The following is a 57,671-nucleotide window of genomic DNA, read 5'->3' on the forward strand; positions in this document are numbered from 1 at the left end:
AGATGCAGAGCCAGTATCCGTTTACGCGACTCTCTGGTGCGGCCAATGTTCTGGTCATGCCTGCCATTCACTCGGCATCGATTTCGACAAAGATGTTGCAGGAATTGGGCGGCGCCACCGTCATCGGCCCGCTCCTCGTCGGCCTCGACAAATCGGTCCAGATCACGTCCATGGGTGCCAAAGACAGCGATATCGTCAACATGGCGGCTATCGCGGCTTATAACGCCGGTTACTGACGAAACGACGCCCCTGAATGGGGCGTCTTTCTGGCTTGCGAAACTATCCACAGAACAAATGGCCTCATGTCAAAAAACATGGGGCTAACTTCATGCTTCGGCCACATAGTTCGGTTCTGTCACCGCCATTACGGGATGGGTGAGGGATTCTGCCGCTTGGCAGCAAGACGGACCGGGCATGGATATTACGGGGCACACGGCTGAAAAGCCGATAAATGTGAAAAACGTGGGGTTGTTCAAGAGGCTTACTATATGCCTCACGGAAAACCCGAACGCCGTTATTGTGCTATTCGGCGCATATTTTCTGATCCAGACCATCGTGCGTCAACTCGTGCCGCCCGCGCTGCGCATTGATGAAGCTCAGCAGATTCTCTTCTCCCAGTGGCTGGCTCTGGGTTATGACGCCCAGCCGCCGCTTTACAACTGGTACCAGCAGGCGGTGTTTGCCGTGTTCGGCACGTCGATGGCGACGCTTGCGCTGGCCAAGAATTTCATTCTGTTCCTGACATTTGCCGTTTTTGCGAAAACGGCTGAACTGGTGCTGGAGAACAAGCGCTTCGTCGTTATCGCAACGATGGCGCTTTTCACCATCCCACAGGTCTTCTGGCAGGCGCAGCGGGATCTTACCCACACCGCCATGCTAATGCTGACATTCGCTTTGCTGCTTTATACCAGCGTCCGGCTGATCCAGCGTCCGACAGTCATGGGCTATATTCTGGTGGGCCTCGTCGCTGGCCTAGGCATGCTGTCGAAATACAATTTCGCACTCGCGCTCCCAGCCGTGCTGTTCGCCGTCTTGCTCCACCCGCAGGGACGCGCGCGAGTTTTCGACCGACGTTTCCTTTTGACGATCCTCGTCAGCGTCATCGTTTTCCTGCCGCATGTGTTCTGGCTGATCGACAATCTCGGCTTCGCCTCCGAGGTGACGCTGAAGCGGATGGCAGAAGATGCCCCGGAAAACCGCTTCCTTCAGGTGGCACGCGGGCTGGGCCGTTTCGTCGCTGGTTCACTGATCATTTTCGCGATCCCATCCGTTTTTCTTGCCCTGTCTGCGCGAGGCCAAATCTGGAAATCAAAAACGCCATCCAGCCCGTGGCTACGTTTCTTCCTGCATTATTTCATTGCGGTTTCGGTCCTGATGACGCTCGTCATTCTGATGACGACCATGACGGAATTGCGAGACAGGTGGCTGCTGCCGTTGCTGTTGCCATTCCCCATTCTCGCCGCGCTGGTTTTGGAGCAGCACCTTGCGGACGTTGACCGTTTTCTCGTCCGCTTCCTGCCAATCCCCCTGATCATGCTGGTCCTCGTGCCCGTCGCTCTGCTGCTGTCGCAGCCGGTCATGGCGTTACTCGGAAAGACGTCCAGCTCGAATTACGACTGGCAAGCATTTCGTCAGCATGTGGTTGAGAAGGAGGGCATTTCTCCCTCTGTTATCGTGACACCGAATTGGCCAGCGGGCGGAAATCTACGCTTCATTTTCCCGGACGTGCCGGTCGCAACGACCATATATGACGATTACGATCCGCCGTTTACGATTTCCGATGAGCATCCGGCTCTTTTCGTCTGGACGGGCAATGACGCTGGCGCTCCAGCCCTGACGCAGTGGCTCGAAGGACAGTTGAACGCTGATGTTAAAGGGTTACAGACATCAATTCTGGATGTGCCTCTATACTATCCTGTCAAAGACAAGGCTTTGCGCTTCAACTACGCGCTGGTCAAGCCATCCAATATCGAAAAGTAAGACCGCAGCCACCTTGTCGACAGTTTGCATTTAACCGTGTAATCGGTGTGCATCGATTTTCGGGATGATTTGGATGAACGCTTCAGAAAAATGCGAAGTGCTGGTGATCGGAACTGGCATTATCGGCGTGATGACAGCTCTTTACCTTCAAAATGCTGGTAAAACCGTCGCACTTCTCGAGCGCGGCGAGCTTGCCCGGGGGGCTAGCGCTGGCAATGCGGGCATTTTAGCCTTTCCAGAAATCATTCCCATTCCAGCACCCGGCGTGATGAAAAAGGCGCCGCGCTGGCTGATTGATCCCCTCGGCCCGCTCAGCGTTCCGCCCGCTTACGCGCTCAAGATCGCACCGTGGCTGTGGCAATTCTGGAAAGCCAGTTCGCCGCGTCGGTTTCAGCACGGCCTCAATGTCCAGATCGCCATGATGCGTCTTGCCGCCAGTGAGATGCAGACGGTCGCGGCAATGCCGGAACTCGCGCACCACATCTCTAATACCGGAACGCTGGACCTGTATGACACGAGGGCCAGCTTCGATGCCGCACGACGGGACTGGGACGAAAAAGAGCGGGCCGGAGTAACCGTCTCGCGTGTCGGAAGAGCCGAGATAGAACAGCTTCAGCCCGGCCTCGCGCCCCGTTTCCAGCATGCCATGTTCACGCCCGGTGGCCTTCAGGTCGCAGACCCTTACGAATTCACGAGAGCGATTGCTGACCTCGTCATCGCGCGTGGCGCGACATTGCGCAAGGGTGAAGCGGTGCGCGTAGAGACGGTTGGTGAAAGCACCATCGTTTCCCTAAAAACCGGCGAGAAAATCGATGCCGACAAGGTAGTGATTGCCTGTGGTGCATGGTCAAAAACGCTTGCCGCATCTCTCGGCAACATCGTGCCTCTGGAAACCGAACGGGGATATAACACCACGCTTCCCGCAGGTTCTTTCGATCTGACACGGCAGCTTTATTTCAACGACCACGCCTTCGTCGTAACGCCGCTCTCATCGGGTATTCGCGTGGGCGGTGCCGTGGAACTTGGCGGTCTCGATCTGCCTCCCAACTTCCGTCGGTCAGAAGCCCTTCTTAAAAAGGCGAGCCAATTTCTGCCGGGTCTGAAAACGGAAGATGGAAAACAATGGATGGGCTTCCGACCCTCCATGCCGGACTGCCTGCCGGTTATCGGTCCCTCACGCGCCAGCAATACGGTCATCTATGCCTTCGGCCACGGACATCTGGGGCTGACACAATCAGCGGCTACCGCAAGGCTGGTCACCGAACTGGTCAGCGGTGCTGAAACCCCCATTTCCGTCGATCCCTTCCGCGCCAGCCGTTTCGGCTGATCGCATAAAAAGAAAAAGGCCCGCTCTTCCGAACGGGCCTCTGATATCCGTCTTAAAAATCAGAACGGCGAATCTGGGAAGTAGAAGTCCTTGGCGTTGTCCTTGGTCACCAGCGTTGCATCCAGAATGTAGGTGCCGCGCACGGGAACCTGATCGTAGAAATTGGCGGCGGTCAACTGCATGGCGGTGGCCACCATTGCTGGCGGATAGAGGACATCGACAGGGATCATCTTGTCGCCATCCATGACCTTCTTGATCATGTCCTTCGAACCGGCACCGGCAACGACATATTTAATGTCGGTGCGCTTGGCCTGCTCGATGGCCTGAAGAACGCCAACGGCCATGTCGTCATCCTGGCACCAGACGACATCGATCTTCGGATATTTCGTCAGATAATCCTGCATGACCTTGAAGGCATCGTCGCGGTTCCAGTTGCCGAACTGACGGTCCAGAACCTTGACCTTGGAACCGGCAATACCCTTATCGAAACCATCCTGACGCTGCTGATCGATGGGGATCGGCAGACCGCGAATGATGACCACTTCGGCATCGGGTGTCTTCTCAGCAATGTATTTACCGGCGACTTCGCCCAGCGCCGGGTTGTTGCCAGCGACGTAAAGGTCGCGAACCGTATCGTCATTGACGCTTGGCGCGCGGTCGACAAGCGCAACGAACTTGCCGTTGGCCTTCACTTCCTTGATGGCGTTGACCAGCGGATCCGGGTCAGACGGCAGAATGACGAGCGCGTCGATGCCCTGTGTTTCCAAGTCCTGAACGGCATTCGCCTGCGTTGCCGCATCCGGCGATGTCTTGACGATGACGTTGAGGCCGGGATGTTCCTGCATCAACAGCTTTGCCACGCGCTCTGCATGGTAAACCACACCAGACGTCCAGCCGTGATCCGCCGCAGGGATCGAGACGCCAATCGTCACCTTCTTATCCTGTGCCTGCACTGCCCCCGATAGCGCAACCAGCGCCACAGCCATTCCCAACAGTCTTTTCCGCATGTGTGTTCCTCCCACATAGATAGGTCTCGATTTCTTGGACCCGGGCGACCTGTTGACCCGGTAACTCTTTATGATCTGCGCATCAGAGAGCGCTGGACCAGCATGGCGATGATGATGATTGCGCCCTGAATTGCACCGATCAGATATTCGCTGATGAAGTTGGACAGCAGCATGATGTTGCCGACCAGTTCGAGAATGAAGGCGCCGCAAATCGTGCCCCACACACGCCCTGCTCCGCCCTTCAGCGCCGTTCCACCCACCACGACGGCGGTGATGGCCTGCAACTCCCACATCATGCCCGTCGTGGCAGATGTCGAGCCCAGACGCGGCACGTACAGAAGTACGGCAATGGCAACGCAAAGCCCCTGAATGACAAAGGCTACGGTACGGACACGGTTGACGGCAACGCCCGAATATTTGGCGACATCCCGGTTCGAACCAACTGCAGTGACATGGCGACCATAGCGGGTGCGATAAAGAATGAAGGCAGCGATTGCGGTAACGGCCAGAATGACCAGGATAGGGATCGGCACGCCAAGGAACGATCCGAAATAAACCGGGCGATACATGGATTGCAGCTGCGGCTCGCGCAGCGTGATCGCGCCACCCTGTGAAAGCCATGTCGTCAGGCCGCGATAGACGCCCATCGTGCCGAGCGTGGCGATGAAGGGTTCGATCTTGCCGACCGTGGTGATCAAGCCGTTGGCAAGGCCGCAGAGCGCACCGGCAACGAGTGTGAAGACCACGGCAAGCACCAGCATCGATGCCGGATCGGCAACCACACCGGAATTCATAAGCAAGATCATGAGGCTGGCCACAAAGGCCACCATCGAGCCGACCGACAGATCGAGATCACCGGCGGAAATGACGAAGGTGGCACCGACCGCAATAATGGCGATGAAGGCGCTACGCGTTGCCACATTGGCCAGATTGTTGATGCTGATGAAGTTCGGATTGACCATCGCCCCGACGATCAACAATAAAAGCAGAGCGACGAAGGGCGCGACCGCACGCAGATCTATATCGCGAAGCGACCGCCCCGGTCTTTTTTCCTTGCTGTCTTCACTGACACTCATACCCAAAACAGACCTCCCGCCCTGTCATATCGGCCATTGGCCGTCGCTACGCTGCTGACTTTGTTTTTAGCCCTGCCGCATAGCGCATGATTTCCCGTTCGTTGATTTCGTCGCCTTCCAGCATGCCGACCATGCGCCCTTCGCGCATAACCGCCACGCGGGTGCAAAGCCCGATGACTTCCTGCATTTCCGACGAGACGACGATGACCGAGTGGCCGTCCCGCGCCAAAGCGGAAATGAAATGATAGATTTGCTGCTTGGTGCCGACATCGATGCCGCGCGTCGGTTCATCGATGATGATGATTTTAGGCTCCGTCTCCATGACCTTCGCCAGTAGCAGCTTTTGCTGGTTGCCCCCGGACATGCGCCCGACAACGACACTGCCATCCCGCACGCGGATATCGAAACGACGGCGCGCTCTTTCCAGCGATTTGGCTTCACTGGAGGCGCTGAGATAGCCGAATTTTCCGTGCCGCTCCAAGGATTGCAGCGTCAGGTTCAGACCCATTCCGGCGCCCAGAAGCAAGCCTTTGGATTTGCGGTCCTTCGTCATATAGGCAAGCCCGGCATCGATCGACGCGTGCAGATCATGCGGCGGCAAGAGTTGCCCATTCACATGGACTTCGCCCGAAGAGCGTGCGCGCAACCCAACAATCGCTTCGGCAAGCTCCGTACGACCGGAACCGATAAGCCCGGAAAACCCAATGATTTCGCCTTTGCGAAGATCGAAAGTCGCCTCCTGAACATAGCGGGTGGACACACCTTTGACGCTGAGAACGACTTTCTCATCGACATCGGGTTCACGCTTGGCCGGGTACAGGCTGGAAAGCTCGCGTCCGACCATCAGCTGTGCAATGGCTTCACCATCCAGCATCGAGGTCGGCGCCGTCTTAACCCAGTGGCCATCGCGCAAGACGGTCACGCGATCCGTCAGCTCCATCACCTCGTCCAGCTTGTGCGACACAAAGACGAAACTCGTGCCCTTGTCGCGTAACTTGCGGACCTGCTGAAACAGATAATTGGTTTCTTCGCGCGACAGAACCGCTGTCGGCTCATCCATGAAAACGATCCGGGCATCGCGGCTGATGGCCTTGGCGATTTCCACCATCTGCTTTTCCGCAATGGAGAGTGACCCGATCATGGCATTTTCATCGACGTGACAGCCGAGCTGATCGAGAACGCGGCGCGTCTCCGCGCGCATCGCCTTGCGGTTCAGCACACCGAAATTCGTCACTTCCCGGCCAAGAAACAGGCTCTCCGTAACGGTCAGATGTTCCGCGAGGTTGAATTCCTGATGAATGATGACAATGCCAAGCGCTTCCGCTGCGCCATTCGGCGGCAGCTTTACTGGCTTGCCATCAAGGAGGATTTCGCCGGTGCTGGGTTGTTCGAAACCAGACAGGACTTTGACAAGTGTGGATTTGCCCGCGCCATTCTCACCCATCAGCGCGTGAATTTCACCCGGCTTCAGGTCAAAATTGACGCTGAACAGCACTTGCACGCCGTTGAACGATTTTGAAATACGCCGAGCAGACAGCACTGTGCCGCCGCCATCAGCAATGTCCGTATCCATGATGTCCTCCAGACGTCTCCCTACGTCTGGGGCTTATGTAAACCTTTACACTACCTATGTAAAGGTTTACATTGCGCACAATCAACACATTTGGTTGATCCTGTTTGACGGATCGGCAAGTCTGTGTAGTGTCCGGTCGCGCATATATCCGAGGCCCTCATTGTCCATTCCCTCATCTGCTACAATCGAAGACGTTGCCCGGATTGCGGAGGTTTCCATCGCGACGGTGTCGCGCGCCATCCACACACCGGAAAAGGTGGCGAATTCCACGCGGCTGAAGGTCAATCAGGCCATTGCCGTCACTGGCTACACCACGAATGCCATGGCACGCAGCCTCCGGCTCGGTCGCTCCAACATGATTCTCGTGGTCGCGCCTGATATTGGCGACCCGAATTTCTCTAACATTCTCGTTGGCCTGGAGAACGAAGCGCGCGCGCATGGCTATGGCATTCTGATCGGCCATACGCAGAACGATGCGCAGCGCGGGTTGGAATATCTGAAGTTCCTCAATTCAAACCAGGCGGCGGGGCTGATTCTTTTCACCGGCATCCTGCCATTTGGGCATCAGGCGATGACCGCACAGCTACCGCCAAGTGTCGGCGTTTTTGAGCCGATTTATAATGGCGGCATTCCCTATGTCGGCGTGGATGATATCGCTGGCGCGCGCAAGATCGTGGATATGCTGATTGCGGAAGGTCACGAGCGTATCGCCTTCATCGGCGATTCCCGCGTTCGCCTTGCCTATAATCGGCGGAGAAAGGGTTTCGATGACGGCATGATGGCTGCGGGGCTAAAGCCGATTCCCGGCATGATCATCGAAGGGGATGGCACGCTGGAGAGCGGGCGCCTCGCCATCGAGCAGCTGTTCATGCGCGATACTTTGCCGACGGCCTTCATGTGCGTGAACGATCAGACAGCCATCGGCGTGATGATCGGTCTCACCGCCCGAGGCTACGATATTCCGCGCGATTTTTCGGTCACAGGTTTTGACGACGTGCCTCAGGCAGTTTTCATGTCGCCCGCGCTGACGACAATCCGCCAGCCCAGAACATCCATCGGCAAACACGCCATGGCGCTGCTGCTCGATCTCTTGGGAGGTCAGCAGCCGGAGCAGCCGGAAATTTTGCTGACACCGGATCTCATCGTTCGAAATTCGGTCGGCGCACCCGCCAAGCGGCTGGCCCACAAATAGCAGGGACGGCAGCAGGCGCTGCCCCATCACCTACTACAATGTCTTATATCAATAGCCTTCGCGGCGCGCAGGCTCGTCCTGCTGGCAACCGGCCCAGAGTTCGGCCTGAACCACATTCTGGAATTCCAGGACTTCCTGACGCATGGCAGAATCGTCGTAACCGAGATTGAGGAGATGCGCGGCAAGCGCCCGGCACTCATCCCGCCAGAAGCGGTTGGCTTCTTCTCCGTGAAGCACTTCAAGCATCTGAACGCACCGCTTTATATCAGCGACGCGATTTTTGGCGGGAAACGCAATTACTTCTGAACGCTCTGTCACACGCACACCTTACAGCTTGGGGAATCAACGCCTTATCTTTACCGGTGACATGGTTAACGAAGTCTACAGAAGCAGGATCATCGTGGCTGCTACGGCAGAAATCTCTTTCTGTGCGTGGGTGGGCGAGTGAAGATCAGCATGATGGAGGCGCAGTATTAATGCCTCGTCAACCATAGAGACTGATCAACATGCGTCATAATCCCTCACGCATCCGTGAAAATACTGAAAATTTGCGTAAATTTTACCATTAAAGATTACCGAAATTTCATGGTACGCGCGGTAAGGGAAGTATAACTGTGTTGAAACGACATCCGTTTCATAATATATTCCACTCAAAAGAAGCCTATTAAAACGCATTTCTCCTTTGTGAGAGAATGCCTAAGCGGAGGAGAAAGATATGTACGCCCCGCGCGTTTTCGTCAGCATGATATGCGCTTTGCTGGTGTTTGCGGTTGCGACATATTTTATCCATGGCTCTTTCTACACCACGCTTCTCCAGACGCTGCTCTGTCTCGTCATCATTCAGGTCGGGTATTTCATCGGCATTCTCGTACTCGTCGCGCGCGAGAAGAAACAGATGCGCGATGCGCTCGCATTCCAGAAAGATATTCCTGCGGCACCTGAAAAATCCGTTTCGGAAACCCTGACGCCCGTCGCCCACAGCGCCAAGCTGAGTGATTTTTAAGAGCCACTGCTTTCCGCATGCCATATTTCGCAGGTGCGAAATAATCTTGCCTCTTCCTTATCTCTGACATTTTCTGCGTCGAAAAAGTCGATGTAACAAAGCAGGGAGTAGGCATGACCCCGGACTTGCAATCCATTTGCGTCATTATCGCTGCGAAAAACGCGTCCGATACCATCGCAACCGCCATCGTCTCCGCACTTGTGGAGCCGGAAGTCAGCGAAGTCGTGGTCATCGATGACGGATCGACGGATGCGACGGCAGCGGTGGCGCAATCCTTCGATGATGGCACCGGACGTTTGAAAGTCGAGCGTTTCGAGGTCAATCGTGGCCCGTCGGCGGCGCGTAATCACGCCATTTCCATATCGACAGCTCCCCTCATCGCCATTCTGGATGCCGATGATTTCTTTTTCCGCGGGCGCTTCGCCGCCATGCTGGAAAGTGACGATTGGGATCTGGTCGCTGATAACATCGCCTTCATTCAGCAATCGGTATCTGGCGCATCCTCCATGGTGCCGACCCGGTTTGCGCCGGAAGAGCATTTTCTTCAACTGGCGGAATTCGTTGAAGGCAATATTTCCAAACGTGGCGTGGAGCGGGGCGAGACCGGCTTTCTGAAGCCTGTCATCAGACGCGCCTTTCTCGACAATCATGGCCTGCGCTATGACGAGGCCTTGCGCCTTGGCGAGGATTACGAGCTTTATGTGCGGGCGCTGGCCTGCGGCGCGCGATACAAGGTCATCCGCAATTGCGGTTATGGCGCCATTGTTCGTGGTGACTCCCTGAGCGGTCGCCACCGCACCGAAGATTTGGGCCAGCTCTATGAAGCAGACCGCAAAATTCTTGCGACCTATTCCCTGACACCGCGGGAAACCGCCATTCTGCAAGAACACGAGCGTCACATTCGCGAGAAATTCGAACTGCGTGATTTCCTGGATGCAAAGTCGAAAGCCGGTCTCGGTGGCGCGATGACGCACGCGTTGAAGCGACTGCCTGCTGTTCCAGCGATTGCTCAGGGCATATGGCTTGATAAGACGGCGCGGTATCGCAAGAAGCCGCAACAGGTTGCGGATATCCGTTATCTGCTGAGAGCAACGCCGCTCAACCCGTGAGATGAGCGGCGTTTATTGCGTTAGAAATAATCTCTCTTGATCGATTCAAGAACGGCCTGAAAACGTTCTTTTCGCTCTTCCAGACGACCGTCCGGGCTCAGCCGTGGCTCAGCCCGGCTGGCCTGCCAAAGGGCAAGAGTCGAAGGCGCAGCCAGAACCTGCTTTGCCAGCTTGCGCAGAGAGCGTTGCTCCTGATGCGGACGCACCAGCAACTCGCCATCATGTGACGGTTCCGACGTGTGATTCTCAACAATCTCTGGCGGCGGTGGTGGCGGGAAGCTCATTCCCCAGAACTTCGAGCCCTTCTTGGCGGCCTCTGCGCGCGTGGAAACCGGCACATAACGCGGCTCATATTTCACGCCGACACTGCCTGCCCAATCGCTCCATTTGAAGCTGTTGATGGAGGTCGATGTGCTGACGGCGACCCACGGCACGCGGAAAGCATCGGCAAGGATCGCACCATGCATCGATTCGGCAACGATGAATTCCGATTGCGCGATGTGCTTGATGACGGCTTTGGCTTCGCCGCGCGGATCAAGATAGGTCAGGCCAGCCGGTTCGCAGACGGTCTCCCACATGCCGAATTCGGCAGATTCCCAGTGCGGCACGAATGTCTTCTTGTGCAGCTTCGGCAGGTTCTTGAAGTCCGGCATTTCGGTGACCATAACGGCCGGATCGACAATGCCCATCTCCGAGGGCAGGCCAAGCTTGGCCGCTGTCATCTCACCACGCACGCAGCGTATGTCCCAGAGTTCCTTGTTGGAAATATCCGGCACTGCGCCATAACCGTAACCGCTACCGATAATGAGCTTGCGCTGCTCCGGCGGGAAAAGAACGTCGTTGAGAACGGTTCCGACACCGACTAGCAGAACATCCGGATGGACATCACGCAGACCGGGCAGCAGGAAATCCCAAAGCCAAAGATTGAGGTCATCGCCGAAATTGCCGTGATGCGATTCCCAGTGATAGGGTTTCATGGACTACTCCTGAATAAAAAATATCGGTTACAGCGGCTCATTTCGGCCGGGCGAGTTTGCCGGTTCCCAATTCAAGTGCTGCACGCAAAATAGCAGGATCACGCATCATCCATTTGAACAGCAGACCCAGTTCCGGGGCTTTGCGCTGCTTCAATTTGCCGGCCTGGCTCCACAGCGCCTGCTTGCGCGCCGTGTTTTTATAAGAAGCAATGGATGCCACATCTGCCGGACGAGTGGAAAAACGACCCTGCAATGTGTCGAGCGCCACCCAGGTATTGAACTGCTGACGCAGAAATTCCGGCGAGCTATTGTCGATGCTGTGGAAAATATTGACGCCCATGCCACGCATGGCACCGGCATCATCGCACAGAAGCGTGCGTTTCGAAGCCAGAATGCAATCGCAGAAGAATAGAACGTCTTCTGCCGCAAGCCTCAAGGCCGGGTCGAAACGGACCTTTTCGAACAGGGGCCTGCCGATGACCATGCAGGAAAGATGCAGGAAGCTCCAGTTGCGCAGCATGACGCTGGCAAGATCCGGCAGTTCGATGACCTTGGGAGATTCAGACAGACGCGTGGCGCCTTCATTGTTCTCCAGTTCGGAAATGGCGAAGTGGTAGTAGAACTCGTCGCTGGCCTGCATCGATGCCCAGTAGCATTCCCCACCGAAGGTTTCGAGGCTATAGGCGGCATTCTTCAGATGGTCCGGCGTCCAGATGTCATCCGAATCAAGTAAGGCAACATAGGATGTTTCGGCAGGCACATGATCCAGCCCGGTGTTGCGCGCACCACCCGGTCCACCATTTGCCTGCTTGACGATTTTGATGCGATTTCGTTGCTCTTCGCTCAGCTCGTCTATTTCTTTTTCAATCGGATAGGGCGACTCGTCGTCTACGATGACGAGATCGAAATCCTGAAGCGTCTGGGAAAAAACTGATGCCAATGCACGACCAAGTACGCCATGCTGTTTTTGATAATAAGGAATAACGACTGTAAATTTCGCCATTGTTTCGCCCCTTGTGTTGATCAAGAAGTGTCGGGCCCGATTAAAGAGCGGCCCCGATGAGTGGCAAACCTCCCGCCAGCCCACCACTTGCTGGCCTCCAAATTATAGGATGCACGTATGCCCCCAGCTCCGAGCGTCAAGACGATTACCGCGAATGTCGGCTGGAGCGTATTATCAAAAACAGGCACATTCGGGCTTAAGTTTGTCACGGTGCCAATTCTGGCGCGATTGCTGACGCCCGAAGAATTCGGTGTTGTGGCCGTTGGGCTCACCGTCGTGCAGTTTTTGACGATGATTGCAGGTGCAGGCCTCACTTCCGCACTGATTGTGGAAAAAGAAGAGGATATGGACACGATCCATACCGTCTTCTGGGCCAATCTGGCGATTTCCTGCACCATGGCCGCGATACTGTATTTCGGGGCAGAGTTTTTTGGGGGACTGCTGGGCGCTGTCGAAAGCGCCTATCTCCTGCGAATCATGGCCTTCCTCATTCCGCTGCAATTGGCAGGCGATGTCGCCTATTCGCTGCTGGCAAGGCGGATGAATTTCAGCAAGGACGCGATCTGGAGTATGACCTCGGAAAGCGCCGCCGCCATACTCGCCGTCGGTCTGGCCTTTGCAGGCTACGGCGTCTGGGCTTTGATCATCCAGCTTTTTGCTGCGGCGCTGATTCGGTTGGTTGGGCTTTATGCCGTCTCACGCTATAAGCCCAGCTTCGTCATGAAGCCAAAGCGGCTGATTCCACTTCTGGGTTTCAGTTCCGGTCTCATGGGATCGGAAATCGCGAATTTCGTGACCTTCCAGTCGCCCATGGTCATCATCGCCCGTTATCTCGGCCTTGCCGATGCGGGTGCCTATTCGGCATCGAACCGGTTTGCCAGCATTCCCAATCAGGTGGTGCTGTCAGCCGTCATGGGCGTCCTCTTCCCCGCCTTCAGCCGCATGATGGACGACAAGCAGCGCCGCCGCGATGCGCTGATGTTCAGCACGCAGGTGCTGACCGTGCTGCTGGCGCCCATGATGTTCGGGCTCTGGGCCATTGCCGAGCCAGCGATGTTGGTGATTTTCGGACCCAACTGGGCCTATGCGTGGCCAGTGCTGGGATTGCTGGCGCTTTCCAAAGCCATCCTCACCCCATGCAGCACCTTCATTCCCTATCTGAAAGGCGCGGGCTACGGTCGCGTGCTCTTCTGGTCGGCAACGATTCGCGCACTCGTCACCACCGGTGCGGTGTGGCTCGCCGCAATTTACGGCACACTGATCGATGCCATGGTGTGGCTCTGCATCGTCAACGGAGTGACGCTGGTGTTTTATTCCTGGGCGGTGTTCAAGGCCAGCGAAACGCCTTTGTTGAAAGGGCTCTACGTCAGCAGCCGCCCGATGATCGCATCCTTCATCATGGCGATTGCCGTTCGATACATATTGCACGTCTTCGCAGATAGTCTGCCGCACGCCTATATGCAGGTTCTCGTTGGGGCCATTGCTGGCGGTGCGATTTATGCGGTGCTGATTCTACTGACGGAGCGAGCGCTTTTGCGCAAAATTCTGGGCCTCGTTCGGGATCGGAAAGCAAAGCAGGCGATGGCGTAAGAAACGCCATCGCAGCTGCGGCCACTTTTTTGCCGCAATTCGGCAGCTTTGCGACCCCTCACCTCACGAATTCGTTACGGGTGCCGTGATTTGTTTTTGCAGTGCAGCAAAAGAAAAATGGCTTCGTGCCTTTATGCCGAGCACATGCAAACATACGCATGTATTTAATATCCATTTTAATCAATATCTTACATAAATTCACCTTAGGATAGCCAAAGCGCTCCAGAGATTTACCCCTCACATTTAGAGAGCCGTTTTTCCCGCGTTGCCACATTTTACCCTCAACTCGACCCGAGACTCTGGCCCGGGCTTACGTTCGTCCTGTTTGTAACGCGGTGGAGGGAGACACCGCCCAATAAGGGGAACTGATGTGACTTTTGATCAGAACCTATCTTCCCGCATCAATTTGATGCGTATCGTTTTGATATCCGGCATTGTTTTCGTACATGTGCCGCACAATCCTGAAACCAGCCCATTTCTCGGGGTCTATGGTTTCTTTGACTGGATACGCGTGTTTCTGGGCGATGCCCTGTTTCGCATAGGCGTGCCTTGCCTCAGCGCGATTTCCGGCTATCTGCTGTTTCGTCGCGGCATGCAGGCGTTCGACTATTCCGCCACGGTCAAATCCAAAGCTAGAACGGTGCTGTTGCCTTTCCTGCTGTGGAACGGCGCGCTATTTGCAGCGGTCCTTCTGATCCAGCTCTTCGATGTCGGCATTGGTTACTTCCCCGATCTTTGGAACGCGACACCGCGCGAAATGATCAGCCATGGCGCTGCTGTGGAAGAACTGCCCGTGAATGTGCCGCTCTACTTCCTGCGCGACCTATTCGTTTGCATTCTTCTGTCGCCGGTGCTGGCCTTCTTCGTTAAGCGCTTTGCTCTGCCGACCCTTGCCATGCTTCTCATCGTCACGGCATGGCCTGATCTGACACTCTTCATCGTACAGAAGAAATCCATTCTGTTCAGCTTCACGCTCGGCATCGCGCTTGCATTGCACAAAGTGAATTTGAAGGCTCTCGATCCCCACGCCGCTAAAATCACCGTGGCAGTTCTTGTTTCTGCGGCGCTGCTGGCAACTGGCCTCTACTTCACAGGGCCAGAATTCACCTTCGAACTGAACCTGCTACGAAATCTGCTGGCCGTGTTTGGCGCGATGGGCCTTTGGGCCTCGTCCTCCCTTCTCATTCGCAGCCGTGCCGGTAGGCGTCTGGCAGATACCGGCAGCTTGAGCTTCTGGATTTTCTGCGCCCATTACCCGCTTCTGGTTTTGATGTGGATGGTCTGGAACAAAGGCGGCCCGGACTTCTATCCCGCCTTCTACGTCGGGGCGGTGCTGCTGTCCTTCCTCATCCTGATCGTCAGCAACGCTCAGGTGCGCTCGAAACTGCCGGCCTTGTATGCCGTGCTGACGGGCAGCCGCAGTGGAAAACCGAAGACGCTTCCTCAAAATCCAACATCTGCAAAGGCTGTTCCCCTACAGCCTGCGCCAGATACCCTGTCCGCAACGGCAAAGGTGAACCAATGACCGCATTTCTCACCCGCGTTCAGTCGCGCATGATTGCATCCGCACTTCTTGCTTTAAGCCTGGGCGCACCCGCTGCCATGGCGCAGGAAAGCAACGGAAAATCCTTCGTCGAAAATTTCGACGCCATGGACCGATCCTTCTGGTATGTTTCCGATGGCTGGAACAATGGCCCGCATCAGAATTGCACCTGGTCCAAGAAGCTGGTGAAATTCGAAGGCGGCCAGCTTGAGCTTGGCTTTCAGGAAGGCAAAGCCGGAGATCGCAATTACTCCTGCGGTGAAATCCAGACCAAGGGCCGTTATCGTTATGGCACATACGAAGCCCGCATAAAGGCGGCGACAGGCTCTGGCCTGAACTCGGCTTTCTTCACCTATATCGGCCCGACCGATAAAAAGCCGCATGATGAAATCGACATGGAAGTTCTGGGCAAGGACACGTCCCAGGTTCAGCTCAACCAGTATATTTCCGCCAAGGGCGGCAATGAAAAGCTGGTAGATGTCGCTGGCGGTGCCGATAGGGCATTCAACGACTACGCCTTTGTCTGGGAGCCGCAGCGCCTTCGTTATTTCGTCAATGGCAAGATGGTGCATGAGGTTACGGACCCATCCAAGATTCCACAGAACCCGCAGAAGATTTTCTTCAGCCTTTGGGGCACCGACACACTGAAAAGCTGGATGGGCAAGTTTGCCTATAGCGGCCCGACGGTGATGAATGTGGACCGCATGGCTTTCACCGCGCTTGGCGATGCCTGCCAGTTTCCTGAATCCGTCGCCTGCCTGTCAAACTGACGAGACACGCCCAGCTTAGTTTTCGTTGATCCCTTTTCGCTTCAGGACCGCTTATGACGCATGTTCTTTATCTCGCTCATGACCTTGCCGACCCGGCCATTCGCCGGCGGGTCATGACGTTGCAGGCGGGTGGAGCGACAGTCAGTCTTGCAGGTTTCACCCGTGGCGAAAACAAGCTGGCCAGTGTCGATGGCGTTATGCCCATCGTGCTGGGTGAAACTGCCGATGGCCGCTTTGCCCAGCGCATCATGTCCGTCGTGAAATCGAGCTTTTCCCTGCCCGGTACTTTGCGTCAGGTCCAGAAACCGAACGTCATCATCGCCCGTAACCTCGAAATGCTGGCGCTGGCGCGTCGTGCTTCGGGCATTTATGGACGCGATGTTCCCGTCGTTTACGAATGCCTCGATATACACCGCCTGCTTTTGAATGAGGGCGCGGCGGGCAAGCTCGTCAACGCTGCCCAGCGTTATTTCGCAAGAGATGCAAAGCTGTTGATCACTAGCTCACCTGCCTTCGTCAGTCACTATTTTGCGCCACGCTCCGGCCTGCAACTGCCCGTGCTTTTGCAGGAAAACAAGGTCTTGATGCTGGACGAAACGATGGCCGCAACGCCAGCGCCGCGCCTGCCGAAAGCGGGCGAGCCCTGGAAAATCGGCTGGTTCGGGGCGCTGCGCTGCCGCAAATCGCTTGAGATTCTGGCTGAATTCGCCAAGCGGATGGATGGCAAGGTTGAAGTCATCCTGCGCGGGCGTCCGGCCTATTCCGAATTCGACGATTTCGACGGCTTCGTGGCGAATGCCCCTCATCTGAGCTTTCAGGGTGCATACAAGAACCCGGAAGACCTCGCCTCGATCTACAACGAAGTGCAGTTCACATGGGCTATCGACTTCTTCGAGGAAGGTCAGAACTCCAGCTGGCTGTTGCCGAACCGGCTGTATGAGGGTTGCCTTTACGGCACTCTGCCCATCGCCGTTGCGGGAACAGAGACCGCCCGTTTTCTGGAAACAAGAAACATCGGCCACGTCCTGCAATCTGCCGACGCCAGCACGCTGGAAACGTTTTTCAGAGGCCTGAGCGATCAGGCCTATCTCGATGCCTTCGCAAAGCTCGCTGCGATCGACCGCAAGCAATGGATTACTGACAGCACGGATTGCATCCAGCTTGCTCACAAACTTGCCTCCCTGGCAGCGCCGCACAATGGCCGCGCCGTGGAAGCCGCACTCTCAACAGCTTGACGGGGCTAAAAGCCATGAAATCACAGAGTATTCCCAACGTGAAAACATTGATCGTCATTCCCTGCCTCAACGAAGCACGGACGATTGATGACCTGCTGTTGAAATTTTCCAGCACCCTGAACAACACCGAAGACCGCATCATCGTCGCCGATGGCGGCAGCACGGATGGCACGCGCGATATCGTCGCCAATTTTTCCATGCAGGACCCGCGCGTCGTTCTGCTTGCCAATCCCAAGCGCATCCAGAGCGCGGGAATCAACCTTGCAATCGAAATGTTCGGTGCCGGCTATGATTATCTCATCCGCATCGATGCCCATGGCGATTACCCCGATGATTACTGCCAGCGTCTTCTGGAAGATGCGGTTCAAACTGGCGCGGACTCCGTTGTGGTGGCTATGGATACGGTTGGTCATGGCACCTTCCAGAAAGCCACGGCGATTGCCCAGAATTCCAAACTCGGCAATGGCGGCTCGAAACATCGTGAAGGTGCCAAGGGTCATTGGATCGATCACGGCCATCACGCGTTGATGCGCATATCCGCCTTCATGATGGTTGGCGGTTACGACGAGAGCTTCAGCCACAATGAAGATGCCGAACTGGATTACCGGCTGCGCAAAGCGGGTTTCCGCATATGGATGACCGATAAGACCCGCATGACCTATTACCCGCGTTCCAACGTGCGCCCGCTGTTCAAGCAATATCTTGCCTATGGTCGTGGACGCGCGAAAAATCTTCTCAAGCACCGGTCCCTACCGAAAATCCGGCAGATGATTCCGCTCTCCGTCATGCCCGTCGCGCTCTTTGCATTGCTGGGCGTGTTCCATTGGGCAGCGGTCATCCCGCTCTGCCTTTGGATTGCCGCATGCCTTGGCTACGGCTTGTGGATGGCCATCGCCGAAAAAAAATCACATGGCCCGCTGGCTGCCTTTGCCGCGATGGTCATGCATTTTGCGTGGTCCACCGGCTTCTGGCTGGAGCTTGTCAGCTCGCTCGGCACACCGGCTCCTATGGCGAGAAAGGCAACCACATGACCAGCACCTCGCTCACTCCCGTATCGGAAACAATCAAGGTCGATATCGGCATCTGCACCTATCGCCGCCCGGCGGTCGTTGCGACGTTGAAATCCCTGTTCGAGATGGATATTCCGCACGGCATCAGCGTTCGCCTAATCGTGGCGGATAATGATGCAGAGCCGAGCGCGCAGGCATCCATCGACAAGCTGCGTGAAACCTCGCCCGTCCAGATTACCTACGTCCATTGCCCGAAATCGAATATTTCCATCGCGCGCAACGCCTGCCTTTCCGAATGCGAGGCCGACTATCTCGCCTTCATCGATGACGATGAAACAGCGCCGCGCGAGTGGCTTTCGGAGTTGCTGAAAACCGCACAGGAAACGGGCGCTGAAGCCGTTTTGGGCCCTGTGACTGCGATCTATAAATCCAATGCGCCGGACTGGATGCGCAAGGGTGACTTTCACTCCACGTTCCCTGTCTGGGTCAATGGCGACATCATCACCGGCTACACCTGCAACACGCTGCTGCGCATGAAAGCGCCGTCGGTCGAAGGCCGACGCTTTGCCCTGTCTCTGGGTCAGAGCGGTGGTGAGGACACGCATTTCTTTTCGCATATGCACGCCGCCGGTGGCCGCATCGCCTATGCTGAAAAGGCCGTCCTCTCGGAGCCTGTGCCGGAAACACGCGCGAGCTTCATTTGGCTTGCCAAGCGCCGCTTCCGTTCAGGCCAGACACATGGCCGATTGCTGGCGGAAAGAAAGCCCGGCGCACGCCGCATCGCACAGGTCGCGATAGCAGGCTCGAAGGTCCTCTTCTGCGCCGGTTTCGCATTGCTGACATGCTTTGATCCGGTGCGCCGGAACCGCCAGTTGCTGCGGACTGCGCTGCATATGGGCTCTGTCAGCGGCGCATTTGGCGTGCGTGAAATACGCCAGTACGGCACCGTGGAGGCCACATGATGGACACCATGAACCAGCCGGATGTGACATTCGTCATCGCAGCCTATAATTCTGCCGATACCATCATCCCGGCCATCGAAAGCGCCCTGTTGCAAGAGGCGGTTACGCTGGAAGTGGTCGTCGTGGATGACAAATCCTCAGATACCACCCGTGATGTCGTGGCCAGCATCGCAGAGCGCGACCCGCGCGTTCGCCTGATTGCGCTGGAGAACAATCTCGGGCCCGGTGGCGCCCGCAATGCCGGTATCGACGCGGCCCTCGGCCGCTGGATTGCCGTCCTCGATTCCGACGATGTAATCCACCCCAACCGCACGGCCCGGATGATTGCGCGTGCCGAGACGGCGAATGCCGATATCGCGGTCGATAATCTCGACGTCGTCTACACGGATGGTCGCCCCAAGGAAACGATGTTCGAAAATGCGTTTCTGGAGCAGCGAGGCGTCCTGACGCTGGAAGATTTCATCGCCTCGAACATTCTGTTCCGCTCCACCTTCAACTTCGGCTACATGAAGCCGATGTTCCGGCGTGATTTTCTAAATGCGCAGAAGCTGCGCTTTCACCCGACACTGCGGATTGGGGAAGACTATCTTCTTCTGGCATCGTCGCTCGCGGTTGGCGGCATCTGCGCCATCGAGCCTTCACCCGGCTATGTCTACAATATTCGCGAAGGCTCGATCTCGCGTGTGCTTGAACTTCACCACGTCGATGCGATGATTGCGGCAGATGGGGAGTTTCTGGCCAGCCACACGCTGTCGCCAGCCGCCATGACCGCCCAGACCCAGCGAACCCGCAGCCTCATCGAAGCGCGCCATTTCCTGATGCTGGTATCCGGCATCAAGCGCCGCTCGATTTCCGACGTCTTGAAAATCGCCGCGCGCGATCCGATCGCGTTGCGGCATCTGCGTATGCCGATCGAGGTGCGACTGAGAAAGCTGCGCGACTCCCTATTCCCCTCTTCCGTTACCACGGGGATGAAACGGCAAGCCTTATAATTTTTGCCTGAAATTCGATACTCGAAATCAATCAAGGAGAATGCCATGGACCTTAGTAGGACTGTCAGAAAAGCTGTTATTCCCGTTGCAGGAAACGGAACGCGCTTCCTGCCTGCAACCAAGGCGATGCCGAAGGAAATGCTGACGATTGTCGACCGGCCCGTTGTGCAATATGCCGTCGATGAAGCCATGCAGGCCGGTATCGAACATATCATCTTCGTGACCAGTCGCAACAAAACCGCCATCGAAGACTATTTCGATAGCGCGCCCGAACTCGTCAACACGCTGACGCGCTCCGGCAAGACGATGCAGGTTCTCCAGCTTGAAAAGATGCTGCCGGTCGCAGGCACCGTCAGCTATACGCGCCAGCAGGTTCCGCTTGGTCTTGGCCATGCGGTGTGGTGCGCGCGCGAACTTGTGGGCAAGGAGCCTTTCGCGCTGCTTTTGCCGGACATGGTGTCTTACGGTGCCCGCGGCTGCATTGCCGGTCTGATGGAGCTTTACGATGAAGTGGGCGGAAACATTCTCGGTGTCGAGGAATGCTCGCCCGAGGAAACCTCCTCCTACGGCATTGTCGGCGTTGGCAATACGGTCAGCCACGGCTTCCAGGTCACAGAAATGGTGGAGAAGCCGGAACCTTCCAAGGCTCCGTCCAATTATTACCTGAATGGCCGCTATATTCTGCAGCCGGAAATCTTCGATATCCTCGCCAAGCAGGAGCGCGGCGCGGGCAATGAAATTCAGTTGACGGATGGAATGAAGCGTCTTGCCGATACACAGCCGTTCCACGGCCAGAAATTCAGCGGACGCACATTCGACTGCGGCAGCAAACAGGGCTTTATCGCAGCCAATGTCGCATTTTCACTGATGCGATCCGACATGGAAGCCCAGGTTCTGGCCTCCATCAAGGAGCTGGTTCTGAACCACGAAAGCCGCGTCAAGGCGGCCTGAGACATAACGTTGAGGGAGGCGGGAAGGCAGAAGAACTGCCTTCCCGCTCGCCATTTTTAAACACAAGGTGGGTCCATGCACCACAAGACCTTTAGATCGAACATAAATTTCCCGGATCAGTCCAAGGATTCCGACACGTTCATCGACCTCGACCGCCTTTGGGCCGCCGTGGTGCGCCGTGCGAATATCATCGCGACCTGCGTCATTGCAACGATGGCGCTCGCGGGGCTCTATCTCGTTCTTGCCACGCCCGTTTATACGGCCATGACGCAAGTGCTTCTCGATGACAGCCTGTCTCGCTACGCGGAAGAGGAAGCTCCCATTCCCGCCGCACAGGTCATCGACAACCGCATTGCAAGCGCCGTCGAAATCCTGAAATCCAAGGAAATGGCGCTGACTGTCGTGGACAAGGCGGCGCTCGATAAAAACGAGACCATCGTCAACCCACCCATGTCGCCGATGGATCTGGTCAAATCCTCCGTCAAAGGCGTGGTCGATCTCCTGACGCCAAACTCCCCACCAGCCTCCGAAGACGCATTGCGCAACGGTCGTCGTGAAAAGGCAGCCGCTATCATCCAGCAGGCGCTGACGGTTGAGCGCGTGGGACGAAGCTCCGTCATCGCCATCTCCATCCGCTCCACGGATCGGCAGTTGGCAACACAGATCGCCAAGACCTATGCCAATTCCTATCTGACCGAGCAGCTGAACGCCAACTTCGATGCCACGGAACGTGCTTCCGTGTGGCTGCAGGAGCGTCTGACCGACCTGAACCAGCGTTCGCAGGCAGCATCTCTCGCCGTCGAAAAATACAAGGCCGCCAACAACATCGTCTCTTCGCGCGGAGAGTTGATGTCTGAGAGCCAGCTGTCGGATCTGAACGGTCAACTCATCGCAGCGCAGGCAGATGCCGCAACGGCTTCGGCGCGTTACACCCAGTATAAGTCGATTGTCGATCAGGGCCCGGATAACGCGGTCAACAACGCAATCGTTTCGGCCCGCGATACGGATAACACCGTCATTCAGGATCTTCGCAAGCGTTACATCGCGATTTCTGACCGCGAACGGGGCGTCGTCCAGCAGTTCGGCAAGGACCACCCCCAAGCTATTGCTCTTGAGAGCGAAAAGGGCGACCTCGCTCGCCAGATTTATCAGGAGCTTCAGCAGCTAACCGGTAGCTTCAAGAACGACTTCGACGTGACGCAGTCACGCGTCCAGTCTCTGCGCGAGAACATTGACCGCGTTGCCGGGCGCAACTCCGAAGCCAACATGACTCTTGTTAAGCTTCGTGAGCTGGAGCAGCAGGCAGCGGCGCTGAAGACGCTCTATGAATCCTATCTCGGACGCTTCGAAGAAGCATCCCAGAAGCAGTCCTTCCCGATTGCCAAGGCCCGCATCATTTCCGATGCCGGTCTGCCGACATCTCCATCCAGCCCGAAGAAGACCATGACGATGGCGCTTTCCATCATCCTCGGCCTGATGCTGGGTGGCGGTGTGGCCGCTGTTCTGGAGTTCCGTGACCGTTACTTCCACACCGGCAACGATGTGCGTGATAATCTGCGCATGCGCTTCCTCGGCTATCTGCCTTTCATTGGCGAAAAGGGAGTGGAGACGGCCAAATCCGAAACGGGTGCCGCGACGCCGGAACTGCCGGATACGGACATCGAGGATAACGGGCAGGTATCGTTCCAGAAAATGCTGCGCCTTGCGGTGGATAGTCCACGCTCCAGCTTTACCGAGACGCTGCGCAACGTGAAACTAACCGCCGATGTCGTCATTCAGGAACGGGAATGCCGCGTTATCGGCGTCATCTCCTGCCTACCCAATGAAGGCAAGTCGGTTGTTGCGCTCAATCTCGCTGGCCTTATCGCCACCACCGGCAAGCGTACGCTTGTCGTGGATGCCGATATCCGCAATCCCGGTCTCAGCCGCATGCTGACGACACGCCAGTCCGCAGGTCTGGTGGAAGTGGTGCTGGATGAGGTGCCGTGGACCAAGGCTGTAAAGGTGGATAGCCGCACGAAGATGGGCATTCTGCCGGTTTCCACCAGCAACCAGTTCGCGCACTCCAGCGAATTGCTCGCCTCATCAGGCATGCGCAAATTCATGGAATCAGCGCGCGAAGCCTGCGACTACATCATCGTCGACCTTGCACCTGTCGTGCCTGTCATCGATGCCAAGGCGTTTGCATCGCAGGTAGATGGTTTCGTCTTCGTCACCGAATGGGGCAAGACGCCGATCCAGATGGTGCAGAACCTGATGAGCCACGAGCCGCAGATTGCCAACAAGACGCTTGGCATCGTGCTGAACAAGACCGACATGACGGAGTTGCAGCGTTATGCAGGTCCGGGCGGCTCTGAACATTATCACGAGCAGTTCTCCGCCTATTACGGCGATGCTAAGAAGCCGGTAACCGAACCGGCATAAGCCAAACCCAAATGCCCGCTTCATGCGGGCATTTTTTTGCCCGGCCTCTGGGAATTAAATGCTGGATTTGGCGAAGAGTTTTCCGCATTGATGTCACCCATATCGATATCAGCGCAGGACATTTTCCATGGTCTCCCCCATCGCTTTCGTTTCCCGCACAACAGATGCCAATGAGGCCGAGTGGATTGAAATCCTGTCATCCGCCTTGCCCGGCGAGACGATTGTGTCAATCAAGACGATGACGGAAGAGCAGAAGGCGCAGGCCGAAATTGCCATCGTCGCCAATCCCGATCCCGCCGATATTGCCAAGCTCACGGGATTGAAGTGGATACACAGCCTGTGGGCGGGCGTGGAGCGTCTGGTTGCAGAGCTTGGCACCACTGCCCCGCCCATCGTGCGCCTGACCGATCCCGAACTGTCGCGCGTGATGGCGGAAGCCGTTCTGGCCTGGACCTATTATCTCCATCGCGACATGCCCGCCTACCGAGAAAACCAGCAAAAGGCCGTATGGGCAGAACTCGAATACCGCCACCCAAAAGACGTCACGGTTGGTCTGTTGGGACTGGGTACGCTGGGCACTGTTGCGGCGGAGCGGCTGCTCCATGCCGGTTTCAATACCATTGGCTGGAGCCGCTCGCTCAAAACATTGGAGGGCGTCAAAACGTTGTCGGGCGAGGACGGACTGACCACATTGCTGGAAAAAAGCGATATCCTCGTCTGCCTCGTTCCGCTGACCGCCAATACGAAGGGGTTGCTGAACAAGCAGCGCCTTAGCCAGATGAAGTCGGGCGCGTCCATCATCAACTTCGCACGCGGTGCTGTCATCGTGTCAGATGATCTGATCGCGGCGCTGAATGAAGGGCAGATCGCACATGCCGTTCTGGATGTTTTCGAGCAGGAGCCGCTCGCGGAACAGTCACCCTTCTGGCACCACCCGAAAGTAACCGTTCTTCCGCATATCTCGGCCCCCACAAACCGGGAGACATCCGCGCAAATCGTGGCAGGGAATATCAAGGCCTGGCGGCAGACAGGAAGTCTGCCAGTAACCGTGGATATGGCCCGCGGTTACTGACTTTGATCCGAATTACTCGCTCAGGGCCTGCGCGATGGCGAAGCGCACATCGGCTTCGTTATAAGGTTTGCAAAGCAGAACGGAGCCTGCCGGGGCATTGCTCGGCAGGAAATTGTCTCCTGTTGCGAAGACGATCCCGACAGAGGGTTTGCGTTCCTTGATGATGACCGAAAGATCGGCGCCATTCATATCCGGCAAACCGACATCCGTTACCAGCACGTCGATTTCTTCCCTGTCGATGAGGTCGATGGCCTGTGTGGCATTCGCTGCCTCCACCACCATATGACCGCCTTCAATGAGAATATCGGTCGTGTTCATGCGGATCAGCTCGTCATCTTCCACAAGCAGCACCCGCATTGAAGCCTTGCTCCTAAGCTTTGCGATCAAGTCCTGATCCGCGGATCGCTCCTTGCTCGATTCCGCACGCTGTTTCTGGTTGGCGATGACATGGCGCAAACGTCTGGCCAACGCCTCGCGCGTATAGGGCTTGGACAGAAGCTCGACACCTGCATCCAGCTTGCCACCATGCACGATGGAATTTTCCGTGTAGCCCGACGTGAAAAGAATAGCGAGATGAGGCAGCCGCTCCTTCGCGCGCCGCGCCATTTCACTGCTTTTCAGTGGCCCGGGCATGACGACATCGGTAAAGATGACGTCGATGGGAACGCCGCTTTCGGCAACGGTCAGACCCGCCTGCGCATCCCGCGCTGTCAGAACACGGTAGCCGAGATCCGTCAGTGTTTCCACGACAGTGCTTCTGACCTCGTCGTCATCCTCGACAACAAGAACCGTTTCCGTACCGCCGACAATCGGGCCGTTCTGCACGACGATTTCCCGGTCCTCGTCGGAAAGCGAACGCGGAAGATAAATCTTTACCGTCGTGCCCTGCCCGACTTCGCTATAAATCTTGACGTGACCGCCGGACTGCTTGACGAAACCATAGACCATGGAAAGGCCAAGGCCCGTGCCCTTGCCTTCCGGCTTGGTCGAGAAAAACGGCTCGAAGACCTTGTCCACGATTTCAGGCGACATGCCGGAGCCTGTGTCTGTCACAGCCAGCATCACATATTGACCAGCCTCGACTTCGGCATGGGTGCGGGCGTAATCCTGATCCAGCGCGGCATTGCCGACCTCGATGGTCAGCTTTCCAGAGCCTTCCATCGCGTCACGGGCGTTGATGGCAAGGTTCAACAACGCGTTTTCCACCTGCGTCGGGTCGGCATAGGTGTTCCATAACCCGCCCGCCGTGATGACCTCGACTTCGACAGCCTCGCCGATGGAACGGCGCAGTAGATCGTCCATCCCGGCCACGAAGCGGCCGACATTGATAACGCGCGGCTCCAGCGCCTGACGACGACCGAAAGCCAGCAACTGGCTTGCGAGCTTCGCGCCACGGCTGACGCCCGCCAAGGCATTGCCCACCCGCCGCTCGGCGCGCTCATTGCCAGCAACGTCTTTGGCTAGAAGCTGAAGATTGCCTGCAACGACCTGCAACAGATTGTTGAAGTCATGGGCAACGCCACCGGTCAACTGGCCGATGGATTCCATTTTCTGCGCCTGTTGCAGCGCGCGTTCCGCCTGACGACGCTCGGCGATTTCCGAGGCGACGCGAACTTCGAGGCCTTCATTCAACTGCCGAAGCTGGTCTTCCGCCCGCCTGCGGTGGCGAATTTCACGCTCCAGATTGGCGGAATGCTCTTTCAGCGCCGCTTCCGCATCGCGCTGTTCGGTAATGTCGGTGTGAACGCCAACCCATTCGGTAATGGTGCCGCTCTCGTCCAGAATGGGAACGCTGCGGATGGCGAATGTGCGGTATACGCCGTCGTGGCGGCGCACGCGATGCTCCCAGACATAGGTGGATTTGGTGGCAACGGCGCGGTTCCAGCTATCGATGGAGCCTTCGCGGTCTGCGGGATGAACGGCTTCCGCCCAGCCATAGCCCTGATATTCATCGATGCTCTGCCCGGTCAGCCCGGCCCAGCCAGCCTGTTCGCCCAACATCTTTCCATCCGGGCTGTTGGTCCACAACACGCCGTGAACGGCATCGACCGCCGCTCGGAAGCGATTGTTGGAGACCATCAATTCCAGCTCGGCACGCTTGCGCGTTTCGATGTCGATGATCAGAACATAGCAGCCATCGACATCACCCTTGGCAGTGCGGCGGGGAACGTGGCGGATTTCTGCGGTGCGGGTCGTCCCATCCGGGCGCAAGATCGCCGTGTCGTGGATAACGGTCTCTCCGGCCATCGCGCGTTCGATGAACGGCAGTCGGGCCTGATAGAATGTCTCACCGACAACATCGACGGCTTTTCGTCCCAAGACGTCCTCGGGACGGTAGTTGAACCAGTCGAGATAGCCTTGATTGGCAAAGCGATAAACATGATCGTGGTCGATGAAGCCCACGAGAATCGGCAACGCATCCGTCAGACGGCCCAGCTCTTCCCGGCTTTCGGCCAGATCGATAACAGCTTTGACCTTGTCCGTATTTTCCAGCACCGTGCACAGCACGCCATCGACAGTGCCGCCGTCATTATGGATCGGCGTGTAGAACAGATCGAACACGACCTCTTCCGGCTGTCCATTGCGGTTCAACACCATTTTCTGATCGCGGAAAGACTGGACCGCTCCACGAAAGCCCGCTTCGAGGATTTTCTGGTTCCAATCCCAAATTTCTGGCCAGATCGCCGGCACGGTATCGCCCAGCGCCTTGGGATGATAATTCCCGGCGATTTCGATGTAGCCGTCATTGTAGATCATGACGTGGTCTTTGCCCCACATCAGAACCTGCGGAATGGGCGAGTTGACGACGGAATTGACCTTATGGCGAAGATTGGCAGGCCACGATGAAATCGGGCCGAGCGAGGTTTTCGACCAATCGAAATTCCGGACGAGCGTACCAGCTTCGCCACCACCGATCGGCCATTGGCCAAATGCAAAACTATCAGTCATCAAACATCACCAACAAGAGCAACGGCTCTTATCCACCCATAGCCGCAGTCAGATATCCTGACGGGCCTCACCAATTCATTCGAAGAAACTTATCAAGCTTTTTTTTGGCGCAGACGCAATAGCGCTTGCACGATATAGTTAGCCCTCGTGTTTCAGCCAAGAGATAACGCCTTCGGCAGCTGCTTTTCCTGTCGCAAAACAAGCGGTTAAAAGATAACCGCCAGTCGGCGCTTCCCAGTCCAGCATTTCACCAGCCGCAAAGATTCCCGGCAGCGGTTTGAGCATGTAATTTACATTAATCTCGCGCCAGTCGATTCCACCCGCGCTGGAAATCGCCTCCGCAATGGGCCGTGGCGAGGTGAGCGCAATCGGCAGCGCTTTTATCAGTGATGCGACCTCTGTGGAGGAGAGCGTCGCAATATCAGGCCTGAACTCTCGCAAAAGAGCGATCTTAACCGGCGAAAGCCCCGCCGCCTTTCGCAATCTGTTGGAAAAGCTGTCTTTCCTTGGGTGGCGTTCCAGATCTTTTGTGAGACGGCTTTCTGTCCGACCGGGCGCCAGATCAACGATCAGCGAGGGCCTATCCGCAATCGTAAAGGCATCACGCAAAGATGCGGCGTGGGCATAAACCAGACTGCCCTCAACACCGTGCTGCGTAATCACGAACTCGCCCTCGAAACGTCCCGCTTCGGAACTCACCGCGACGGACTTGACCGGCGTGCCAGCAAATCGCTCGCGAAAGTAATCGCTCCAATCCACGTCAAAGCCGCAATTGGCGGGCTGAAAATTATTGATGGCAACGCCTTTATCGCAAAGCCAGGGAACCCAGGCAGCATTGGAACCCAGCTTTGGCCAACTGGCCCCACCAAGCGCGATGAGTACGGCGTCACTTTCGACCGTTATCTTTCCGGCTGGGGTCTCGAAGACAAGCCTATCATCTTCAAAACCCACCCAACGATGGCGGGTCTTGATCTCCACCCCCTGGCTTTCCAGCTTCGATAACCACGCGCGCAAAAGCGGTGATGCCTTCATGGCAACGGGAAACACTCTGCCGGAGGTTCCAACAAAGGTTTCCTGCCCGAGCGAAAGCGCCCAATCTCGCAGCATTTTGGGGGCAAACGCCTCGAGTGCAGCTTGAAGTCTGTCCTGCGCCGCGCCGAACCGGCCGACGAAGTCGCCATAGTCTTCGGAATGGGTGATGTTCAGTCCCGATTTGCCCGCCATCAGAAACTTGCGGGCAACGGTCGGCATGGCTTCAAATACCGTCACGGCAATTCCCGCCGCAGACAACACCTCTGCCGCCATCAGCCCTGCCGGTCCGCCACCAATAATCGTCACCTGCCTGCCGTGCATCGCCCGAATTTTTCCAACATGGTTACTCTTTACCCGCCTTATAACGATTTGCCCGTCGCGGTACATGCGCTATTGACGAGACATGTTCACACTCAATCGCCCTGAAACATTTTCGCAAGAGATCAAGAAAAGCCGCTTCATCGCACTGGCCAGCCCCATTGCGGATGAGGACGCGGCGAAACGTTTCATCGAAGAGCATTCCGACCCCACCGCCACCCATAATTGCTGGGCATGGCGGATCGGGCAGGTCTATCGCTTCAACGACGATGGCGAACCGTCCGGCACGGCGGGCAAACCCATTCTGCAAGCCATAGACGGGCAATCCCTCGATGCGGTCGCGGTGCTGGTCATCCGCTGGTTCGGCGGCATTCTTCTGGGCAGCGGCGGGCTGATGCGCGCCTATGGCGGCACGGCAGCGACCTGTCTGAGAAGCGGTAAGAAGACGCCCGTCATTCCCACCCTTGCGACGGAAATCGAATGCGGATTTTCCGATTTGGCGCTGGTGAAATCGCGTCTGCTCGCCGTGCCAAATCTGACGATAACATCCGAAAACTTCACCGCTGATGGTGCACGGCTAAACCTGTCCGTCCCACTTTCATCGACGGATGAGGTGGCCAAGATGGTGATGGACCTGACCAGCGGACGCGTGACGGTTCCCCTGCCGGATCGCTAAGCAATGCACCTCGCCTTCCCTCAATTTCATGCTATGAGGCAGCATGACATCTGAGCTTGCCAACCCGGTCTATAATCCCCCGATGGAGCCCTACGTTTCGATCATCTATCGCGACGAGGATTTCATCGTGCTCGACAAGCCAAGTGGGCTGCTGTCTGTCCCCGGTCGTGATCCGGCCTTGGGAGATAGTCTGGCGAGCCGGGTGCAGAAACAGTTTCCCAAAGCATTGATGATCAACAGACTGGATAAGGATACATCCGGCATCGTACTGATGTCCCTTAACCGCAAGGCCCACGCAGCCATCGCATCACAGTTCGAAAACCGCACGACGCAGAAGTCTTACATCGCCGTCGTCTGGGGTACCGTTGCTGACGATGACGGCCATATCGACCTGCCGCTTGCCATCGATCCGGACAATAAGCCACGCCATCGTGTCGATCACGAGGGTGGGAAATCCGCGCAGACCGACTGGCATGTTCTGGAACGCCTGCAGCTTCCCGCCACACGGCTACGGCTTCACCCATTGACGGGCAGAACCCATCAACTGCGGGTGCACATGAAAGCCCTTGGCCACCCGATCCTCGGAGACGAATTCTACGCGGATGGCGAAGCCCTTGCCGCCTCCGAGCGCCTGTTGCTGCATGCCGAAGAACTACGCTTTCGCCACCCGGATGGTCGCGATATGACATTCACCGTTCCCTGCCCATTTTGAGATGACGATGACGGACGAAGATCGCGACGGAAGCTTTATCGTGGATTTTGTGGGCGGTGCCGTCGGCCACAGATTGCGCTCCGGCGAAGGACGCGGTCAGGCGCTGGCAAAAGCTGCCGGGCTGAAAAACGGCAAGACGCCAAGGATCGTCGATGCGACGGCTGGTCTTGGGCGGGACTCGTTTCTGCTGGCATCGCTGGGCTCTGAGGTCACGCTGATCGAGCGATCACCCGAGATGCACGCGATGCTGTCGGATGCCATTGCGCGCGCCAAAGCCGAAGGCGGTGTCTATCAGGAAATCGCTTCGAGGATGACATTGCTTCACGGTGATTCGCGTGAACTCATCCCGACGCTTTCACCTGAAGTGGTTTTGATCGACCCCATGCATCCGCCACGCGGCAACACGGCCCTGGTCAAAAAGGAAATGCGGGTTTTGCGGGAGTTGGTGGGGTCAGACCCCGACCAGACGGAGCTTATGAAAGTCGCGCTGGCGCACGCAACGAAGCGCGTAGTGCTGAAGTGGCCGTTGCGTGCCGAGCCCATGCCCGGCATCCGCAAACCTTCTCATCAGCTTCTGGGTAAAAGTACCCGCTATGATGTCTTCATGATCTTGAGCGAAACGACTGCCTGAACGGCAATTAGCGGAAAGTGGCTTTCCGTTGTGCGTTCATCAACAATTCGTGGCGCGACGCGAAATCTCCAAACAGCGTGCGCAAACGTGTTTCCTCAGCCTCATCCAGTCTGTAGCGACGGCAAAATTCTACGACGCTCAGGATAGGCTTGATTTCTGTCGCTTCGATTTCCCTATTGTCTATGATTTGCATGGCACCCTCCTGCGATTTACGACACAGCAAAACTCACTAAGAAGCCGAAGGTTCCTCACTATTTTTCGACCATGAAATATAAGAGGGCGGTGGAATACACGCCCGTATCAAGTTTTTTTGAAATCGCTGGATGAAACGAAAGCTGCCCTTACATGTTTGCCGTCCGCAACCAATCCACGGAAGGGAGACCTATGCCACGCACTCATCACCTGCTGACGACGACCGTTCTTTCGATGTGCCTTCTTGCACCACTCGCCCCGCTTGCCCACGCGCAATCCACCGGCCCCGCCGAAACGAAACAGGCCAATGCGCCTGATCAGAAGCCGGCATTCGAGGGCCAGACACGCGCCGCACAGCCGGAAAAGATGCCATCGCTTCAAAAGACCGTCGTTGCAGATGATCTGCCGCATCTCTGGTCTATGGAAATTCTCCCCGATGGCCGCATGCTGGTTGCCGCAAAAGAAGGTGCCATGCACATCGTAGCAGATGGCAAACCCGGTCCTGCGCTGGAAGGCGTGCCTGAGGTCGCCTCGTCAGGACAGGGCGGTTTGCTCGACGTTGCACTGGCGCCTGACTTCGATACCTCCAAGATGATTTACTTCTCCTTCTCCGAGCCGCGCGATGGCGGCAACGGCACGTCCGTTGCTTCTGCGAATCTGGTAGAAGCCGATGGCAAGGCCGCTCTGGAAGATACCAAGGTCATTTTCCGCCAGATGCCGACCTATGATGGCGACAAGCATTTCGGTTCCCGCCTCGCCTTCGGCCCCAACAACGAACTCTACGTGACAGTGGGCGAGCGCTCCGACGCTGAGCCACGCGTCCAGTCTCAGGATGTTTCGAGCGGTCTTGGAAAAGTCTTCCGCATCGATACTGAAGGCAAGCCCTTTGAAGGAAACCCGTTCATCGGCAAGGACAATGCTCTGCCTGAAATCTGGAGCTATGGTCACCGCAACATCCAATCCGCGACCATCGATGGCGACGGGCGGCTGTGGACGGTCGAGCATGGCCCCAAGGGTGGCGATGAGTTGAACCTGCCAAAGGCCGGTCTCAATTACGGCTGGCCGGTCATTACTTACGGCATTGAATATAGCGGCGGCGAAGTTGGCGAAGGCCTGACGGCGAAAGAGGGCATGGAACAGCCGGTATATTATTGGGACCCGGTCATCGGCCCATCCGGCATGGTCTATTACGATTCGGATGCCATTCCGGAATGGAAAGGCTCGCTCATCATCGGCGGCCTCGTCAGCCAAGGCATCGTGGTGCTGAAGGTCGAAAACGATAAGGTCGTCTCCGAGGGCCGTCTGCCACTCGAAGCCCGCATTCGCGACGTTAAAGTCGGCAGCGACGGATCGATCTTTGCCGTGACTGAAGAGCGCGGCGGCGGAAAATCACAGATTCTCAAGCTTACCCCCGGAGCATGATGCTCCACATTGGGGGCGGCGCGCTTGCCGCCCCCAACTCTCCGACTGTCTCTGGAACAGACAGAGGTCGGGCGCATTATTCCTCACAATGATGAGGAGCAGAAAACTGCAATGAACCAGCTTCCAATTCGCCTTCTGAAAAAAGTCGGTCTGACCTATGTCAGCGATCAGGAGCCTGGGATTTCACGCGAAAGACGCGGTAAGGGCTTTTCCTACCGCCTGCCGGATGGCACCCTCCTTTCCGACAAAATCGAAATCACCCGCCTTAAATCTCTGGGCGTACCGCCAGCCTATGAAAAGGTCTGGATCTGCATCGACCCCACCGGCCACCTTCAGGCCACCGGTTACGATGCGCGGGGTCGCAAACAGTACCGCTACCACCCGGATTGGCACCTGCTGCGTGGCGAAACCAAATTCTACCAGCTCAAAACATTCGGTGAAGCACTGCCAGCGATCCGCAGACGTGCGACATCCGATATCTCCAAGCAGGTGCACAGCGAAGACGTGACACTCGCAGCGCTGGTCCTTCTTCTCGATGCGGCGTACTTGCGAGTGGGCAACAAGGCTTACCTCGAAACCAACGGTACCTATGGCGCGACCACGCTTTTGAAGAAACATGTCTCCTTCGGAGAAACCATCGAACTGCGCTTCGCTGCCAAGGGCGGCCAGCGCGTGAACCGCAAGCTGAAGCACCCACGTCTACAACGCATTCTCGAAAACATTGCGGATTTGCCGGGAAGACAGCTCTTTGTCTGGCAGGACGAAAGCGGTCTGGTGCATCCGGTCGATTCCAGCGCGCTCAACGCCTATATCTCGCAGGTCGCGGGAGAAGGCATATCTGCCAAAACATTCCGCACCTGGGGCGGCACGCTTGCGGCTTTCGGCAACGCATCACGCGCACTTGCCAGCGAGGAACGCCCGACAATCAAGGGCATGTGCATGGCAGCGGCTGAAGAACTGTCCAACACACCGGCGATCTGCCGGAAAAGCTATGTTCATCCGGCTGTGCTGGAACTGGCAACGGATGAGAAATCCGTGAAGCGTTTGAACAGGATTTTGACTGCCGAAATAAAGCCCATAGCTGGGTTACGCGCAGATGAGAGAAGGCTTCTGGAATTCCTGCCCTGACCTATCTCAGCGCAGCATCCACAATGGTTCTTGCCGGATCGACAATCTCGTAGGTGCATTGAAAGGCAGCTTGGGCGACACGATAGGTATCGCTTTCATCGGTCTGCACCTGCACGATGGCGTCGCCCGGTAATGCGACCATCATCTCATCCCACGGCGCTCTGAAGTTGAACGGGCCGATTTCGTCCGTCACGATGAAATAGCTCATATTCGCGCCCTTCGGCTTGAAGGCGCGGTAGCCGGTGGCGTCGGCTTCAGACAGAGGCTCGCCATAACGCTCCTTGAAACTGCGGGCCTTGACAAGAATTTCCTCGTTGCCGGTTTCCTCGCAGCGATTGCGCACCACCCAGTCGCCCTCTTCTGCTGGCTTGGAGCGGGTTTCCACGCCTTGGCCCTTGATGAAGGTTATGACGATTTCCCCCGGTGACGCGGGACGCGCATCGACTTCCCTCGTTTTACGGGCAACGCCCACCATCTCCGCCTTTTTGGCCTCGGCCATAAGCGCGACCTGGTCTTTTCTCGGCAATTCATCAAAAGCGGAAGCCGCAAATGGAAACAGCACAGCGACCAAAAGCAGCGTCTTTGAAAAAACCAACGGAGCCATCTGAATTCCATTCATAGCGGCGGACAGGGCAGATCAAGGATTGATCCGACATGGTGAAGAATCGCGATTGGGCAAGCTCCGCTCTTAATCTTCACATAAGTGTGAACTGTACAGATATGAGCCCAAAGAAAAACCATGCATTTTAAAGGGTGGATTTTAACAATCCTGAGCATGCCCATTATTCCGGCATAGTGCCGCCACGCGTGTTTTTACCCCCACCGTTCAGTTTCATGTCAGCTAGATGACACATCCCGGTTCCGGATCGCCGTCCACGTGCTAATATATCGCCTTGCATGGGATGGCTCAAACAGCAGGAACCACACTATGGCAATATCCTTCCAGGCAAGCAGAAGCGGACGCAGCGATATCAAAAGACCCACAATGGGCAGCATGACGCTGAGTTTCGTCACCGCTCTCTACCTGCTGTTTTTCACGAACCACACATTCTGGGCCAAGGTTCACACCTATCTGTCGGCCTATCCGGTGGCGATCTACGGGCTCTATATCGGCATGAGCGCCGCATTTTCGGCAGTGTTGATTTTCTTTTCCGCGAAATACATCACCAAGCCCATCTTCGCGGTGCTGATCATCATATCAGCGGTATCGTCCTGGTTCATGGACCGCTTCGGCGCGATCATCGACAGCGACATGGTCCGCAACGCATTCGAAACGACGCAAGCCGAAGCGGGCAACCTGATGACGCCGGGCTTTGCCCTTCATCTCGCTCTTTTTGCGGGCATTCCACTTGCGATACTGCTGTTCATCCGCATCGATCACCGGCCGTTCTTCAGCAAGCTTTTGTGGAACACGATTGCCATTCTCGCCTGCCTCTCCGTGGTCGGTGCCATCGCTGCCGCCAACTCCAAGACCTTCACGACGGCTGTGCGCCAGCACAAGGACATTGCCAAAAGCCTCAATCCCTTCACGCCGATCAATTCGACGATCCAGTATTTCGCGCAGGCCGATAAGGAAGCGAAGCTCACCGTTTCACCAACGGGTCAGGATGCCAAAGTCATGCCAGCGCTGGGCGGCGTGACCAAGCCGCGCATCACGGTCATCGTGGCCGGTGAGACAGGGCGTGCGGTCAATTTTTCGCTGAATGGCTATGCTCGCGAGACGAACCCGGAGCTGAAGAAGCGCAACGTCACCTATTTCCCGAACACGGTGAGCTGCGGCACGGCGACGGCGATTTCCATTCCCTGCATGTTCTCCCGCTTCACCCGCTCAGAATATAGCCATAGCAAGGCGCTCTCCAACGAGAATGTCCTCGATGTCCTCGTTCATGCCGGTGTGGATGCCCGCTGGTGGGACAACAATACCGGCAGCAAGAACGTCGCGGATCGTATTCCCTATTTCGATCTGACGGCTGCTCTCGATCCAAAATTCTGCCCAACTGGCGAATGCCGCGACGACATCTTCCTCGACAGGCTGGACAGCTGGCTCGACGGCGTGACGAAAGACAGCGTCATCGTTCTTCACCAACTGGGAAGCCACGGCCCTACCTACCATCTGCGATACACGGACGAATTCCGGAAATTCACACCGGATTGCCAGACGGCGGAGCTGCCCAACTGCAAGGACAACGAAATCGTCAACGCCTATGACAACACCATTCTCTACACCGACCATTTTTTGGCGAGCGTCATCGACAAGCTGAAGGCGCGCTCGAACAGGCTGGCGACGGGCATGATCTATGCGTCCGACCACGGCGAGTCGCTTGGTGAAAACGGCATTTACCTGCATGGTGCGCCCTATATTCTGGCACCGGCAGAACAGACCCACGTTCCCTTCCTCGTGTGGTTCGATGACGATTTCGCCAAATCCATGGCACTTGATGCCGCCTGCCTTTCGAAGGAAGCTGAAGCTGGCGGACGTTCCCACGACAACTTCTTCCACAGCATTCTGGGCATGATGAATATATCCACAACTGCTTATGATCCATCACTCGATGTCTTCAGCGGCTGCAAGCACAGACCCACGACTTGAGCACAGGACGCTTGACGGAACAAATAACGCGGCATACCCACTATCCATGTCCGACCACATCCGGGCCTGAAAGTGAGGTATGCTTGCGTGTTCTGCTGGTAGAAGACGACCATGTGCTGGGCGAAGCGCTTCGTGACCATGTGGCGGCGGCAGGACATGCGGTGGACTGGTTCAAGACCGTCGCGGACTCCATCGCGGCAACCCAGACGGTCGGTTACGGCCTTATCCTGCTCGATCTTCGCCTGCCGGATGGCGAAGGGCTGACCATCCTCAAAGACCTGCGCAAGCGCAACGACCCTACCCCCGTCATCATCCTCACGGCACATGATCAGGTTTCTGACCGTATCGAAGGCCTCAACGCCGGTGCAGACGACTATCTGGTCAAACCCTTCAATCTGGGTGAACTCACCGCGCGCATGCTGGCCGTCTCCCGCCGATATGAGGGGCGTTCGGCACCGGTGGTGAAACTGCCGGGCATCGAGATCAATCAGGTCGCGCGCAACATCACCGTCAATGGCACGGCGCTGACGTTGAGTGCCAGAGAATGGGCAGTTCTGGAAAAGCTGGTGGAGCGACCCGGCGCGGTTGTTTCCAAGGCGCAATTGCATGAAACGCTCTATGAATTCGGCGCGGAAATCGAGAGCAATACAGTCGAGGTTTACGTCAGTCGATTGCGCAAGAAAATCGGTTCTGACAGGGTGGAGACAGTGCGTGGCCTCGGTTACACGATCAGGTAAGCTTATGAAGCGCAGCGACAGCATGACCCGCCGCATGGTGATCGCTCTGACCAGCGTCGTTGCATTGTCATGGCTTATCGCCTCGTCTCTCGGCATCATGGTCATGCAGGACGAATTTGCCGAAATCTTCGACAGCAGCGTGCAGGAAACGGCTGACCGCCTGCTCCCGCTGATCGCTGACGATTTGAATGAACGCAGCCCGGAAGCCGAACGGCATCTGGTGCAACCCTCCAGCGGTGAGGAATATCTGACCTATCAGGTCCGTGACAGCGAAGGAGAAGTCCTGCTTCGCTCGCAAGACAGCGCAACAGAACCCTTCGACGTGCCGTTGACACCCGGCTTTGCCGATACGGCGACCCAGCGTATCTACACCGTCGCCACACAGGACGGCAGTCTTTATCTGCAGATGGCGGATGCCTTTGCCAATCGCCGGGAAGCGATCCTTGAGGCCGGGACAGCGCTGATCCTGCCGCTCTTGCTTTTGATTCCCGCCAGCATGATCGCGGTCATACTGGTCGTAAGGCGTACGCTCGCTCCCGTACAGACGTTGCGAGATGAGATCGGCAGCAAGGACAGCGGCAACATGGCGCCGGTGGATGATGCCCATCTTCCAGCCGAACTGCACCCCATCGCCAGATCGGTCAATCTGCTGCTGGAGCGACTGCGCGCTGCACTCGAATCCGAGCGGGCCTTTGCATCGAACAGCGCCCATGAACTGCGAACGCCCATTGCCGGTGCGCTGGCGCAGGCACAAAGGCTGCAAGCAGATATTCCGCCTGAGTTTGCGCCACGGGTCGGCCAGATCGAGCGCTCCCTTTCTCACCTCGCCCAGTTGGCCGAAAAGCTTCTGCAAATGTCCCGCGCCGAGGCCGGGATCGGCTCTTCCGAAACGGATAGCGACCTTCTCCCCATCGTTGAACTGGTTCTGGAAGACATCGGACGCTCGGAAATCGGGGAAAGGCGCATCCAGCTTCACCTGCCATCGGATGGCAACCTGCACGGCATGGTCAACCCGGATGCCTTTGGCATCACCGTGCGCAATCTGGTGGAAAACGCGTTGGTACACAGCCCAAGTGGCAGTCCCGTGGATGTCCACATCGGCAATGACAACTCATTCCGGGTCGTCAATCATGGCGTTGTTGTCGATAAGGCCCTGTTGCCCAAGCTGATCACCCGCTTTACCAGAGGCGCGACACAGGCGACAGGATCAGGCTTGGGGCTTGCCATCGTCCAACATCTCGTCGCGCAAATGAACGGCTCGCTGGCGCTGGCATCTCCAGCCAAGGGACGGGATGACGGATTTGAGGTCAAAATTACGCTGCCAGACGCATAAAAGCGGGCAAAACCAAATGAAAGCCAAATCCGAAATTGCTTTCATAGTAGCCGCATCCTATCAGATTCTATGCTCTACGATATCAATCGATTGCCCCTCGATACGCTACTGCTGCCCTGTACGCGGGCAACGGAGGCCGTAGCACGGCTGGATGAGCGCGTGTCCCGCTCGCCTTTTAGCCAGGGCTTTCTGGAGCGGCAGGATTTTACCGATGCGGTCTCGTCGCTCTGGGTCGATGGTGAGCTGGTTCACATCGAAGACCTCGTGTTGAACGATGCCCATATGGATATCCGCCCACCCACGCATGAAATCGGCATCGCCAACCGGGTGCTGCGCGCGCGTCGACAGATATTCAGCAACGAACCGAAATGGGCGCTGAGCACCGCCGGTCTATCGAGGCTGCGCGGTGAAGCACCTCGAAGTGAGGCGCCTTCGCAGATAGAAGATCGCACGGCACAGAATGCCACTGAAAATCTTGACGCTGACGACGCGGACATGCCGCTCAGCGATGAGCTGTCAGCCATAGACCGCCTGATTGCCAGAAGCTCTGCCACGCTTGATATCATCGCGAAAGACGAACGTCCGCCGCAATATCCTACTTTCGAGAACCCGACCCGCGATCCGGACTGGAACGAGGACGAGCGTCTCGATGAATGGAAGAAGGTCGTCAAAGCCAGTGCCGGTCTTCCCGCAACGCTACGCGCCTCCATCGCGCTCGACGCGTGGCAGAAGCTGGAAGTGTTGCAGCGCAGCCCGTGGCTCGGACGCCAGCTGGCCTCCGCCGTTTTGCGTGACGAAGGCCTGTCCCCCGCTCATCTGCCCGCGCTGAATACAGGATTGCGAGCCGTTTCCCGTGAACGACGAAATGCTGGCAACCAAGCTGCACGCCTCGTCGCATTCCTCGAGGGCATTCAGGAAGCGGCGATGCTCGGGCTCAAGGAACATGATCGCCTGCTGAACGCCAAAGGCCGCATGGAGCGCAGACTTCTTGGCCGCAGATCAAGCTCTCGCCTACCGGATCTGATCGACCTCGTTCTTGCCCGCCCGGTCGTCTCAACATCCATGATCGTCAAAGCTTTGGGCACGACGCCGCAGGGTGCGGTCGGCCTCGCCAACCAGCTGGAATTACGCGAAATGACGGGTCGCGGGCGCTTCCGCGCCTGGGGCGTGATTTGATTTTTCAATGGCCGAACACGTAGCGGCATCAACGGCTGCTCGCACCCGCCGGATACCGACAATAATCGCGCCCGACTTTATCGCGCGCATTGAACCAAAGTCACTGTCACAGCGTTAATCGACCGCTTTCAGGAGTGGCATGCATGACAAGACCTTCGGTTCAATTGCTTGCCAAGATTGGCACCCGCAAAGGGGTGGCCCTGCTGGCAGGTTTCATCGCTATTCAATCCACATCTTCTTTCGCAGACGACCCGCCGCCCGTTCCCGTGACGGCGATAAAAGCGAGTGTCGAGACGATTGATCGCGTCATAAACGGCATCGGCACTGTCGCCCCTCTGCAATCCGTCAACGTTCGTCCGCGCATCGATGGACAGGTCACGGAAATCTCCTTCACCGAAGGCCAGTTGGTCGAAAAAGGCAGTGTTCTGCTCAAGCTCGATGACCGGGAGCTGGTTTCGGCGTTGACCTCGGCTCAGGCCAAGAGGGCGCAGGATCAGGCGCAGCTCAACAGCGCACGAACCGATGCGCAGCGCTATGCCGCGCTGGCCGAGAAGGGTGTCGCATCCGCCTCGACGCTTGAACAGAAAACAGCATCCAGCGAGCAATATGCAGCAGCTGTGCAGTATGACGATGCGCAGATCAAAAACGCCGAAACGCAACTCAGCTTCGCTACCGTCATCGCACCGATTTCCGGCCGCACGGGTTTCAAACAGGTCGATGTCGGCAGCCTGATCAGCGCAAGTTCCACCGATGGCATCGTCACCATCACGCAAATGGACCCGATTGCCGTGTCCTTCGTCGCCCCCGGTGATCGGTTCGGCGAAATCCGTGAAGCGCTCAAGCAGGGCATCGCCGAGGTTCAATTGGTTAGCACCGATGGCAGCCATGTCCTCGCTAAAGGAAAACTGACGACCGTGGACAACGCCGTCGATGCATCGAACGGCTCCATTCACCTGCGCGCGACATTCGATAACAAGGACGGCGCGCTTTGGCCCGGCCTGCCCGTCGCGACCACGCTGACTGTAGAGAAACGCAACGGCGTCGTCGTTCCCGACAAGGCACTCGCCCGCGGTCGCGATGGTCTTTACGCCTATGTGGTCGGGCAGGATGGCAAGGTCCAGAAGAAAAACGTCAAAACCGCCTATGTGACCAATGCCAGAGCGCTGGTAACCGATGGCATCGGCGAAGGCGATCAGGTCGTGATGGACGGCCAGTCGCGCATTGGCGATGGCGACAAGGTGCAGGTCACGCCTTGGACAGGCTCCCCCACCGGCGAGCTTGCTGAAAAGGCCAATCCATGATGGACAAGCCTCAGGACACAGAACAAAAAATCAAACACGGCTTTTTCGATTTTTTCATCATGCATCCGGTGGCAACCGGGCTCATCATGGCGGGTATCTTCCTACTCGGCGCGGTCTGCTATCCTTTCATGCCCGTCTCTGCCCTACCGCAGATCGATTTTCCAACGGTCCAGATCGCCGCCAACCTTCCCGGCGCATCGCCGGATACGATGGCGTCGAGTGTTGCCCAGCCCATCGAAGAGGCTCTGTCGCGCGTCAGCGGCATTACGGAAATGACGTCCAACAGTTCGCTCGGCACGACGTCTATTACCGTTCAGTTCGGCCTGGATCAGGATATCCAGACAGCAGCAAGCGATGTCCAGACCGCCATCAGCGAGGCTGCTGGCCAACTGCCCAAGGACATGACATCGCTTCCGACTGTGCGAAAGGTCAACCCGGCTGACGCCCCCGTCATGCAGCTATCGGCAAGTTCGGACACGCTGACACTGCCGGAACTGGATGAATACATCGAGCGCAATGTCGCCTCGAAAATCGGGCAGGTGTCCGGCGTCGCCTATGTCAATATCGGCGGCAAGCAAAAGCCAGCCATCCGCATTGCAGTCGACCCGGGCCGGCTTGCGCAGGCAGACGTGACGATGGAAGACGTGCGCACTGCCATCGGCAATCTCAGCCTCAGCGCGCCAAAAGGCAATATAGACGACCCGACCCGCACCTTCCCCATATACACCAACGATCAGATCGGCAGCAGCGCCGAGTGGAACGACGCCGTCATCGCCTACCGTAATGGCGGCCCGGTGCGTATTCGCGACATCGGCCAGGCGGTGAATGGCGCTGAAGACAACAAGATGGCGCACTGGACCAATGGCCAGCGCGGCATCGCGCTCGATGTTTTCCGGCAGCCCGGCGCGAATGTTATTGCCGTCGTCAATGCGGTGAAGGAACAGCTTCCGGCCCTTCAGGCTTCGCTCCCTAAATCTATCAAGCTGGAACTGGTGACGGATCGCACAAGCACCATCCGGGCATCCGTTGAGGATGTGCAGTTCACGCTGATGTTGACCATTGGCCTCGTGGTCGTCGTGATCTTCCTGTTCCTGCGCAATCTGCGCGCCACGATCATTCCCGTCCTCACCTTACCCATCGCACTTGTCGGCGCGCTTGCGCCCATGTGGGTGCTTGGTTTCAGCCTCGACAATCTCTCGCTGATGGCTCTCGTCGTCGCCGTTGGCTTCGTCGTGGACGATGCCATCGTGATGCTGGAAAACATATCTCGCCACATCGAAGACGGCATGGAGCCCCTTGAAGCAGCGCGCAAAGGTGCGGGTGAAATCGGTTTCACTATCGTTTCCATCAGCCTCTCGCTGATTGCCGTGTTGATACCGATCCTGTTGATGGGAGGTATCGTTGGGCGGCTTTTCCGGGAATTTGCGGTGACGCTGACCGTTGCCATCATCATTTCCGCCATCGTCTCTCTTACGCTCACCCCCATGCTGGCATCCCGCTTCATCCGCCCCATGGATGACAGCAAGCGCGGGCGTTTCTACAAGGCGGGCGAGGCCTTTTTTGATGGCCTGACCTCACTTTACATCCGCAGTCTGAAACCCGTTCTGCGCCACCGTTATATCACGCTGGTGGTTTTTCTGTGCACCATCGCGGCCACTGGCTATCTCTTCGTCATCGCGCCAAAAGGCTTCTTCCCGGAACAGGATACTGGCTTTATCGCAGGTCTTTCGCAGGCATCGCCGGACATTTCCTTCACCGAAATGGCAAAGCTTCAGGAACGTGTCAGCGCCATCATCCTGAAAGACCCGGCTGTCTATAGCGTGTTCATGGATATTGGCGGCGGCAATGGCGGCAACGCGCTCAATCAGGGTCATGTCAATATCACCTTGAAGCCGCTCGATCAGCGCGATGTCAGCGCCAAACAAGTTATCGACAGGCTGAGCTCTGCCCTCAATGCGCAGCAAGGCATCAAACTTTTCATGCAATCGGCGCAGGATATCAATATCGGTGCCCGCCCGGCGAAAACCCAATATCAGTTCACCCTTCAGGATGCCGACATCCAGGAACTGGGAGATTGGGCCGGGAAGATCACCAGCGGTCTTCAAGGGCTGGCGGAACTCAGAGACGTCGGAAGCGACCAGCAGGCAGAAGCGCCCAACCTGTCCATCAAGATCGACCGAGCCGCAGCCACGCTGTATGGCGTTCTACCCTCCACCATCGATGACACGCTATATGACGCCTTCGGCCAGAGGCAGGTGGCTTCCTATTCGACACAGACGGATACATTCCGCGTCATTCTGGAAGTTCTGCCAAGCCTTCAGCGCGACATCGCGACGCTGGAAAGACTGTCTGTGCGGGCCAGCAACGGAACGCTTGTGCCGCTTTCCGTCGTCGCCAAATGGTCGACGGATGGTGTTTCTCCCGTCTCGATCTCGCATCAGGGCCAATCACCCGCGGTAACCGTTTCCTTCAATCTCGCACCCAATGTCGCACTGGGACAGGCAACGGCAGCGATTGAAAATGCCGTTTCCCACATGCAGCCGCCTGCTTCCCTGCAGACCAGCTTTTCTGGCAGCGCCAAGGCCTTCAAGGATTCGCTGGGCACGGTGCCGTTGCTCATCCTCGCCTCACTTGTGGTGGTCTACATCATCCTTGGCGTTCTTTACGAAAGCCTCATTCACCCGCTGACGATTCTATCCACGCTGCCATCGGCGGGCCTCGGGGCTTTGCTGGCGCTTCAGATTGCGGGTTTCGATTTCGGGCTTGTCGCCATGATCGGCGTCATCCTTTTGATCGGCATCGTCAAGAAAAACGGCATCATGCTGGTCGATTTCGCGATACAGGCGGAACGAGATGAGGGGCTGAGCAGCGAGGACGCCATTACCCAGGCCGCCCAGATGCGGTTTCGCCCCATCTTGATGACAACAATGGCCGCGCTTCTCGGCGGGCTGCCTTTGGCCATCGGCCACGGATCAGGCTCGGAACTGCGCCAGCCGCTCGGCTATGCCATCGTCGGCGGCTTGCTGGTCAGCCAGTTGCTGACGCTCTACACCACGCCCGTCATCTATCTGCTGCTGGACAAGCTGAGAAGCCGGGACACATCAAAAGTCACGACGCAGAATACAGCACCAACAGCCGCCTGAAAGAAGCGCTTATAAACAGCATAACGCCCGCGATAAGCGCGGGCGTCATCTTCACTCAAAGCTCATGCGAGCGTCGCTCGATCAAAACTCTTCCCAGTCCGACTTAATCGCTGCGTTGCCGTTGAAAGCTGCAGCAACCTTGCGGCTCAGCGCGCGTGCGGGAGACTGGACAGGGCGCTCGGTGGGAGCAGCGGCACGCACCGGTGCTTCGTAACCCCCTGAAAGCTTGAACTGGCCCAGCAGATGGTTGAGCGATGCCACTTCCTTCGCAAGACCATGGCTTGCCGCGGTCTGCTCTTCGACCATGGCGGCGTTCTTCTGCGTGTCCTGATCCATCTGGTTCACAGCCGTGTTGATCTGCTGCAAGCCGGAAGATTGTTCCTGTGCCGCATCCACGATGGCGACGACGTGACGGTTGATTTCCTGCACTTCGGCCACGATGGTTTCCAGCGCACGACCGGTTTCGCCAACCAGCTGAACGCCCTGCTCGACCTGAGCGTTGGAAGTGGTGATCAGGCCCTTGATGTCCTTTGCCGCACTGGCGGACCGCTGAGCAAGCTCACGCACTTCCTGTGCAACGACCGCAAAGCCCTTGCCTGCCTCGCCGGCACGCGCGGCTTCAACACCCGCGTTCAGCGCAAGAAGGTTGGTCTGGAAGGCAATCTCATCGATGACGCTGATGATGTTGGAGATTTCAGACGAGGACTTCTCGATCTGCTCCATGGCAACCACGGCCTTGCGGACGACATCACCGGACTGTTCTGCACCGGTGCGAGCGCGGGCTACCAGCTGACCAGCTTCCTGTGCACGCTTGGTCGAATCCTTGACCGTCGTGGTGATTTCTTCGAGAGCCGCTGCGGTTTCTTCGACAGACGCTGCCTGCTGCTCGGTACGCTTGGCCAGATCATCGGCAGCCGAGCGGATTTCATTGGCACCGGCATCGATACCCCGGGCGTTTTCGGCCACGCGGCTCAGCGCCGTCTGAAGCTTCTCGGCAGAGGAGTTGAAGTTGCTACGGACGGCATCCAGGTGGGCGGCAAACGGCTGGCTGATGCGATAGGACACATCACCATCCGAGAGACGAGACAGGGCAGCAGCAAGGTTATCGACAGCAAAGCTGGTGTCTGCGGCTTCCTTGGCCTTCTGCTCTTCGCGGGCAATCCGCTCCTTTTCGGATACGCTGCGGTTGGCCTCGGCTTCCGCTTCAAGGCGCGACCGTTCGATGGCGTTCTGACGGAACACGGACACGGCAGCGGCCATTGCGCCAATTTCATCCTTCCGATCGCCATGTGGCACCTCGCGTGAGGTGTCGCCAGCGGCCAGTGTGTTCATCGATGACGTAATTTCGGCAATGGGCATAGCAACCTTGCGGAAGCTGAAGAAAGCCGCAAATGCACCGATGATTCCAACAATGGACGCTAGTATAACTGTGGCACTGAAGGAAAACGAAGCAACGGCTCTGGCCTCTGCCAAAGCGGACTCACCACCAGATTTGTTGAGCGCAATCATTTCGTTGAAAGCAGCCACAGCAATGCCGCCTTCTTCGGTCATTTTCTTGATCTGCTCCTTGGCCTCTTCAGTCTTGCCAGCCCGCTTGAACTCGATCATCTGATCGCCAGACTTTTCGTATTCGTTGATAGCGCTTTCCGTCGCCTGCGTCTTTGACGTCATAGCCGCTGTCGTCAAACTTGCGCTGAATGCGTCGAACGCACGTTTGCGTATCTGGATAGCGTTTTGAACAGAAACCGCTGCTTTCGCTATCTCTGCTTCGCCCTGAGCGGCCATCGCCAGTGCATAATTACGCCGGACATCACCGAGTAAGCGATCCAGTTCGGCTATTTGCATCTGTCGGGAAATGCGGAAACCCATGGTTTCCAGTTGCTTCTGGAGGCCGTTGACCGAATACATGGAAAACAAACCCTGCCCGATGCCGAGCGACACCACGATAGCGAACATAAGAGGCAAAAGCGTTTTGATGCGAATATTATTGAGCATTAGGCAGATCCTTATTTAGATGCGTAATTCCTCCCAAATACGCATGTGACGCTAAGTTAGAAGCACACGCACAGTGTGTTCCATGATGAGACGCGGAGGCTGTTAGGCGACCTTATTCTGATGGTTTGGCTCTAATGCTGGTTGCAGGCATGCGTGTGACTTCAGCCGATACAAAGAACGTTCGAGCGAATTTTCGCATTTTCAGGACAGACGGGGCTCCTCAGATAAGCACTTCGAACAAACCGGCGAGACGCATCCAAGACGCTCAATAAGATTGAGCGAAAAGCATCGTTCTGCCAGATTGGGGGTACTTCGTCATGAAGCGGTTGTGAGCGCAAGTTTGAGCATAACTTGTTTAAGCACAGTTAACAAAAGGCAGCTTATTTTTGCAAATAACACAGCATATTCAATATAATTTTATTAGAACTGACGAATTAAAAAAGACACAATCCTCTTCCGTAACGTAAGTTTACCAACTCCAGTTCATAGGGAAACCTTGAGGAAAAAGTGCCCTCTACGGTCAGGCTCCGTCAGTTTTCACTCTTCCCGAAACGCGCGATTGATCTGGTCGGAGAGTGGTTTCATGAGATAAGACAGGGCGGTTCTGTCTTGCGTTTTTATCATTGCCTCGGCGGGCATGCCGGGAACGAGCGTCAAATCTTTCAGCCTTGCCAATTCAGGCTCAGCAACCGTAAGACGCACGACATAATAAGAAGCCCCGGTCCTTTCATTCGTGGCTAAATCTGGAGCGATGCGCGTGACGCGGGCATTGAGTTGCGGGGTCGTTCGCTGGCTGAATGCAGACATGCGCAGCACCGCCTCGTGGCCGATGCTGATCTGGTCGATATCCTTTGGCGCGATCTGCACCTCAAGCACCAGCTCATCCCCCTCCGGCACGATGGACATGATGTCCTCTGCCGGGCTGATGACACCACCAACCGTGTGCACCATGAGTTGATGCACCGTGCCGGATTGTGGTGCGATGATATCGATGCGCTTCAAACTGTCTTCTGCGGAAATCTTGCGTTCCACATATTCGCCGATCTGCGCCTGCACCTCGCGTAACTCACGTCCAACCTCGGATTTCAGATCCTGATCGACTTGCAAAATTTGCAGCTGGGTCTCGGCAATACGCCCGCCAACCTGCGCCTGATAGGCGATTTTCTCACCGCGCTCCCCGCCAAATGTCGCGATCTGCGTTTTCAGGCTGTTCAGGCGTTGGTCGGAGACGACGCCCTGCTCCCTCAACGAACTTAAAGAGGCAATTTCCTTCTTCAGAACGTCTATGCCCTGCGCATAGGCCGTTTCCTGCGCCTTCAGGCCTTCGATTTCGTAATGTGACTGGGCAATGCGCTCCAGAAGCTGAGCCTTCTTGCCTTGCCGGGATTCCTTGCGGAACTCGAAAAGCCGGGTTTCGCTGAGGATGGCCGACGCCACATCCGGGTCTCCACGCCGAGCCAGAAGCTCACTGGGATAGGATATCTGTTCCATATCATCCCGCTCGGCTTCCAGTCGCGACAGCCTTGCCGTTAACTCATCCAGCCGTTTTGTGACGATGGCCAGATTGGCGCGGGTTTGCGTGGCATCCAGCCGCATCACCACATCGCCCGCCTTCACGACATCGCCATCCCGAACCAGAATTTCCCCAACCACACCGCCGGTGGGGTGCTGCACTTTCTTGACATAGGAATCGACCACGAAGTGACCGGGGGCGACGACTGCACCTGAAAGCGAGGTGACGGATGCCCATGCTCCTGCCCCACCCACCAGCACCACGCCCATGACGACGCCCGCAAGCAGATGAGCCCGGATGGACCGAGAGACATCGAAAGCCTTAATGTTTGACATCGCTGCTGTCCTCCGTTTCCACCTCACTTGCAGTGACCTCATCAGACTGAACTGCCTGCTGGGCCACGGCGCGGAGCGGTCTTACGCCGTGACCTGTCGCCGCAAAACTTTTGGCAGGCGGCGCGGCGGCGCCGCTGCCTTTGAGAACTCTTGACAGGACCTCATCTCGGGGCCCGAACGCCTTCTGCTGCCCATTCTCCATCACCATCACCAGATCGACGACACCGATAGCGCTTGGCCGGTGTGCGACAACCACGGCAATGCCGCCCCTTGCGCGAACGGATGCAATGGCGTTGACCACAGCTGCTTCCCCCTCCGCATCAAGATTGGCGTTGGGCTCGTCCAGCACCACGATGAACGGATTGCGATAAAGCGCGCGCGCCAGGCCGATGCGCTGCCTTTGCCCGGCCGACAGAGCAGAACCTGCCTCACCGATGCGGGTCTCATAGCCCTTCTCGAAACGCAGGATCAGTTCGTGAGCGCCCGCCGCTTTCGCAGCAGCAACAATCGCTGCGGAATCAGCCTCGTCATCGAAGCGTGAAATATTGTCAGCGATGGTGCCATCGAAAAGCTCCACGCCTTGCGGCAGATAGCCCATGTGCCGCCCAAGCACCTCACGATCCCATTGGTCGAGACTGGCGCCATCGAGCCGAACCTTGCCGGACGCTGGCACCCAGGCATTGACCAGCACCCGCGCAAGCGTCGATTTCCCAGAGCCCGATGAACCGATGACACCGAGCGCACTGCCCGCCCGCAACGTGAAATTCAGCCCGGCAACCGTCGGCTTCGTTTCTCCCGGCGGCACGATGACCACACCTTCGACGCGCAGGTCTCTGACGGGCACAGGCAAAGCCGTGACCGGTCGGTCCTGCGGAATTTTCGCCAGCAAATCCTGTAAACGGCTCCAGCTTTGGCGCGCCATCAAAAACGGTTTCCAGTTGCCAATCGCCAAATCCACGGGTGCCAGCGCCCGCCCCATCATGATGGAGCTTGCAATCATCACACCGCTGCTGACTTCCTGCCGAATGACGAGATAGGCACCAACACCCAGAATGGAGGATTGCAGCATGATGCGCAGCATTTTGGACATGCCGCCCAGCGTATTCGAGATATCCCCAGCCGCCCTGTTTGCCGTCAGGTAGCTGTCATTCGCGTCACCCCAGCGGGATGCGATACGCTTCCCCATGCCCATGGACTGGATGACTTCAGCGTTACGCCGTGCCCCCTCCAGCAAACCGTTGCGATGCATGTTGTGACTGATCGTATCGCGGATCGGCTTCTGTGACAGGGCATTGGTCAACAGCGTCAGCGCGATTAAAACGACGGCACCGACCAGCGCGGTCATGCCGATCCAGAAATGGAAGAAAAAACAGATGCCGAGGTAGAGCGGCATCCATGGCAGATCAAAAAGCGCGGTCGGCCCCTGCCCCGATAAAAAGCCGCGAACATTATCCAGATCGCGCAGCGGCTGAAGCCCATCCCCCGGCATCCGTCTGATCAGCGGCAAACGCACAACCGCATCATGCACGCGGCCCGACAGCTGATTGTCGAACTGCTCGCCAATACGCAACAAAACACGCGACCGTATGATTTCCAGCACCGCCTGCACCATGAACATAGCGGCGGCCAGAATGGCCAGACCAATGAGCGTTTCGACGCTGCCGCTGGCCAATACGCGGTCATAGACTTGCAGCATGAAAAGAGGAGATGTCAGCGCCAGCACATTCACAACGCCGCTGATCAGGGCGATGGCTGAAATGACCCATTTGAATGACGGAGCATCCGCAGCAGCCCTGTGCTGCGACGGTGACTGTTGGAAAAATCCGAGCACATTCTTTTCCGTGGGTTCAAGTCGTGATGTCGACGCCACCGGCAGTCCAAATCTTTCCGGTAACACCCGCTCGTGCGTCGCCCCAAAGACCGTCTTGATCGAATATCGCGAAATTATCGGTCTGCTGGCTACGATGGTTTGGAGCGTAGCCCAAAAATAGTCGTGGCAGCGGCGGCCTGTAAACCCTGATACCGTGTCAGTGGAAATTGAGGTAGACAAGAAAACTTGCATTGCGGCAGCGAGTTGCTAACATGCCAGACAGGTAACAGCCAGGTGAGGCCAATATGGACGCTGCACGCACAGTCGAGCGAGGGACGTCACTCGCATCCAAGATCAGCACGGCCTTGCGGCGCGATCTGGTTGGAGGCGTCTTTCGTCCGGGTGATCGCCTGCCCAGCGAAAGCGCACTGACACGGGAATATTCCGTCAGCCGCACCGTGGTTCGCGAGGCTATCGCCATCTTGCGCGCGGATGGATTGGTAGAAGCCCGCAAGGGTGCTGGCATTTTCGCGCTGCAAATCCAGCAGGAAAAGGACGAACCCTTCAAGGATTTGACGACGGAACGTATCTCCTCCGTCATAGAGCTTCTGGAACTGAGAACCGTCTTCGAAGTCGAGTCGGCTGGCCTTGCCGCCTCACGCCGTTCGGCCACCCAGATCGAGGCTATTCTTGACGCGCACAACAAGATTGGCGAGTGTCTCGAGAACGGCCAGCCGACCCGCGATGCGGATTTCGATCTTCATTTCAAAATCGCGGAAGCCACGCAAAACCGCCGCTTTCCAGAGTTTTTGCGCCTCATCAGATCAGGCATCATTCCGCGCGGAGAGTTACAGGGCGCCGAACCTGGCTCACGCCCGAAAGACTACAATCTGCATCTTCAGGAAGAACATGGACGCATCGTTGACGCCATTATCGAAGGCGATGCAGAAGCTGCCCGCGAGCAGATGCGCATCCATCTGCGCGGAAGCCTCGAACGCTACAAGGTGCTTTTGCGGTCCAAGACCGCCCATGTCGAAGACAAGGGCTGAAGCAGGCCTAAGAGACTGAGATTAAGTTCAGATTACGCTGCTTAGTCCACCTATGGTGCAGCGGTGCGGTATCTTTCTTCTCCTCGCCGGGGAGAAGGTCGGCCGAAGGCACGGATCAGGGGCTAGCTCTTCGTATCCACCTACCCTGTCCGCTCATCCCGCTGCCGCACTCTCTTCTCAATCGGCAGAACGCAAAAAGACGCGAAGCCCCTCGTCCCCAACCTGTCTCTCAACCCTCCAGCGTCATGCTTGACAGATACGACAACATGTGACAGATTTTTGAAAACTTGTCAGACATGAAGCGCTCGCTTCGGGAGGCTGGCAGAGGGAGGAAATATGCACATACGAAGCCCGCGCCTTGCCGGCGCGGCCGGGCAAATCGGCACCATTGCCATTACGCTGCTCGGCCTGCTTTTGCTCACCTTCTTCATCGGGCGTCTGATGCCTGCGGACCCGGTCCGTGCCATCGTCGGTGAAGATGCGACCCGCGAAACCTACGAACAGGTTTTCCGCTCGCTGGGTCTCGACAAGCCAATCTGGCAGCAATTCTTCTACTATCTTGGAGATGTTTTCACCGGAAACTTCGGCACATCCATCCGAACCGGCCAACCTGTCATTCAGGACATCCTGCATGTCATGCCAGCTACAATCGAGCTGGCGACATTCGCCATCATGATCGGCGCTGGCCTTGGCGTGCCCATGGGCGTCTTTGCAGCCGTCAACAAGGATCGCTGGCCCGACCATGTCGTTCGCGTCATCAGCCTGTTCGGCCATTCCATGCCGATTTTCTGGACAGGCATGATTGCGCTCATCGTTTTCTACGCCAAACTCGATCTCGTCGGCGGCAGCGGTCGCATGGACCAGTTCTATATCGGCCTTGTCGATGAACGGACCGGCTTCCTGTTGATCGACAGCCTTCTGGCCGGAGACATGGATGTCTTCTGGTCCGCCGTGAACCATCTTATCCTTCCCGCCGCACTGCTGGGTTACTCATCCTCCGCCTATATAACCCGCATGACCCGCAGCTTCATGCTCGACCAGCTCGGTCAGGAATATGTAACAACGGCACGCGTGAAAGGTCTCTCCAGCCGGCAGACCATCTGGCGTCACGCATTCGCCAACATCCGCGTCCAGCTCGTCACCATCGTAGCGCTGGCCTATGGCTCGCTGCTGGAAGGCGCCGTGCTGATCGAAACCGTCTTCGCATGGCCGGGCTTTGGCCAGTATCTGACCAGCAACCTCATCATCGGCGATATGAATGCGGTCATGACCTGCGTCTTGATTGTCGGCGTCATCTTCATCGGCCTCAATCTTCTGTCCGATATTCTTTACCGCTTCTTCGATCCGAGGACACGCTGATGACCGCGCAAGCAGAAAAAATCAGGCTTCCCGCCTCCGTCAACGCGTTGAAGAACATCGTTCTTTTCCTATTGCGCAGCCCGACGTCGACGTTCGGACTGCTCGTTCTTGCCATTCTGATCCTTGCAGCAGTCTTCGCACCGCTGATCGCCACGCACGACCCCTATGTGCAGGATTTGACGAATGTGCTGAAAGCACCGGGTGACGGCCACTTCTTCGGTACGGATGAACTCGGTCGCGATATTTTCAGCCGCCTCGTCTTCGGTGCGCGCATCACGTTGACCATCATCTTCCTCGTCTCCATCGTGGTCGGCCCCATCGGCCTCATCATCGGCACGGCGTCGGGCTATCTCGGTGGCAAGTTCGATACGGTCATGATGCGCATCACCGATATCTTCCTGTCCTTCCCAAGCCTGATCCTGTCGCTGGCCTTCGTTGCAGCGCTTGGCCCAAGCCTCAACAATGCAATCATTGCCATCGCACTCACCTCATGGCCGCCGATTGCCCGCCTTGCCCGCGCCGAAGCCATGACCTTCCGTAATGCGGATTACATCGCCGCAGCCCGTCTGCAAGGTGCGTCGCCGATGCGCATCATCGTCAAGTCAATCATGCCCATGTGCCTGCCATCGGTCCTCATTCGCCTGACGCTGAACATGGCAACCGTCATCCTGACAGCTGCCGGTCTCGGCTTTCTGGGCCTCGGCGCGCAACCACCCTTGCCGGAATGGGGCGCGATGATTGCAACAGGCCGTCGCTATATGCTGGACAATTGGTGGCTGGTGACGTTCCCCGGCGTGTCGATCCTTTCCGTCAGCCTTGCCTTCAACCTTCTGGGTGATGGTTTGCGCGATGCGCTGGATCCCAAGCAGATGAACCGGAGATAAGCCATGGAACGGACAATTCTGGACGTGAAAAATCTCCGCATTCGCTATGGTGGTTCTGAAACCGAGGCCGTGCGCGGTGTGTCCTTCACCCTTGGCCGGGAACGTCTCGGCATCGTCGGTGAAAGCGGCTCCGGCAAATCCACCGTGGGGCGTGCACTCCTGCGCCTCCTGCCCGGCGCGACGATCACCGCCGATACGCTTCGTTTCGATGAACTCGATCTTCTGTCTCTGTCAGAGAAAGAGATGCTGAAGGTTCGCGGCAGACGCATGTCGATGATCCTCCAGGACCCGAAGTTCTCGCTGAACCCCATCCGCCGCGTCGGCGATCAGGTGGCGGAAACCTATCTCCGGCATTTCAAATGCACGAAAGCGGAAGCTAGGATCAAGGCGCTCGTCATGCTGGAGGCGGTCAAAATTCGTGATCCTGAACGCGTCTATGCCCAATATCCGCATGAAATCTCAGGCGGCATGGGACAGCGCGTCATGATCGCCATGATGCTTCTCGCAGACCCGGACCTCGTCATCGCCGACGAGCCGACATCAGCTCTGGACGTCACCGTTCGCCTGCAGGTGCTGAACATTCTCGACAGCCTCGTGCGGGATCGCGGCATCGGGCTCATCATGATCAGTCATGATCTCAATCTAGTCCGCAATTTCTGCGACCGCGTTCTCATCATGTATGCGGGCCAGGTTGTCGAAACCCTGTCGGCGCGGGATCTGGACAGCGCCCAGCACCCTTACACACGCGGCCTTCTGGCAGCCCAACCGCGCATTGGCGGCAGCCGTTCGCCGCTTGCCGTTCTAGACCGCCGTCCGGAATGGCTGGAGGAAAAAGTCTGATGTCAGTCTCTGTTGAAATTCGCGATCTATCGATCAGCTTCGGTGAAGGCCCCTCCGCCGTCAAGGTTCTGCCGTCCGTCTCCTTTTCCGTGCAGCCGGGTGAATGCTTCGGCCTCGTCGGCGAATCCGGCTCCGGCAAATCCACCGTCCTGCGCTGCGTGTCCATGCTGACGGATTTCTGGAAGGGCGAAATCCTGATCGACGGAAAATCGGTGCGCAACATGCAGCTGATTGACCGTTGCCGCACGCTGCAGATGGTGTTTCAGGACCCTTACGGCTCACTGCATCCGCGCCAGTCGGTCAGAACCGTTCTCAACGAACCGCTGACCATTCACAAGCTGGGTGACAAAGAAGAGCGGATGCGCAAAGCCATCACCGATGTCGGTCTGCCCGTCTCGTTTCTTGATCGGTTTCCGCACCAGCTCTCGGGCGGGCAGCGTCAGCGCGTGGCAATCGCCCGGGCTTTGATCCTTGAGCCATCGCTGCTGCTGCTGGATGAACCAACCTCGGCGCTCGATGTCTCGGTTCAGGCGGAAATCCTGAACCTGCTGCAACGCCTTCGCGAAGAACGCGGCTTCACCTACATCATGGTCACCCATGACCTGGCCGTGGTGGACCATATGTGCGACCGTTTCGCGGTCATGCTGCGCGGCGAAGTCACCGATATACTGCCACGAAACGCCATTGCCGCCAATGGCGCAACCCACCCTTATGCCCGCGAACTCATCGGCGCATCGCTGGAATATGAGGGCGCGAACGCTTGACAGACGAGGCTCAATCCACGTCGGGATCGTATTCTCTCGGCGTGTCGTCTTTCGAAAACAGCACGCAAGGTCCGCGCGAGCCGCGCGGATCGTAGGAATATCCCTTCAGCGCCAGCGCCTGCGTAATGTCGCGAATGCCTGCCAGATGGTATAGGTGGTCGTGCAGTTCCACGAATATCCGCTCGACGCCGATGAGCGCGGCATTCTGCAACAAATCATGTTCAGCACCCTCGATATCCATGACCAGCGCATTGATCTGGTGGCGCGCGATGAATTCATCGATGTTTTCGGACGGGATTTCGATGCGATCTTCGTAAGGCCCCTGATTTTCATCCATCGATGACATCCACAGGTCTTTGCGAACGTAAAACGGGTGAACATGCGGCGCATGCGCCGTCAAAAGCCCCTGCGAAAAGGTGACATTGTCGGGGCAATTGGCCTTGATCACCCGCGCAGCCAGCGCCGCCGTTCCGGGGTTAGCCTCGAAAGCCCAGACGGACACGTCTTTGATACCAGCAATGATGGAGGTGATGATGCCGATGCCGGAGCCAAGCTCAAGCACGCGGTCGCCGGGCTTGATCGCTTTTAGAATGCTGCGGGCTTCTTTCGCCTCATAGCTTCCATCTTCCAGTGCTTTCCAGATGACAGGAGAAACCTCTTCCCGCGCCAGATCGAGCCGCACGCCATGCACGTCAAGCCGTTCCATTTCAAAATCCCTTAAAGGCCGAGGCCAAGATAAACTGCAACATGATGTCTCTTAAATCGAACGCCTGAAAACATCGAGCTTTTCAGCCGGTGATGGATAGCCAATCAGGTAGCCCTGCATCTGGTCGCATCCAAGCCGGGTCATGCAATCGAACTGCTCCTGCGTTTCAATGCCCTCCGCAATCGTCGTCATTCTCAGGCTCTTGGCCATGCCGACAACGAACTCCACGATGGCCAGCGCATCCGTATCGGTCGCGACATCGCGCAGGAACGACTGGTCGATCTTGATCTTATCAAAGGGCACGCCACGCAGGTTACCAAGCGAGGAATAGCCGGTGCCGAAATCATCCATGGCGATCTGTATGCCGACTTCTTTCAGCTTCTCCAGCGTTTCCAGTGTCTGGTCGCTTTTGTTGAGCAGCACGGATTCGGTAATCTCAAGCTCCAGCCGGTTTGCATTCAGCCCGCTCTTTTCAAGCGCGTTGACGACGTTCTGGATGAGGCTGGTGCTGTGGAACTGAACCGGTGAAAGGTTGATCGCAACCTTCAGATCGCCCTTCCAGCTCTTGGCTTCCTGGCAAGCCGTATCCATCGCCCATTTGCCGAGAGAATGGATCAGGCCCGTCCGTTCGGCCACGGGAATGAAGGCAGAGGGCGGCACGCGGCCACGCACAGGGTGTGTCCAGCGCAGCAAGGCCTCGAAGCCGCAAATCTCGCGGGTCTTCGTCAACATCTGCGGCTGGTAATAGACTTCCATCTCGTTGTTTTGCAGCGCCATTTGCAGGTCGGCCTCGAATGAGCGCTTTTCCGTTAACTGCTGCTGCATATGGACTTTGAAAACGCTGGCGCGGCCGGGCCCCAATCTCTTGGCTTCGTAAAGCGCCAGATCCGCACGCTTGAACAGCTCGTCAGCATTCATCACATCACATGATACGGCGATGCCGACACAGGTGCCGATTTTGATCTCAAGCTCACCGAGATTATAGGGATGGCTGATCTCGGCGATCAGCGCATCGGCCAAAGTTAGCGCCTCATCCTCGCTCAAGCCACTTGAAATCACGGCGAACTCATCGCCACCCAGACGGCACACCATGTCGCCATCTGTGCGTAGTGAAGACAGGCGTATGCCGACGGCTTGTAGCAACGCGTCACCCACATCATGGCCGAGCGTATCGTTGATATCCTTGAAACCATCCAGGTCCAGCAGCAGAATGGTCGCCGTTTCGGGCTCGTCCAAACTCAATCTGTCGTTCAGCTCTTTTCTGAACAGCGCGCGGTTGGGCAGTTCGGTCAGCGCATCGTGATAGGCATCATGCGCAAGGCGCACATTGTTGGCCTGCAATTCCAGCGTTGCCGCACGCAAATCATCCGTCAGTCCGCGCATGTCTTTTTGCGCGCGGTCCAGCAGATTGTTATGGCGGTTCAAGAGGAAGATCAGCGCCACGCCGCAGATGATAAGCCCGCCAGCAAGTCCCGTATAGATGATGTGCAGCTTGCGCACTTCCGAATGCGCGGCATCGATGACGTCGACGTCATAGGCGACGGAAGAGGATGCAAGCGTGGTCAGCGGCCCGTCCAGCGTGCTCATCGTCGGCAGCAGCGCCTTGACGGTTTCCGGCTGCAACTGAGCGAGGTTCTTGTCCAGATCCGTCAGGATCGCGTCCAGCTTTGCGACGAGTTCCAGCCAGTCCGCACGCTCGGCAATGAAGGCACCGAGCTTGCCCTGCTTTAGCAGCTCCAGCCTGCCCAGCATGATATCCATGCGCAGCCGCAGATCGTCACGGGTTATGCGATTGGGATCGAGGACGAAACCGTAGAGATTGTTCTGGAGACGCAGATATTCCGAGACGGTCTGGCTGACCGCCCATGAATCATTGTATCTGGCGAATTTCTGCAATGCGGTTTGCCGCTGTGCAATGACGTAGGCAATGTAGCCCGTTGCCAAAACGAAACAGCAAATGATGACCGCCAATACTTTGCGCAAGCGGCACCTTTACTCGACTATAAGCTTCGCAACCTGCCAAGCGGAGCGCGTATAGTACGTCTGCGTTTGAAGTTCCGGCGCACTGTCATAGGGATAGATAACGAAGAGAGGCCCCTTTTCGCGGACCTCCATGTAATTGCCATCCCGTTTCATCGCCAGAATGACATTGTATTTTTCAAAATCCGCCATTGGAATGGTGCTGACATAATCGTTTAAGGCAACGGCGGTCACGGTGTCGCCCTTGGCCCCGACAAGCTCCATCAGCTTCTTAAGCGAAACGCCTTCGAAACGTGTGCG

General features: G+C 57.0%; 47 protein-coding genes and 1 pseudogene (2 of these 48 only partly in view). 32 read left to right on the top strand and 16 right to left on the bottom strand.

Going from position 1 to position 57,671, the window contains the following annotated elements; genetic code table 11:
• The 3 genes from ABUK73_RS06985 to ABUK73_RS06995 all read left to right on the top strand — a co-directional run.
• On the top strand, positions 1-236 hold the 3' portion of the coding sequence (locus tag ABUK73_RS06985) for an NADP-dependent malic enzyme (protein ID WP_353576647.1). Its footprint begins 2,053 nt before the window's first position; 236 of the gene's 2,289 nt are visible here — the last part of the coding sequence; its start codon lies off the left edge, out of view; its stop codon occupies positions 234-236.
• 283 nt (positions 237-519) lie between these two features.
• Entirely contained in the window at positions 520-1,980 is a 1,461-nt protein-coding gene (locus ABUK73_RS06990; protein ID WP_353576648.1) for a glycosyltransferase family 39 protein, read from the top strand.
• Between the two features lie 73 nt (positions 1,981-2,053).
• The gene (locus tag ABUK73_RS06995) at positions 2,054-3,307 is read left to right on the top strand and encodes an NAD(P)/FAD-dependent oxidoreductase (protein WP_353576649.1); all 1,254 of its coding nucleotides are present in this window, start codon (positions 2,054-2,056) and stop codon (positions 3,305-3,307) included.
• A gap of 59 nt (positions 3,308-3,366) precedes the next feature.
• Here ABUK73_RS06995 and ABUK73_RS07000 read toward each other — a convergent pair whose 3' ends face one another.
• The 3 genes from ABUK73_RS07000 to ABUK73_RS07010 form a co-directional block, all read right to left on the bottom strand.
• Positions 3,367-4,314 carry a substrate-binding domain-containing protein gene (locus ABUK73_RS07000; RefSeq protein WP_113089013.1) on the bottom strand — a complete coding sequence of 316 codons (948 nt, stop codon included), beginning with the start codon at positions 4,312-4,314 and terminating at the stop codon, positions 3,367-3,369.
• Positions 4,315-4,382: 68 nt separating this feature from the next.
• The gene (locus tag ABUK73_RS07005) at positions 4,383-5,390 is read right to left on the bottom strand and encodes an ABC transporter permease (protein ID WP_113089012.1); all 1,008 of its coding nucleotides are present in this window, start codon (positions 5,388-5,390) and stop codon (positions 4,383-4,385) included.
• Between the two features lie 46 nt (positions 5,391-5,436).
• Positions 5,437-6,963, bottom strand: a complete 1,527-nt coding sequence (locus ABUK73_RS07010) for a sugar ABC transporter ATP-binding protein (protein ID WP_353576650.1) — start codon at positions 6,961-6,963, stop codon at positions 5,437-5,439.
• Positions 6,964-7,123: 160 nt separating this feature from the next.
• On the opposite strand from ABUK73_RS07010, the gene ABUK73_RS07015 reads away from it, so the two are divergent.
• On the top strand, positions 7,124-8,155 hold the full coding sequence (locus ABUK73_RS07015; protein ID WP_353576651.1) for a LacI family DNA-binding transcriptional regulator: 1,032 nt from the start codon (positions 7,124-7,126) through the stop codon (positions 8,153-8,155).
• A gap of 48 nt (positions 8,156-8,203) precedes the next feature.
• On the opposite strand, the gene ABUK73_RS07020 is transcribed toward ABUK73_RS07015, so the two are convergent.
• On the bottom strand, positions 8,204-8,479 hold the full coding sequence (locus tag ABUK73_RS07020; protein ID WP_353576652.1) for a DUF6074 family protein: 276 nt from the start codon (positions 8,477-8,479) through the stop codon (positions 8,204-8,206).
• Between the two features lie 391 nt (positions 8,480-8,870).
• Between ABUK73_RS07020 and ABUK73_RS07025 the strand changes: the two genes are divergently transcribed.
• A complete protein-coding gene (locus ABUK73_RS07025) occupies positions 8,871-9,158 on the top strand; it encodes an exopolysaccharide production repressor protein (protein ID WP_353576653.1) in 288 nt (95 codons plus the stop codon).
• A gap of 113 nt (positions 9,159-9,271) precedes the next feature.
• The gene (locus ABUK73_RS07030) at positions 9,272-10,267 is read left to right on the top strand and encodes a glycosyltransferase family 2 protein (protein ID WP_353576654.1); all 996 of its coding nucleotides are present in this window, start codon (positions 9,272-9,274) and stop codon (positions 10,265-10,267) included.
• Positions 10,268-10,287: 20 nt separating this feature from the next.
• On the opposite strand, the gene ABUK73_RS07035 is transcribed toward ABUK73_RS07030, so the two are convergent.
• Positions 10,288-11,244 carry a polysaccharide pyruvyl transferase family protein gene (locus ABUK73_RS07035; protein ID WP_353576655.1) on the bottom strand — a complete coding sequence of 319 codons (957 nt, stop codon included), beginning with the start codon at positions 11,242-11,244 and terminating at the stop codon, positions 10,288-10,290.
• 37 nt (positions 11,245-11,281) lie between these two features.
• Complete coding sequence (locus ABUK73_RS07040; RefSeq protein WP_353576656.1) at positions 11,282-12,247, bottom strand: glycosyltransferase family A protein; 966 nt, start codon at positions 12,245-12,247, stop codon at positions 11,282-11,284.
• Positions 12,248-12,364: 117 nt separating this feature from the next.
• On the opposite strand from ABUK73_RS07040, the gene ABUK73_RS07045 reads away from it, so the two are divergent.
• The 10 genes and pseudogenes from ABUK73_RS07045 to ABUK73_RS07090 all read left to right on the top strand — a co-directional run bounded on the left by ABUK73_RS07045 (position 12,365) and on the right by ABUK73_RS07090 (position 24,796).
• Entirely contained in the window at positions 12,365-13,837 is a 1,473-nt protein-coding gene (locus tag ABUK73_RS07045; protein ID WP_353576657.1) for a lipopolysaccharide biosynthesis protein, read from the top strand.
• 370 nt (positions 13,838-14,207) lie between these two features.
• Positions 14,208-15,354, top strand: a pseudogene (locus tag ABUK73_RS07050) (acyltransferase family protein).
• A gap of 4 nt (positions 15,355-15,358) precedes the next feature.
• Positions 15,359-16,150, top strand: a complete 792-nt coding sequence (gene exoK, locus ABUK73_RS07055) for an endo-1,3-1,4-beta-glycanase ExoK (RefSeq protein WP_353576659.1) — start codon at positions 15,359-15,361, stop codon at positions 16,148-16,150.
• 53 nt (positions 16,151-16,203) lie between these two features.
• A complete protein-coding gene (locus ABUK73_RS07060) occupies positions 16,204-17,385 on the top strand; it encodes a glycosyltransferase (protein WP_353576660.1) in 1,182 nt (393 codons plus the stop codon).
• Positions 17,386-17,399: 14 nt separating this feature from the next.
• Positions 17,400-18,416, top strand: a complete 1,017-nt coding sequence (locus ABUK73_RS07065) for a glycosyltransferase family 2 protein (RefSeq protein ID WP_353576661.1) — start codon at positions 17,400-17,402, stop codon at positions 18,414-18,416.
• Positions 18,413-19,357 carry a glycosyltransferase gene (locus ABUK73_RS07070; RefSeq protein ID WP_353576662.1) on the top strand — a complete coding sequence of 315 codons (945 nt, stop codon included), beginning with the start codon at positions 18,413-18,415 and terminating at the stop codon, positions 19,355-19,357. The genes ABUK73_RS07065 and ABUK73_RS07070 overlap by 4 nt, the downstream gene beginning before the upstream one ends.
• Complete coding sequence (locus tag ABUK73_RS07075; protein WP_353576754.1) at positions 19,357-20,349, top strand: glycosyltransferase family 2 protein; 993 nt, start codon at positions 19,357-19,359, stop codon at positions 20,347-20,349. Before ABUK73_RS07070 ends, ABUK73_RS07075 begins: the two co-directional genes overlap by 1 nt.
• 45 nt (positions 20,350-20,394) lie before the next feature.
• Positions 20,395-21,300, top strand: coding sequence for a UTP--glucose-1-phosphate uridylyltransferase (locus ABUK73_RS07080; protein WP_113088998.1), 906 nt, complete (start codon positions 20,395-20,397; stop codon positions 21,298-21,300).
• Between the two features lie 75 nt (positions 21,301-21,375).
• Positions 21,376-23,724, top strand: coding sequence for a polysaccharide biosynthesis tyrosine autokinase (locus ABUK73_RS07085; protein WP_353576663.1), 2,349 nt, complete (start codon positions 21,376-21,378; stop codon positions 23,722-23,724).
• Between the two features lie 127 nt (positions 23,725-23,851).
• Entirely contained in the window at positions 23,852-24,796 is a 945-nt protein-coding gene (locus ABUK73_RS07090) for a 2-hydroxyacid dehydrogenase (protein WP_353576664.1), read from the top strand.
• A gap of 12 nt (positions 24,797-24,808) precedes the next feature.
• Here the strand turns inward: ABUK73_RS07090 and ABUK73_RS07095 are convergent, their stop codons facing one another.
• Together ABUK73_RS07095 and ABUK73_RS07100 are read right to left on the bottom strand one after the other, a co-directional pair.
• Positions 24,809-27,745 carry a hybrid sensor histidine kinase/response regulator gene (locus tag ABUK73_RS07095; RefSeq protein WP_353576665.1) on the bottom strand — a complete coding sequence of 979 codons (2,937 nt, stop codon included), beginning with the start codon at positions 27,743-27,745 and terminating at the stop codon, positions 24,809-24,811.
• A 138-nt stretch (positions 27,746-27,883) separates the two neighbouring features.
• Complete coding sequence (locus ABUK73_RS07100) at positions 27,884-29,098, bottom strand: TIGR03862 family flavoprotein (RefSeq protein WP_353576666.1); 1,215 nt, start codon at positions 29,096-29,098, stop codon at positions 27,884-27,886.
• An 82-nt stretch (positions 29,099-29,180) separates the two neighbouring features.
• Between ABUK73_RS07100 and ABUK73_RS07105 the strand changes: the two genes are divergently transcribed.
• The 3 genes from ABUK73_RS07105 to ABUK73_RS07115 are packed head-to-tail and all read left to right on the top strand — an operon-like array spanning position 29,181 to position 31,114.
• Positions 29,181-29,771: an IMPACT family protein gene (locus ABUK73_RS07105; protein WP_353576667.1), complete on the top strand. Its 591-nt coding sequence runs from the start codon at positions 29,181-29,183 to the stop codon at positions 29,769-29,771.
• Positions 29,772-29,814: 43 nt separating this feature from the next.
• Positions 29,815-30,483, top strand: a complete 669-nt coding sequence (locus tag ABUK73_RS07110; RefSeq protein ID WP_353576668.1) for an RluA family pseudouridine synthase — start codon at positions 29,815-29,817, stop codon at positions 30,481-30,483.
• A gap of 7 nt (positions 30,484-30,490) precedes the next feature.
• Positions 30,491-31,114: a class I SAM-dependent methyltransferase gene (locus tag ABUK73_RS07115; protein ID WP_353576669.1), complete on the top strand. Its 624-nt coding sequence runs from the start codon at positions 30,491-30,493 to the stop codon at positions 31,112-31,114.
• Between the two features lie 7 nt (positions 31,115-31,121).
• Here the strand turns inward: ABUK73_RS07115 and ABUK73_RS07120 are convergent, their stop codons facing one another.
• On the bottom strand, positions 31,122-31,307 hold the full coding sequence (locus ABUK73_RS07120) for a hypothetical protein (protein WP_113088990.1): 186 nt from the start codon (positions 31,305-31,307) through the stop codon (positions 31,122-31,124).
• A gap of 191 nt (positions 31,308-31,498) precedes the next feature.
• On the opposite strand from ABUK73_RS07120, the gene ABUK73_RS07125 reads away from it, so the two are divergent.
• Both ABUK73_RS07125 and ABUK73_RS07130 read left to right on the top strand, forming a co-directional pair.
• Positions 31,499-32,728 (top strand): PQQ-dependent sugar dehydrogenase, encoded by a 1,230-nt coding sequence (locus ABUK73_RS07125; RefSeq protein WP_353576670.1) that lies wholly within the window; start codon positions 31,499-31,501, stop codon positions 32,726-32,728.
• 111 nt (positions 32,729-32,839) lie between these two features.
• A complete protein-coding gene (locus tag ABUK73_RS07130; RefSeq protein WP_353576671.1) occupies positions 32,840-33,856 on the top strand; it encodes a DNA topoisomerase IB in 1,017 nt (338 codons plus the stop codon).
• Position 33,857: 1 nt separating this feature from the next.
• On the opposite strand, the gene ABUK73_RS07135 is transcribed toward ABUK73_RS07130, so the two are convergent.
• Positions 33,858-34,460, bottom strand: coding sequence for a hypothetical protein (locus tag ABUK73_RS07135; RefSeq protein ID WP_353576672.1), 603 nt, complete (start codon positions 34,458-34,460; stop codon positions 33,858-33,860).
• A gap of 324 nt (positions 34,461-34,784) precedes the next feature.
• On the opposite strand from ABUK73_RS07135, the gene ABUK73_RS07140 reads away from it, so the two are divergent.
• The 6 genes from ABUK73_RS07140 (at position 34,785) to ABUK73_RS07165 (ending at position 44,136) form a co-directional block, all read left to right on the top strand.
• On the top strand, positions 34,785-36,446 hold the full coding sequence (locus tag ABUK73_RS07140; protein WP_353576673.1) for a phosphoethanolamine transferase: 1,662 nt from the start codon (positions 34,785-34,787) through the stop codon (positions 36,444-36,446).
• Between the two features lie 83 nt (positions 36,447-36,529).
• The gene (locus ABUK73_RS07145; protein ID WP_113088986.1) at positions 36,530-37,183 is read left to right on the top strand and encodes a response regulator; all 654 of its coding nucleotides are present in this window, start codon (positions 36,530-36,532) and stop codon (positions 37,181-37,183) included.
• Positions 37,184-37,187: 4 nt separating this feature from the next.
• Complete coding sequence (locus ABUK73_RS07150) at positions 37,188-38,516, top strand: sensor histidine kinase (protein WP_353576674.1); 1,329 nt, start codon at positions 37,188-37,190, stop codon at positions 38,514-38,516.
• Positions 38,517-38,585: 69 nt separating this feature from the next.
• On the top strand, positions 38,586-39,692 hold the full coding sequence (locus ABUK73_RS07155) for an RHE_PE00001 family protein (RefSeq protein ID WP_353576675.1): 1,107 nt from the start codon (positions 38,586-38,588) through the stop codon (positions 39,690-39,692).
• 143 nt (positions 39,693-39,835) lie between these two features.
• A complete protein-coding gene (locus ABUK73_RS07160) occupies positions 39,836-40,993 on the top strand; it encodes an efflux RND transporter periplasmic adaptor subunit (protein ID WP_353576676.1) in 1,158 nt (385 codons plus the stop codon).
• Positions 40,990-44,136, top strand: coding sequence for an efflux RND transporter permease subunit (locus ABUK73_RS07165; RefSeq protein WP_353576677.1), 3,147 nt, complete (start codon positions 40,990-40,992; stop codon positions 44,134-44,136). Before ABUK73_RS07160 ends, ABUK73_RS07165 begins: the two co-directional genes overlap by 4 nt.
• An 81-nt stretch (positions 44,137-44,217) precedes the next feature.
• Here the strand turns inward: ABUK73_RS07165 and ABUK73_RS07170 are convergent, their stop codons facing one another.
• The 3 genes from ABUK73_RS07170 to ABUK73_RS07180 all read right to left on the bottom strand — a co-directional run bounded on the left by ABUK73_RS07170 (position 44,218) and on the right by ABUK73_RS07180 (position 49,810).
• Entirely contained in the window at positions 44,218-46,131 is a 1,914-nt protein-coding gene (locus ABUK73_RS07170) for a methyl-accepting chemotaxis protein (RefSeq protein WP_353576678.1), read from the bottom strand.
• A 537-nt stretch (positions 46,132-46,668) separates the two neighbouring features.
• Complete coding sequence (locus tag ABUK73_RS07175) at positions 46,669-47,979, bottom strand: HlyD family type I secretion periplasmic adaptor subunit (protein WP_353576679.1); 1,311 nt, start codon at positions 47,977-47,979, stop codon at positions 46,669-46,671.
• Positions 47,966-49,810, bottom strand: coding sequence for a type I secretion system permease/ATPase (locus ABUK73_RS07180; protein WP_353576680.1), 1,845 nt, complete (start codon positions 49,808-49,810; stop codon positions 47,966-47,968). Before ABUK73_RS07180 ends, ABUK73_RS07175 begins: the two co-directional genes overlap by 14 nt.
• A 284-nt stretch (positions 49,811-50,094) precedes the next feature.
• Between ABUK73_RS07180 and ABUK73_RS07185 the strand changes: the two genes are divergently transcribed.
• From ABUK73_RS07185 to ABUK73_RS07205, 5 genes are all read left to right on the top strand, one after another.
• A complete protein-coding gene (locus ABUK73_RS07185; protein ID WP_353576681.1) occupies positions 50,095-50,838 on the top strand; it encodes a FadR/GntR family transcriptional regulator in 744 nt (247 codons plus the stop codon).
• Positions 50,839-51,174: 336 nt separating this feature from the next.
• Entirely contained in the window at positions 51,175-52,197 is a 1,023-nt protein-coding gene (locus tag ABUK73_RS07190) for an ABC transporter permease (protein WP_113089991.1), read from the top strand.
• The gene (locus ABUK73_RS07195) at positions 52,197-53,081 is read left to right on the top strand and encodes an ABC transporter permease (protein WP_113089992.1); all 885 of its coding nucleotides are present in this window, start codon (positions 52,197-52,199) and stop codon (positions 53,079-53,081) included. Before ABUK73_RS07190 ends, ABUK73_RS07195 begins: the two co-directional genes overlap by 1 nt.
• 3 nt (positions 53,082-53,084) lie before the next feature.
• Positions 53,085-53,921, top strand: a complete 837-nt coding sequence (locus ABUK73_RS07200) for an ABC transporter ATP-binding protein (protein WP_353576682.1) — start codon at positions 53,085-53,087, stop codon at positions 53,919-53,921.
• Positions 53,921-54,685 carry an ABC transporter ATP-binding protein gene (locus tag ABUK73_RS07205; protein WP_353576683.1) on the top strand — a complete coding sequence of 255 codons (765 nt, stop codon included), beginning with the start codon at positions 53,921-53,923 and terminating at the stop codon, positions 54,683-54,685. Before ABUK73_RS07200 ends, ABUK73_RS07205 begins: the two co-directional genes overlap by 1 nt.
• A gap of 10 nt (positions 54,686-54,695) precedes the next feature.
• On the opposite strand, the gene ABUK73_RS07210 is transcribed toward ABUK73_RS07205, so the two are convergent.
• The 3 genes in view from ABUK73_RS07210 to ABUK73_RS07220 are tightly spaced (at most 51 nt apart) and all read right to left on the bottom strand, a layout consistent with a single transcriptional unit that may run on beyond the window.
• Complete coding sequence (locus ABUK73_RS07210) at positions 54,696-55,391, bottom strand: FkbM family methyltransferase (protein WP_353576684.1); 696 nt, start codon at positions 55,389-55,391, stop codon at positions 54,696-54,698.
• A gap of 51 nt (positions 55,392-55,442) precedes the next feature.
• Positions 55,443-57,374 carry a putative bifunctional diguanylate cyclase/phosphodiesterase gene (locus ABUK73_RS07215; RefSeq protein ID WP_353576685.1) on the bottom strand — a complete coding sequence of 644 codons (1,932 nt, stop codon included), beginning with the start codon at positions 57,372-57,374 and terminating at the stop codon, positions 55,443-55,445.
• Positions 57,375-57,383: 9 nt separating this feature from the next.
• A protein-coding gene (locus ABUK73_RS07220) for a molybdopterin-dependent oxidoreductase (protein WP_113089999.1) crosses the window boundary here: on the bottom strand, positions 57,384-57,671 show its 3' portion. 219 nt of this gene lie beyond the right edge of the window; the window shows 288 of its 507 coding nt (coding positions 220-507); its start codon lies beyond the right edge, outside the window; it ends in the stop codon at positions 57,384-57,386.

Source organism: Agrobacterium vacciniicorymbosi (assembly GCF_040427045.1).
In the GTDB taxonomy this organism is placed as follows: domain Bacteria; phylum Pseudomonadota; class Alphaproteobacteria; order Rhizobiales; family Rhizobiaceae; genus Agrobacterium.

Excerpts from the sequence above, each read along its gene's own strand:
- ABUK73_RS07140 (WP_353576673.1), top strand. The coding sequence starts at position 34,785 with ATGGCAATATCCTTCCAGGCAAGCAGAAGCGGACGCAGCGATATCAAA.
- ABUK73_RS07195 (WP_113089992.1), top strand. The coding sequence starts at position 52,197 with ATGACCGCGCAAGCAGAAAAAATCAGGCTTCCCGCCTCCGTCAACGCG.
- ABUK73_RS07095 (WP_353576665.1), bottom strand. The coding sequence starts at position 27,745 with ATGACTGATAGTTTTGCATTTGGCCAATGGCCGATCGGTGGTGGCGAA.
- ABUK73_RS07120 (WP_113088990.1), bottom strand. The coding sequence starts at position 31,307 with ATGCAAATCATAGACAATAGGGAAATCGAAGCGACAGAAATCAAGCCT.
- ABUK73_RS07060 (WP_353576660.1), top strand. The coding sequence starts at position 16,204 with ATGACGCATGTTCTTTATCTCGCTCATGACCTTGCCGACCCGGCCATT.
- ABUK73_RS07185 (WP_353576681.1), top strand. The coding sequence starts at position 50,095 with ATGGACGCTGCACGCACAGTCGAGCGAGGGACGTCACTCGCATCCAAG.
- ABUK73_RS07110 (WP_353576668.1), top strand. The coding sequence starts at position 29,815 with ATGACATCTGAGCTTGCCAACCCGGTCTATAATCCCCCGATGGAGCCC.
- ABUK73_RS07000 (WP_113089013.1), bottom strand. The coding sequence starts at position 4,314 with ATGCGGAAAAGACTGTTGGGAATGGCTGTGGCGCTGGTTGCGCTATCG.
- ABUK73_RS07070 (WP_353576662.1), top strand. The coding sequence starts at position 18,413 with ATGACCAGCACCTCGCTCACTCCCGTATCGGAAACAATCAAGGTCGAT.
- ABUK73_RS07105 (WP_353576667.1), top strand. The coding sequence starts at position 29,181 with ATGTTCACACTCAATCGCCCTGAAACATTTTCGCAAGAGATCAAGAAA.
- ABUK73_RS07100 (WP_353576666.1), bottom strand. The coding sequence starts at position 29,098 with ATGCACGGCAGGCAGGTGACGATTATTGGTGGCGGACCGGCAGGGCTG.
- exoK (WP_353576659.1), top strand. The coding sequence starts at position 15,359 with ATGACCGCATTTCTCACCCGCGTTCAGTCGCGCATGATTGCATCCGCA.
- ABUK73_RS07030 (WP_353576654.1), top strand. The coding sequence starts at position 9,272 with ATGACCCCGGACTTGCAATCCATTTGCGTCATTATCGCTGCGAAAAAC.
- ABUK73_RS07200 (WP_353576682.1), top strand. The coding sequence starts at position 53,085 with ATGGAACGGACAATTCTGGACGTGAAAAATCTCCGCATTCGCTATGGT.
- ABUK73_RS07190 (WP_113089991.1), top strand. The coding sequence starts at position 51,175 with ATGCACATACGAAGCCCGCGCCTTGCCGGCGCGGCCGGGCAAATCGGC.
- ABUK73_RS07210 (WP_353576684.1), bottom strand. The coding sequence starts at position 55,391 with ATGGAACGGCTTGACGTGCATGGCGTGCGGCTCGATCTGGCGCGGGAA.
- ABUK73_RS07175 (WP_353576679.1), bottom strand. The coding sequence starts at position 47,979 with ATGTCAAACATTAAGGCTTTCGATGTCTCTCGGTCCATCCGGGCTCAT.
- ABUK73_RS07115 (WP_353576669.1), top strand. The coding sequence starts at position 30,491 with ATGACGGACGAAGATCGCGACGGAAGCTTTATCGTGGATTTTGTGGGC.
- ABUK73_RS07205 (WP_353576683.1), top strand. The coding sequence starts at position 53,921 with ATGTCAGTCTCTGTTGAAATTCGCGATCTATCGATCAGCTTCGGTGAA.
- ABUK73_RS07025 (WP_353576653.1), top strand. The coding sequence starts at position 8,871 with ATGTACGCCCCGCGCGTTTTCGTCAGCATGATATGCGCTTTGCTGGTG.
- ABUK73_RS07075 (WP_353576754.1), top strand. The coding sequence starts at position 19,357 with ATGGACACCATGAACCAGCCGGATGTGACATTCGTCATCGCAGCCTAT.
- ABUK73_RS07040 (WP_353576656.1), bottom strand. The coding sequence starts at position 12,247 with ATGGCGAAATTTACAGTCGTTATTCCTTATTATCAAAAACAGCATGGC.
- ABUK73_RS07125 (WP_353576670.1), top strand. The coding sequence starts at position 31,499 with ATGCCACGCACTCATCACCTGCTGACGACGACCGTTCTTTCGATGTGC.
- ABUK73_RS07135 (WP_353576672.1), bottom strand. The coding sequence starts at position 34,460 with ATGGCTCCGTTGGTTTTTTCAAAGACGCTGCTTTTGGTCGCTGTGCTG.
- ABUK73_RS07090 (WP_353576664.1), top strand. The coding sequence starts at position 23,852 with ATGGTCTCCCCCATCGCTTTCGTTTCCCGCACAACAGATGCCAATGAG.
- ABUK73_RS07065 (WP_353576661.1), top strand. The coding sequence starts at position 17,400 with ATGAAATCACAGAGTATTCCCAACGTGAAAACATTGATCGTCATTCCC.
- ABUK73_RS07035 (WP_353576655.1), bottom strand. The coding sequence starts at position 11,244 with ATGAAACCCTATCACTGGGAATCGCATCACGGCAATTTCGGCGATGAC.
- ABUK73_RS07165 (WP_353576677.1), top strand. The coding sequence starts at position 40,990 with ATGATGGACAAGCCTCAGGACACAGAACAAAAAATCAAACACGGCTTT.
- ABUK73_RS07160 (WP_353576676.1), top strand. The coding sequence starts at position 39,836 with ATGACAAGACCTTCGGTTCAATTGCTTGCCAAGATTGGCACCCGCAAA.
- ABUK73_RS07130 (WP_353576671.1), top strand. The coding sequence starts at position 32,840 with ATGAACCAGCTTCCAATTCGCCTTCTGAAAAAAGTCGGTCTGACCTAT.
- ABUK73_RS07080 (WP_113088998.1), top strand. The coding sequence starts at position 20,395 with ATGGACCTTAGTAGGACTGTCAGAAAAGCTGTTATTCCCGTTGCAGGA.
- ABUK73_RS07005 (WP_113089012.1), bottom strand. The coding sequence starts at position 5,390 with ATGAGTGTCAGTGAAGACAGCAAGGAAAAAAGACCGGGGCGGTCGCTT.
- ABUK73_RS07045 (WP_353576657.1), top strand. The coding sequence starts at position 12,365 with ATGCCCCCAGCTCCGAGCGTCAAGACGATTACCGCGAATGTCGGCTGG.
- ABUK73_RS07150 (WP_353576674.1), top strand. The coding sequence starts at position 37,188 with ATGAAGCGCAGCGACAGCATGACCCGCCGCATGGTGATCGCTCTGACC.
- ABUK73_RS07010 (WP_353576650.1), bottom strand. The coding sequence starts at position 6,963 with ATGGATACGGACATTGCTGATGGCGGCGGCACAGTGCTGTCTGCTCGG.
- ABUK73_RS07085 (WP_353576663.1), top strand. The coding sequence starts at position 21,376 with ATGCACCACAAGACCTTTAGATCGAACATAAATTTCCCGGATCAGTCC.
- ABUK73_RS07170 (WP_353576678.1), bottom strand. The coding sequence starts at position 46,131 with ATGCTCAATAATATTCGCATCAAAACGCTTTTGCCTCTTATGTTCGCT.
- ABUK73_RS07155 (WP_353576675.1), top strand. The coding sequence starts at position 38,586 with ATGCTCTACGATATCAATCGATTGCCCCTCGATACGCTACTGCTGCCC.
- ABUK73_RS06995 (WP_353576649.1), top strand. The coding sequence starts at position 2,054 with ATGAACGCTTCAGAAAAATGCGAAGTGCTGGTGATCGGAACTGGCATT.